General features: G+C 69.1%; 42 protein-coding genes (1 of these 42 only partly in view). 21 read left to right on the forward strand and 21 right to left on the reverse strand.

Annotated features, from left to right (window positions below):
- The 5 genes from HUA78_RS41815 to HUA78_RS41835 all read right to left on the reverse strand — a co-directional run.
- On the reverse strand, positions 1 to 420 hold the 5' portion of the coding sequence (locus HUA78_RS41815; RefSeq protein WP_174478760.1) for a hypothetical protein. Its footprint begins 720 nt before the window's first position; 420 of the gene's 1140 nt are visible here — the first part of the coding sequence; it begins with the start codon at positions 418 to 420; the stop codon falls past the left edge of the window.
- Positions 417 to 1148 (reverse strand): phage baseplate protein, encoded by a 732-nt coding sequence (locus HUA78_RS41820; RefSeq protein WP_174465892.1) that lies wholly within the window; start codon positions 1146 to 1148, stop codon positions 417 to 419. The genes HUA78_RS41815 and HUA78_RS41820 overlap by 4 nt, the downstream gene beginning before the upstream one ends.
- 14 nt (positions 1149 to 1162) lie before the next feature.
- Positions 1163 to 1690: a phage tail protein gene (locus HUA78_RS41825; RefSeq protein WP_174459156.1), complete on the reverse strand. Its 528-nt coding sequence runs from the start codon at positions 1688 to 1690 to the stop codon at positions 1163 to 1165.
- A gap of 14 nt (positions 1691 to 1704) precedes the next feature.
- Positions 1705 to 3231 (reverse strand): phage tail sheath C-terminal domain-containing protein, encoded by a 1527-nt coding sequence (locus HUA78_RS41830; RefSeq protein ID WP_174465891.1) that lies wholly within the window; start codon positions 3229 to 3231, stop codon positions 1705 to 1707.
- Positions 3232 to 3904: 673 nt separating this feature from the next.
- Positions 3905 to 6313: an ABC transporter permease gene (locus tag HUA78_RS41835; RefSeq protein ID WP_174478761.1), complete on the reverse strand. Its 2409-nt coding sequence runs from the start codon at positions 6311 to 6313 to the stop codon at positions 3905 to 3907.
- Positions 6314 to 6665: 352 nt separating this feature from the next.
- Here HUA78_RS41835 and HUA78_RS41840 point away from each other — a divergent pair, with 352 nt between their 5' ends.
- Complete coding sequence (locus HUA78_RS41840) at positions 6666 to 8201, forward strand: ELWxxDGT repeat protein (RefSeq protein ID WP_174478762.1); 1536 nt, start codon at positions 6666 to 6668, stop codon at positions 8199 to 8201.
- A gap of 85 nt (positions 8202 to 8286) precedes the next feature.
- On the opposite strand, the gene HUA78_RS41845 is transcribed toward HUA78_RS41840, so the two are convergent.
- Both HUA78_RS41845 and HUA78_RS41850 read right to left on the reverse strand, forming a co-directional pair.
- Complete coding sequence (locus HUA78_RS41845; protein ID WP_174478763.1) at positions 8287 to 9306, reverse strand: hypothetical protein; 1020 nt, start codon at positions 9304 to 9306, stop codon at positions 8287 to 8289.
- Between the two features lie 342 nt (positions 9307 to 9648).
- Complete coding sequence (locus HUA78_RS41850; RefSeq protein ID WP_174478764.1) at positions 9649 to 10806, reverse strand: SMI1/KNR4 family protein; 1158 nt, start codon at positions 10804 to 10806, stop codon at positions 9649 to 9651.
- Positions 10807 to 11127: 321 nt separating this feature from the next.
- Between HUA78_RS41850 and HUA78_RS41855 the strand changes: the two genes are divergently transcribed.
- The 9 genes from HUA78_RS41855 to HUA78_RS41895 all read left to right on the forward strand — a co-directional run bounded on the left by HUA78_RS41855 (position 11128) and on the right by HUA78_RS41895 (position 21550).
- Complete coding sequence (locus tag HUA78_RS41855) at positions 11128 to 12474, forward strand: hypothetical protein (protein ID WP_174478765.1); 1347 nt, start codon at positions 11128 to 11130, stop codon at positions 12472 to 12474.
- A gap of 135 nt (positions 12475 to 12609) precedes the next feature.
- Positions 12610 to 12846, forward strand: coding sequence for a hypothetical protein (locus HUA78_RS41860; RefSeq protein WP_141647061.1), 237 nt, complete (start codon positions 12610 to 12612; stop codon positions 12844 to 12846).
- A gap of 147 nt (positions 12847 to 12993) precedes the next feature.
- Positions 12994 to 14313, forward strand: coding sequence for a leucine-rich repeat domain-containing protein (locus HUA78_RS41865; RefSeq protein ID WP_174478766.1), 1320 nt, complete (start codon positions 12994 to 12996; stop codon positions 14311 to 14313).
- Between the two features lie 270 nt (positions 14314 to 14583).
- Positions 14584 to 16674: an FUSC family protein gene (locus HUA78_RS41870; RefSeq protein WP_174478767.1), complete on the forward strand. Its 2091-nt coding sequence runs from the start codon at positions 14584 to 14586 to the stop codon at positions 16672 to 16674.
- Positions 16675 to 16775: 101 nt separating this feature from the next.
- A complete protein-coding gene (locus HUA78_RS41875; RefSeq protein WP_174467662.1) occupies positions 16776 to 17948 on the forward strand; it encodes a hypothetical protein in 1173 nt (390 codons plus the stop codon).
- A 238-nt stretch (positions 17949 to 18186) separates the two neighbouring features.
- Positions 18187 to 18489: a hypothetical protein gene (locus HUA78_RS41880; protein ID WP_174459466.1), complete on the forward strand. Its 303-nt coding sequence runs from the start codon at positions 18187 to 18189 to the stop codon at positions 18487 to 18489.
- On the forward strand, positions 18489 to 18746 hold the full coding sequence (locus HUA78_RS41885) for a hypothetical protein (protein ID WP_174459467.1): 258 nt from the start codon (positions 18489 to 18491) through the stop codon (positions 18744 to 18746). Before HUA78_RS41880 ends, HUA78_RS41885 begins: the two co-directional genes overlap by 1 nt.
- Positions 18743 to 20290, forward strand: a complete 1548-nt coding sequence (locus tag HUA78_RS41890) for a PepSY-associated TM helix domain-containing protein (protein ID WP_174478769.1) — start codon at positions 18743 to 18745, stop codon at positions 20288 to 20290. Before HUA78_RS41885 ends, HUA78_RS41890 begins: the two co-directional genes overlap by 4 nt.
- Positions 20291 to 20326: 36 nt before the next feature.
- Positions 20327 to 21550, forward strand: a complete 1224-nt coding sequence (locus HUA78_RS41895) for an MxcI (protein ID WP_174459469.1) — start codon at positions 20327 to 20329, stop codon at positions 21548 to 21550.
- 55 nt (positions 21551 to 21605) lie between these two features.
- On the opposite strand, the gene mxcH is transcribed toward HUA78_RS41895, so the two are convergent.
- The 4 genes from mxcH to HUA78_RS41915 all read right to left on the reverse strand — a co-directional run bounded on the left by mxcH (position 21606) and on the right by HUA78_RS41915 (position 28624).
- A complete protein-coding gene (mxcH, locus tag HUA78_RS41900; protein ID WP_174478770.1) occupies positions 21606 to 24128 on the reverse strand; it encodes a TonB-dependent siderophore myxochelin receptor MxcH in 2523 nt (840 codons plus the stop codon).
- Between the two features lie 169 nt (positions 24129 to 24297).
- Positions 24298 to 25143: a fatty acid desaturase gene (locus HUA78_RS41905; RefSeq protein WP_174459471.1), complete on the reverse strand. Its 846-nt coding sequence runs from the start codon at positions 25141 to 25143 to the stop codon at positions 24298 to 24300.
- On the reverse strand, positions 25140 to 26576 hold the full coding sequence (locus tag HUA78_RS41910; protein ID WP_174478771.1) for a cytochrome P450: 1437 nt from the start codon (positions 26574 to 26576) through the stop codon (positions 25140 to 25142). The genes HUA78_RS41905 and HUA78_RS41910 overlap by 4 nt, the downstream gene beginning before the upstream one ends.
- Before the next feature lie 20 nt (positions 26577 to 26596).
- Positions 26597 to 28624: a lipoxygenase family protein gene (locus HUA78_RS41915; protein ID WP_174467289.1), complete on the reverse strand. Its 2028-nt coding sequence runs from the start codon at positions 28622 to 28624 to the stop codon at positions 26597 to 26599.
- Between the two features lie 214 nt (positions 28625 to 28838).
- On the opposite strand from HUA78_RS41915, the gene HUA78_RS41920 reads away from it, so the two are divergent.
- Positions 28839 to 30908 carry a lipoxygenase family protein gene (locus HUA78_RS41920; protein ID WP_254624198.1) on the forward strand — a complete coding sequence of 690 codons (2070 nt, stop codon included), beginning with the start codon at positions 28839 to 28841 and terminating at the stop codon, positions 30906 to 30908.
- Positions 30909 to 30947: 39 nt separating this feature from the next.
- On the opposite strand, the gene HUA78_RS41925 is transcribed toward HUA78_RS41920, so the two are convergent.
- From HUA78_RS41925 to HUA78_RS41935, 3 genes are all read right to left on the reverse strand, one after another.
- Positions 30948 to 33299: a TonB-dependent receptor gene (locus tag HUA78_RS41925; RefSeq protein ID WP_174478772.1), complete on the reverse strand. Its 2352-nt coding sequence runs from the start codon at positions 33297 to 33299 to the stop codon at positions 30948 to 30950.
- Positions 33300 to 33686: 387 nt separating this feature from the next.
- Positions 33687 to 35657 (reverse strand): 2,3-oxidosqualene cyclase, encoded by a 1971-nt coding sequence (locus HUA78_RS41930; RefSeq protein WP_174478773.1) that lies wholly within the window; start codon positions 35655 to 35657, stop codon positions 33687 to 33689.
- Positions 35654 to 36700: a squalene/phytoene synthase family protein gene (locus HUA78_RS41935; RefSeq protein WP_174478774.1), complete on the reverse strand. Its 1047-nt coding sequence runs from the start codon at positions 36698 to 36700 to the stop codon at positions 35654 to 35656. Before HUA78_RS41935 ends, HUA78_RS41930 begins: the two co-directional genes overlap by 4 nt.
- A 62-nt stretch (positions 36701 to 36762) precedes the next feature.
- Between HUA78_RS41935 and HUA78_RS41940 the strand changes: the two genes are divergently transcribed.
- A complete protein-coding gene (locus HUA78_RS41940) occupies positions 36763 to 38169 on the forward strand; it encodes an NAD(P)/FAD-dependent oxidoreductase (RefSeq protein ID WP_174459266.1) in 1407 nt (468 codons plus the stop codon).
- Here HUA78_RS41940 and HUA78_RS41945 read toward each other — a convergent pair.
- The 4 genes from HUA78_RS41945 to HUA78_RS41960 form a co-directional block, all read right to left on the reverse strand.
- Positions 38112 to 39311, reverse strand: coding sequence for a glycosyltransferase (locus tag HUA78_RS41945; protein WP_141644668.1), 1200 nt, complete (start codon positions 39309 to 39311; stop codon positions 38112 to 38114). The two genes, HUA78_RS41940 and HUA78_RS41945, sit on opposite strands and share 58 nt — an antisense overlap.
- Complete coding sequence (locus HUA78_RS41950) at positions 39308 to 41563, reverse strand: MMPL family transporter (protein ID WP_174459264.1); 2256 nt, start codon at positions 41561 to 41563, stop codon at positions 39308 to 39310. Before HUA78_RS41950 ends, HUA78_RS41945 begins: the two co-directional genes overlap by 4 nt.
- The gene (locus HUA78_RS41955) at positions 41560 to 42903 is read right to left on the reverse strand and encodes a hydroxymethylglutaryl-CoA reductase, degradative (RefSeq protein ID WP_174459263.1); all 1344 of its coding nucleotides are present in this window, start codon (positions 42901 to 42903) and stop codon (positions 41560 to 41562) included. Before HUA78_RS41955 ends, HUA78_RS41950 begins: the two co-directional genes overlap by 4 nt.
- Before the next feature lie 184 nt (positions 42904 to 43087).
- The gene (locus HUA78_RS41960) at positions 43088 to 43687 is read right to left on the reverse strand and encodes a DUF998 domain-containing protein (protein WP_174478775.1); all 600 of its coding nucleotides are present in this window, start codon (positions 43685 to 43687) and stop codon (positions 43088 to 43090) included.
- A gap of 109 nt (positions 43688 to 43796) precedes the next feature.
- Here HUA78_RS41960 and HUA78_RS41965 point away from each other — a divergent pair, with 109 nt between their 5' ends.
- Positions 43797 to 44180 carry a VOC family protein gene (locus HUA78_RS41965; protein ID WP_174463286.1) on the forward strand — a complete coding sequence of 128 codons (384 nt, stop codon included), beginning with the start codon at positions 43797 to 43799 and terminating at the stop codon, positions 44178 to 44180.
- 96 nt (positions 44181 to 44276) lie between these two features.
- On the opposite strand, the gene HUA78_RS41970 is transcribed toward HUA78_RS41965, so the two are convergent.
- Positions 44277 to 45704 carry a PLP-dependent aminotransferase family protein gene (locus HUA78_RS41970; RefSeq protein WP_174478776.1) on the reverse strand — a complete coding sequence of 476 codons (1428 nt, stop codon included), beginning with the start codon at positions 45702 to 45704 and terminating at the stop codon, positions 44277 to 44279.
- A gap of 110 nt (positions 45705 to 45814) precedes the next feature.
- Here HUA78_RS41970 and HUA78_RS41975 point away from each other — a divergent pair, with 110 nt between their 5' ends.
- A complete protein-coding gene (locus HUA78_RS41975; RefSeq protein ID WP_174463284.1) occupies positions 45815 to 46276 on the forward strand; it encodes a 2,4'-dihydroxyacetophenone dioxygenase family protein in 462 nt (153 codons plus the stop codon).
- A 5-nt stretch (positions 46277 to 46281) separates the two neighbouring features.
- Here HUA78_RS41975 and poxB read toward each other — a convergent pair whose 3' ends face one another.
- A complete protein-coding gene (gene poxB / locus HUA78_RS41980; RefSeq protein WP_174478777.1) occupies positions 46282 to 48009 on the reverse strand; it encodes a ubiquinone-dependent pyruvate dehydrogenase in 1728 nt (575 codons plus the stop codon).
- 166 nt (positions 48010 to 48175) lie between these two features.
- On the opposite strand from poxB, the gene HUA78_RS41985 reads away from it, so the two are divergent.
- The 3 genes from HUA78_RS41985 to HUA78_RS41995 are packed head-to-tail and all read left to right on the forward strand — an operon-like array spanning position 48176 to position 51860.
- A complete protein-coding gene (locus tag HUA78_RS41985) occupies positions 48176 to 49627 on the forward strand; it encodes a hypothetical protein (protein WP_174478778.1) in 1452 nt (483 codons plus the stop codon).
- Positions 49617 to 51455, forward strand: a complete 1839-nt coding sequence (locus HUA78_RS41990; protein WP_254624199.1) for a hypothetical protein — start codon at positions 49617 to 49619, stop codon at positions 51453 to 51455. The genes HUA78_RS41985 and HUA78_RS41990 overlap by 11 nt, the downstream gene beginning before the upstream one ends.
- Before the next feature lie 30 nt (positions 51456 to 51485).
- On the forward strand, positions 51486 to 51860 hold the full coding sequence (locus HUA78_RS41995) for a hypothetical protein (protein ID WP_174478779.1): 375 nt from the start codon (positions 51486 to 51488) through the stop codon (positions 51858 to 51860).
- Positions 51861 to 51989: 129 nt separating this feature from the next.
- Here HUA78_RS41995 and HUA78_RS42000 read toward each other — a convergent pair whose 3' ends face one another.
- Positions 51990 to 52346, reverse strand: coding sequence for a YciI family protein (locus tag HUA78_RS42000; protein ID WP_174459256.1), 357 nt, complete (start codon positions 52344 to 52346; stop codon positions 51990 to 51992).
- Positions 52347 to 52611: 265 nt separating this feature from the next.
- Between HUA78_RS42000 and HUA78_RS42005 the strand changes: the two genes are divergently transcribed.
- The 4 genes from HUA78_RS42005 to HUA78_RS42020 all read left to right on the forward strand — a co-directional run bounded on the left by HUA78_RS42005 (position 52612) and on the right by HUA78_RS42020 (position 57659).
- A complete protein-coding gene (locus HUA78_RS42005) occupies positions 52612 to 53946 on the forward strand; it encodes a replication-associated recombination protein A (RefSeq protein WP_141644678.1) in 1335 nt (444 codons plus the stop codon).
- A 378-nt stretch (positions 53947 to 54324) separates the two neighbouring features.
- Positions 54325 to 55596 carry an RNA polymerase sigma factor gene (locus tag HUA78_RS42010; protein WP_174459255.1) on the forward strand — a complete coding sequence of 424 codons (1272 nt, stop codon included), beginning with the start codon at positions 54325 to 54327 and terminating at the stop codon, positions 55594 to 55596.
- 257 nt (positions 55597 to 55853) lie between these two features.
- Complete coding sequence (locus tag HUA78_RS42015) at positions 55854 to 56126, forward strand: DUF2277 domain-containing protein (protein WP_174467696.1); 273 nt, start codon at positions 55854 to 55856, stop codon at positions 56124 to 56126.
- Positions 56127 to 56225: 99 nt separating this feature from the next.
- Complete coding sequence (locus tag HUA78_RS42020; RefSeq protein WP_174478789.1) at positions 56226 to 57659, forward strand: glycoside hydrolase family 43 protein; 1434 nt, start codon at positions 56226 to 56228, stop codon at positions 57657 to 57659.
- The last annotated feature ends 12 nt before the right edge of the window (positions 57660 to 57671 follow it).

The following is a 57671-nucleotide window of genomic DNA, read 5'->3' on the forward strand; positions in this document are numbered from 1 at the left end:
ACTGGGGAAGCTCCCCGCGCGCGGGCCCATCCCTCCTGCCTGTGCCTCGTCGGGCGCTGAACCCGGCGCGCCGCGAGACGTGTCGAGCACCTGGCTCAACGCGCCCCGTGTCCCACCACCTGGAAAGCTCCCCGGCTCGACGGTGCCCGGAGTCTCGACGAGCCCCGGGCGGCCCGTGCTCCGCGCCTCCGAGAGAGTTTGCCCCACCACGCTCCAAGGTTCGCGTCGGGGCCGGACTGGACCGATGGGGGCGCGGGGCAGGGCGCCGGGTTGCTCGTGCTCCGTGTCAACGCGGACGAGGGACGCCTCGTCTCGCTCCACGGCCTGCGCCTCGGGTGCGAAGTACGAGGTGATGCGCGGCCGGACACCCTCGGTGGGGCGGTACTGACGTGCCACCAGATGGCTCAAGTAGTCGCTCATGTCCCCGCAAGCTCCAGGTAGCGCTGCCGCTTCCACGGGCTCATCCCCAGGATGTGCTCCTCGGACCAGCCGTACTGTCTTGCCAGCGTGTGCACGTCGCGCAGGGTGCGCTGGGCCCACGCCTCCACTTCCCTCCAGAAGAACTCGGCGATGTCGAACGCCGCGAGCCAGTGGTGCCCGCAGGCGGGACACGTGGTGGACAGCTCCACCCGGGCCTGCGGGTCCGCGGCCTCCATCGCGTCGGCGATGGCGCGAATCACGTCCTCCGGCAGCGCCCTTGTGTCCACGTGTGCCCCCTCCCGATGTGCCTCCACCACACACCGCGCCAGCACGCCCTCTCGCCCCGCGCCGCCTCGTCCCGCCGCGAGCGCCGCCAGGTCCCGGCTGTCCGGCAACCGGAACCGCACCGCGTGGCCCGCGTGCTCCACCTCCAGCACCTCCGGCGGAGGAGCGCCCTGCGGCACCTGGATGTCACCCACCTCGAAGGCCAGCTCCACCTGCTCGCCGCACGGCGGACACGACACCAGCCCCACGAGCGCGGGGCCGAACGTGCCTTCCCGCGCCGCCAGAAGCAGCGAGTCCCGGACGCCGACCGGGAGCCGCGCCAGCTCTCCCGGACTCCGCTCCGGCCACGCGGCGCACAGGAGCGCGAGCGCGCGTCCGGGCGCGGAGTGCGGGTGGCCCGCCTCCCATGCGCCCAGCAGCTCAGAAGCCGTCAGCGAGCGCATGGAGCCTCAGCGGGTCAGGGGTTGGGCTCGTTGAAGCTGGGCTCGGTGGGCTCGGTGATGTCGTAGTCGCGCTCCCAGCCCTCGTTCTCCAGCTTGAGCGTCTGGATGGCCACCGCGTTGGCGTTGGCATCCAGGTCCGGCATCGCCTGGTACTCCGACACCCAGCAGCGGAAGAGCTTGTAGGAGATGGCGAGCTGTCCGGCCTCGTTGTAGACCTCCAGGATGATGTCCTTGCGGAAGTCCTTGAGGGACACCTCGGCGCCCAGGCCGGAACCGTAGTTCCAGACCTTGTTGGCCCACCGCTCGAACTCGGTGTCGTGGGTGACGCCGCGCTCCAGGGTGAGGGCCTCGTACTCACTGCGGCCCGGGGACTTGCGGCTGCTGCTGGGGTCGCCACCCTCGCGGTGCTTGACGACCTCCGTGGTGCGCTTGAGCGCGCCCACCTTGCTGACCCCCGCGACGTAGCGGCCATCCCACTTCACGCGGAACTTGAAGTTCTTGTACGGGTCGAACCGCAGAGCGTTGACGCTGAACTGAGCCATGGAATGGGTCTCCTTTACGCCGCGACCTGGCCGGCCATCTGCTGGAGCTTGAGGACGACGAACTCGGCCGGCTTGAGCGGCGCGAAGCCCACGACGATGTTGACCACGCCGAGGTTGATGTCGTTCTGCGTGGTGGTCTCCTTGTCGCACTTGACGAAGTACGCATCGCGGGGCGACTGGCCCTGGAAGGCCCCCTGCCGGAAGAGGTTCTGCATGAAGGCGCCCACGTTGAGGCGGATCTGCGACCAGAGCGGCTCGTCGTTGGGCTCGAAGACGACCCACTGGATGCCCCGGAAGAGGCTCTCCTCGATGTAGAGCGCCAGCCGGCGCACCGGCAGGTACTTCCACTCGTCGGCCAGCAGGTCATTGCCGCGCGTGGTGCGCGCGCCCCACACCACGCGGCCCGCGGCTGGCAGCGAGCGCAGGCAGTTGACGCCCAGCGGATTGAGCTGGCCGTTCTCCTGGTCCGTGAGGGGCACGCTCAGCTTCGGCACGCCCGTCAGGAGCGAGTCCAGGCCCGCGGGAGCCTTCCACACGCCCCGCTGGGTGTCCGTGCGGGCGATGACCCCGGCCACCGCGCCGCAGGGAGCGAAGATCTCCAGCTGGTTCTCACGCAGCGGGTTGGCCTGGACCAGTCGCGGGAAGTAGAGGGCCGCGTTCTTGCTGCGCAGGCTGCTGCTGTTGAAGCCGGAGACCGCGTCCGCGACGCTGTCCCAGGCCACGGGCGGGTCCGCGATGAAGACGGCGCGCCGCTCCTCGCAGTAGGCCGCCGCGTCCGTCGCCAGCCCCGGCTCGATGTCTCCGTCCAGCGCGTGCGGGGAGATGCACAGCAGGTTGAAGACATCCACCTTCTCCAGCGCGTACAGCCCCTCCTTGTTGGTGCGCAGGTTCGGGCCGGTGGTGAACTGGGTGATGGTCAGCGTGGCGCCATCCGTGCCCTGGTCCGCGGGTGCGGGCGTCTTCGTGCCTTCCTCGGGGCGCACGGCGGGGTTGGGCAGCGTGCCCACCCGGACGAGGGCGGAGCCCTGCTCCAGCACGGTGGGGAAGTAGCGGGGACTGGCCGGGTCGATGGAGAGGTTGATGAACTTCTCCACCGCGCGGGTGCCCGTGTCGGTGATGGTGAGGTTGAAGAGCAGCGCGTCGACGGCCGGGTCGCCGGTCTTCTTCGTGTTGTGGTCCACCACCACGCTGAGCTTGCCGCCCCAGGCGCCCGGGTTCGCGGCCAGCAGCGTCGTGTTGCCGGAGTTGGTGAGGTTCAGCTCCGCCGTCTCACCGCCGTTGTCCAGTCGGACGATGACGGCCTGACCGCCTCCATTGAGGAAGAAGTCGCGGACGGCGTAGCTCATCGAGCTGTCTTCCCACAGGCTTCCGAAGGAGCGCTCGAAGTCGCCGTACCCGTTGCAGATGACCGGCTCGTTCACCGGCCCGCGCTGCGCGCGTCCCACGAAGGCGGTAATCGATGTGGGAACCCCGGTGATGGTGCGGACCCCACTGGGAACTTCCTCGATATAGACGCCCGGATAACTGAGAGCTGCCGGCATGGACGACTCCTCCCTCTGCGGGTTCGTCAACTCCGCCCCTCACGTCGCGAGGCAAGAGCCCTTCCTGCGCACGGCGCACTCCCGTGTTCACGGGGGCACCCCGTACGGCTGTGTCACATCCGTCTGTATGGGGAGGACGGCAACTGATGCCGTGGCGGCAAATCCATGCGCGTGAAACCGGTCGACCCCCCTCGCTACCGGAAGCCTGTTACGAGCTTCCTCAACGTCGTATTGAGACTGTGCCAGAAACCCGACGGAAAGTCATTCATTCCGGTCTAGTGGATCATACGTAGTTGGCTCGATGTGTCACGGGTTGGGTGGGTATTGCCAATCCAATACAGAGGTATGAGCCGTCGCACATGGCTCGTTCTTTGTCTGCTGGATGACAGGTTTCCTCCGTGGATGCGCGGGGATGCGTGGTGTTAGCTTTGGCGAGCCGTTCCCATCGAAAGGCTTGTCATGCGCAAGGGATTCCAGAAGTGGGTCTTTGTCGTGGGAGTCGTGGCCGGAGGTGTGTTGGGCGTACTCCACCCGGCGCAGGCCGAGGCTGGCGCGGAGGCGTGTCAAAACCAGTGCGACGATGAGGGCTGTTCTTGTTTCTATCGATGTTTCCAGCTTGGCCCGCACTGCATCTGCGAGGAGTTTCCGACCTGCATGTAGCCCGTCGAGACTCCTACTCCGAGCGAAGCGCCTCGCTGGGAGAGACCTGGAGGGCGCGGCGCGCGGGCAACCAGCTCGCGAGCAATGCCACGACTCCCAGCAGGCCGGGAACGGCCAGGAACGTCACCGCGTCGAAGGCGCGCACGCCGTAGAGCATTCCAGACAGGCTTCGCGCGAGCAGGGCGGCGCCCACCAGTCCCACCGCCACGCCCGCCGTTGCCAGACGCGCGCCCTGGCCGACCACCAGCCGCAGGACCTGGGAGTCCGTTGCTCCCAGGGCCATGCGGATGCCCAGCTCCCGGGTCCGCTGGCTGACCGAATAGGCCACCACGCCATAGAGGCCCACGCCCGCCAGGGACAATCCCAGGCCCGCGAGCAGCGCCAGCAGTCCTCCCAGCACGCGCGTGGTGCCGAGGCTCGCCTCGACGACTTCCTCCATCTCCCGCACGGTGCCCAGTGGCAGGTCCGGGTCCACCGCGCGGAACCGCTCGCGCAGGATGGGGACCAGCGCGTCCAGCCGCGCCGAAGAGCGCACGACGAGCACCATGTACAGCGACGCGAACTGGTTCATGGGGAGGTAGACCTCCGCCTGGGGCGTCTCACCGACGGAGCCGTGGCGGACATCCCGCACCACGCCCACCACCTCGCGGAAGTCCTCGCCGTCCATCGTCAACTTCACCTGCTTGCCCAGCGCGTGCCCGCCCGGGAAGTGGTGGAGCGCGAAGGTCTCGTTGACCACCATCACCCGGGGCGCGCTCGCGGTGTCCGTGTCCGCGAGAGGGCGTCCTTCCTTCAGGGCGATTCCCAGTGTCTCGAAGAGGCCCTCGCTCACGGTGCGGAACGTGGCCAGCTCGCGCGTGTCAGCCGCTGACGCGGACTCGCCGGGGAGCAGGAAGGAGCTGACGCCGTTGCGTCCCCACAAGGGCACGGTGCTGGCCAGCGCCGCCGAGGACACACCCGGAATCGCCCGGACGTTCTCCACCAGCGAGGAGAGGGCGAGTTGCTTCCTCGCGTCGTCCTCGTACTTGTTGCCGGGGAGCAGCACGTCCGTGGCGATGACGTCCCGAGGCTCGAAGCCCAGCGGTGCCTCGTGCAGCGCGCGCAGCGTGCGCAGCATCAGCCCCGCGCCGACGAGGGGCACCAGGGCCAGCGCCACCTGGGCGACGACCAGGAGCGCGCGGAGTCGCCCGGAGCCGGTCAGTGTCCGACCGCCGCGCGCCACGCCCAGCGCCCCCAGGGCCTCCGCCCGCGCCGCGCGCATTGCCGGCACGAGCCCGAACAGCAGGCTGGTGGACAGCGAGACGCCGAACGCGATGGCGAGCACATGGGGCTCCAGCCGCAGGCTCTCGGGAGCAAGCACGCCCTGGGGGATGAGCAGCCGCAGCAGGTCAAGGCCCCACAGCGCGAGCAGCAGTCCCGAGGCGCCTCCCGCCAGGGCCAGCAGGGCGCTCTCCACCAGGAGCTGTCGCGCCAACTGCCACCGACCCGCGCCCAGCGCCGCGCGCACGCAGACCTCGCGCTCGCGTGAGCTGGCCCGCGCGAGCAGCAGGTTGGCCACGTTGGCGCAGGCCACGAGCAGTACCAGCGCGACGATGCCGGACAGGAGCCACAGCCGCTCGTGGGCTCCCTCCACCACCAGCTCATGCAAGGGCACCAGTCGCACACCGGGCGGCTGGCCCGTCATCCCGGGCTCACGCGCCAGCCGTGCCGCTACGGCCTCCAGTTCCTTGCGTGCGGTGTCCAGCGGCGTCCCCGTCTCCAGGCGGCCCACCACGCGCAGCGTGACGTCACCGGGGTGCTGGGCCTCCCAGCCGGGCTCCAGGACGAGCGGCTTCCACAGGTCCACATCGGGGGCGAAGCGGAAGGACGCGGGCATCACGCCCACCACGGTGTGGGGTCTGCCGTCGAGCATGAGGCTCTGTCCCAGCGCGGCTGGCAGTCCTCCGAAGCGGCGCTGCCAGAGGCCGTGGCCGAGCAGCACCACGTCATCCTGGCCCGCCGCCGCGTCGTCCTGCCCGAAGGCTCGGCCGAGCATCGGCTGCACACCGAGCATCGACAGGAGTCCCGCCGTCGCGCGGCCAGTGCGCACCCGCTCCGGCGCGGTGCCATCTCCCGTGAGGGTGCGGTCCCAGAGCGCCAGTCCCTCCACCTGCTGAAAGGCCCGGACGTGCTCGCGCCAGGCTTGCAGCATGAGGTGGCTGACGCCCAGTCGCTCCCGCTGCGCGCTCGACTGATAGAGGCGCACCAGTTGCTCGGGCTTGGCGTAGGGCAGCGGTCGCAGCATCACCTGATAGACGACGCTGAAGACGGCGGTGGTCGCACCGATGGCCAGTGCGAGCGTGGCCACCACCACCAGGGTGAAGGCGCGCTCGCGCAGCATTCGGCGCAGCGCAAGACGAACGTCCTGGAGGAGTGGGGGCATGAGGGGGGCGGCGCTGGTGCAACTCTAGCGCCATGGCGCTCGGTGGGAGGAGGGAGGCGGGCTTGCCCGTTGAGCGTGTCGGGTCTCCACGCCAGGGTGTCCGGATGTGGCACAGGGGATTCCCAGGAGCGGCCACTCGCGAGGCATGGACCCGTTATTGTTGGGAGACAAGCTCGCGGGTCATGCGCCCCGCGTGTGGAGTGCACAGACTCCCTCCCGCCTGAATCGACGGTGCAAATCACACCGCACACGCTGTCACTCCAAGCAGGCGAGCAAGGTGGGTCTTGGGGCCACTTTGCACCGGGGACTTGGCGACACACCCTCCCTCCCAGTCTTTCCTGTAGGGGGCGGCATGTCGTGGCGCGGTGGGTGGGTGGTGTCGTTGCTGGTGGTGGGGGCGGGCTGCGGGGGAGCACTTCCGGGAGAGGAGGCGACGGCCGCCTCCTCGGGGGAGGTGGAAGCGGCGCTGGACTCGTCGTACTGCCTCCCCACGGAGGCGGACACCCAGCGAGTGAAGGTCATCTTTCCACCCTCGGAATTCGGGAGTGGCCTCTTCGCGGCGGGCCCCGGTCCCTTCGAGGATTTCCGGGGGACGCTCTTCTTCGGGGCGAACTTCGAGGATGGCCGCCGCGCCCTGTGGAAGAGCGACGGCACCGAAGCGGGCACCGTCCAGGTCAAGAGCCTCCCCAGTTCGACGGGGCTCTTCTGGCCCATCGTCACGGGTCTCAAGGCGACGCCCTCCCGGCTGTTCTTCCTGGCGGGGGACGCGGCACATGGGACGGAGCTGTGGGCGAGTGATGGCACTGGCGCCGGCACCCAATTCGTCAAGGACCTGACACCCGGCCCGGAGAGCTCGTCGCTGAGCCACCTGACGGCGGTGGACGACGCGCTGGTGTTCTTCAAGGAAATCTATGACGACACGACCCCTCGCACCCGCTACGAGCTGTGGCGGTCGGATGGCACGTCCTCGGGGACGGTGCGCCTGCGCGACTTCGGCACGGAGATGGACGTCAGCTATCTGGACGCGAAGGTGGATGGCGCGCTGCTCTTCTTCGTGCGCGAGCTGTCGGGCTCGGGCACCAGCCTGTGGAAGACGGATGGCACCACCCAGGGCACCGTCCGGCTCAAGAAGCTCACCTCCGGCGCGGACGCCTTCATCCGCTCCGTGAAGACCTCGGACTCACGCACCCTGTTCATCCTGGGCGAGAGCACCGGGCTGCAGGAGCTGTGGAAGTCGGATGGCACCGCCTCGGGGACGGTGCGGCTGGCGTCCTTTGGCCCCACGCGGACCGTGGAGCTGCTGGGCTCGCTGGGCTCCTGGGTCTACGTCACGACGACGTCCAACACCACCCAGTACATGGTCATCTATCGCGTCCCGCTCGCGGGTGGGAATCCGACGTCCGTGGTCAGCCTGCCCAATGAGTTCGCCTCGCAAGGCGTGGCGTTTCCCTTCATCGACGCGGTGAGCAAGGCGCCCGGAGGCTCGAAGCTGTTCTTCACCGTCCACATCGGCACCGAGGGCCCGGGGCTCCGGGACACGCAGCTGTGGGTGACGGATGGCACTGCGTCGGGAACCACCCTGCTGCGCAAGCCCCTGAGCCTCTCCGACGAGTACAGCTCTCCGCTGCGCGCCGTGTCGGACGACCTGGTCTTCTTCAGCTCGCTCGAGCTGGGTGGCGTCGGCGTGGAGCCCTGGGTGAGCAATGGCACGCCAGGTGGGACCCGGCGCCTGAGGAACATCGCCACCGGGGCGACTTCGTCCTATCCGTACCTGTTCTTGAAGGTGGGCTCGCGCGTGTTCTTCGGCGCGTATGACGAGACGCTGGCGGGACAGCTCTGGTCCACCGCCCTGAGCAACTCCTGCATGTCGCCCGACGCGGCGCGGTAGGCATTGCCCGCCACCCCGTCTGCCCAAAAAGAAAGCCCCAGGCTCCTTTTCGGAGCCTGGGGCTGACTTCAGGAGCGCGGGAGAATCACTCGCTCCAGTAGGTCCGAGTCATCAGGCTGAAGCCGGACACGGTGTCGACGAAGAACGCGACATTGTTGCCGCTCCAGGGGTCGTTCGCGTAGCCGAAGTAGCAGCCCTTGAACGTGCGCCCATTGGTGAGCGTGTTCAGGTTGTTGACGCCGTTGGTGACGACGGTGGGGTTGAGCTGGTTGTTGCGGTTGGCGAAGTTCAGCACGCCCGCGAAGTTGTTGCGAACCTCGTCGGCGTCCGCGGGGGTGGCGCGCAGGGGCGCGTCGAAGGGCGCCTCGCCCGGCTCGAAGCCGAAGCACTCGTCGATGCCGAAGTGGTAGTAGCGGTCACCCAGCACCTCGTACCAGTTGAAGTGACGGGCCATCTTCGCGCCGTGGTCCGGATGGGGCAGCGCGTTGACCGCGCCGATGAGGGCCTCCAGCGGCTTGCTGAGCGTGGCGGCGTTGCGGAGGTTGCGCAGGCTCACCGCGCCAATGCCGGGGGTGCCGCCAATGGCGTGGGCGGAGGTGAACGGGCGCTGGGTGAGCAGGTTCACCGCGCCGTTCCAGGCGTACGGCAGCACGTCATGCAGCTCCGTGTCGCTGATGCTGTTCACCAGGGAGACCAGCTCCGCCTGGTCATCCGTGGAGACGGCGAGCTGGTCGATGATGCCGACGCAGGTGCTGGTGATGGCACCCTCGTAGCGCGCGCCGCTCTCGATCTGCGCAAGGCGGGCCTCGCCGACCAGCGGGACGGAGGACAGGTCCGCCAGGGATACGAAGTGGGACGTGGCGCGACGGGCAACGATGTTGCTCACCACGTTGCTCGGCAGGTACTCGTCGAGCTTCGCGAAGGTGGCGTTGTTGACGAAGGTGAGGATTCCCGCGCACTCCGGCGCCACGTCCACGTCGGCGATGGTGAGCGGCGCCTGCTGCTGCTCGTTCTCGACGGGCGCGGGGGACTGCGATTCGGTTTCGGCGGGAGCACAGCCGACGAAGAGACTCATGGACAGCAGGGCTGAACCGAGACGACGCATTCTGAAACTCCTCTTTGGGGGGACGACGCGAGACGGACGGCTCATACACCAATAACATGGGTTGCTGACAATCCTCGGGACAGAAGGATTTGTGTGCTCACGGAGAAGCCACGCACGCAGTGGCTTTCGTGAGACGTCCTTCCCTCAGGAAATCCAGCAAGTTGACGAATCTGTCACGTGTGGCGTTCTCTTGAATACACAGGCCGCCAGTGGCGCCTGTCGACACGTCTCGGGGGTGGGGTTGATAACAGTCGAAACATGTTTCACGCCCGGTGCTGCGGGTGGCGCTTCGGGCGTGCGGGTGGATCGGCGCTGCGTGACGCCGCCGTGACACCGCCGGTGTCAGCGGACGGGGCTCACCAGGGTGAGGGTGACAGGAAGGACGTCGTGCCACGAGCCCCGGTCCTGGCGAGGGTGGAGCTGTCGGGTCCACTCCTCCGGCAGGAGGCGGATGCCGAGGGCGGCCTCGAGCGCGCGGTTGATGTCCTCGGGCGTCTCCACGTACAGGTGGATGCTTCCGAGATGGACCGGCCCCTCGAAGAGGAAGGCGCGCTCGCGACCGTGGTCCGCGTAGCGGGCCTCCCAGCGCACCTTCAGCTCCGCTCCGGTGCGGCTCAGCACCGTGAGCCGGTTGTGGACCAGGGCGGGGGCGTCGTTGCCGTACCAGGCCTCCCAGTCCCCTTCCGGGCCGACGACGAGTGATGACCACTCATCGAGCGTGGGATGTCGTCCGCCATTCGCGAAGAGGACGGGGACGTCGCCGGCGACGGGGGCTGGCTGGCCGTCCTCGACGGTGGAGTGGGGCGGCTCCATCTCCAGGATGTACCTCGCAGTGGAGCGCTCGGGCAGGTAGCGGTACTGGGAGGACTCCACATCCCGGGCCCAGGTGTCGATGCGGACGTCCAGCACGGCGGACGCCATCGCATGGCCGTGTCCGCCCAGGACGAGCGGCTTCTCTGGCGAGGGGGCGTCCGGCGGCACCTGGTCGGGTGCCTCTGGGTAGTTCCAGGGCGGCGCTTCCTCCGAAGCTGCTTCCGGTTCGGAGGGCGCGGGCGCTTCCGGGACGGGCGTGAGTCGTTCGAGGAACGCGCTGAAGGACGGCGCGTGGACACGGGCCACGAACAGGTCCGCTGTGTCCGTGTCCGCGTTGCTGTCGAAGAACCAGATGGTCCCGGCGGGCGAGTCCGGCCGGTCTCCAAGCTGGATGCCGAAGAGATTGATGGTGCCCCAGTGGCGGGCGAACGCCATCACGTCCGGCGGGAGGTGCTCTCCGCCGGGCTCGAGCCGCTCCCGTCCCTCCGCGCGAATGGCGAAGAGCGTGCCAAGGTGTACCTCGTCACCGAGCGCGTCCGTGGTACCGGTGGCGCAGCGGCCCAGCTCCAGGCCGTTGTGCAGGGTGAGCAGCTCCCGGTAGTCCGCGGGCAATGGGTGCGGGAGGCCGCGCTCGAAGTGCTCCAGTTGCTCCGACGTGGGCGGGGACGGCTGGAAGAGCGAAGCCACGTGGGCCGCGAGGCTGGGGGGTAGGGGAGGCATGCAGGTGCGTTAGAGCATGCGCTCCCGGTGGCTTGAAGTGCTTCATGGATGCGCTGACTCTAGGGCGTTGCCCAGGCACCCCGTGAGCCACGGTGGGGGTGTTGATAGGGATTGAGTTCACGCCGCCAGGAGATTCTGGCATTGCGACGCGCATCTGGGACGGAGGTCCATCGAGACCTGGAATCAGGTGTGATTCTCTCAAGGCCACCGGAGTCCGGGTCGGGTAGGCCTCCGCGTGTCAGGCGTTCTTCGTTGTCTTTATCGGGAGCCTGCTGTTGCCTTCCGCCCATGGACGAAAGCCTTCTGCCGGACATCCTCGATGCGCTCGGTCGTCAGCCTCGAGAGTTCGGCGCGGTACAGCTTCACGTGGAGCGCATCCGCCGGTCCCCGGACGGCACGGAGGCGCGTGCCGTCATCTGGCTCCAGGCGGCCTTCACGCCCCTGCCACCCTCGACGAGCCTGCGCGTGGTCGACGCCACGACACGTCGAGAGGTGCGGAGTGGGAGCCTGCCCTCACTGGACGGCGGCAAGGTGCTGCGGTGGGTCCTTCCGCTGAGCCTTGCAGCCGACGTGAAGGAGCTGCTCTTCCTCCTCGAGGCCCCAGTCCCCGAGGACGCCACGCGGGTGCGTCCTCCCTGGCGCCTGTTCGACACGCTGGAGCAGGTGGAGGTCCAGCCGGTTGCCCGTCCCCTGTCGAGCACGCTCCTCAGGGCCGGAGTATTTGCCTCCACCGGCGTTCTCGCCATCACCCTGCCCCCGTCTACGGGTCTGGGGCCTGGCGAGCCACGGACCCGGCGTCATGCTGCGCGCGCGATGCCGGAGGGCTTCGTCGCCGACGTCACACCCGGCCCCTTCACGCAGGACTCCGAGCCCGGTAGCACCGTCATCTGGGAGCCGGGTCAGACGCTGGACACCGCTCGCTGGGTCGAGGCCACGGGCGCGGCCGAAGGCTTGGAGCGCGTGCGATGTGCTTGTGGCGCCGTGGCGCCGCGCGACGCGGAGTTCTGCCCTCGGTGTCTGGCCTCCCTCGCGGGAGCCGCGCGCGAGGTGTCTCCTCCGGTGGCCGACTCCGACGCGCTCCCCTCCGTCATCGGAGCGCCGCCCGTCGAGGAACCAACGGAAGCCACGACGGCGCGATGCCCCCGGCACCCTCGGGTGGAAGAGGTCCAGACCTGTCCGCGCTGCGGAGGGTTCTTCTGTGAAGCCTGTCTTCCGGAGGCGCTCGCGTCCGAGCGAACGCACTGCGCTGACTGTCTGGCGAGAGAGAAGGAGCCCGCGGTGCTCCGCCGTGCGTTGTTCCGGGACCTGGCGTTCATTCAATGTGGCGTGGCGGTGCTGAACCTGGTGATGGGCCTGCTCTCCACGATGACCTCTTCCGAGGCCGAGCCCCTCGCGGGAGTGCTGGGCACCGTGTGCTTCGCGACCCCGTTCCTGGGACTCGCGGGCCTGCTGGTGCTCACCCGGAGCCCCATCGTCGGCTGGGTTGCCTTCGCGTTCGCTACCCTCTTCGGCCTGGCCGCCTTCTTCCTCGGCGTCCATCTGCTGGGTGGCGTCATTCTTGTTTCCGCCGTCATTTCCTATTTCCAGCTCTCCAAGCTGCGAACCCTGTCGAACCCACCCACGCCTACTGTGTGAAGACACACGGACAGCCGAATTTCCTGTCGCCACGGCAAGCGCACTGCCTTTACGCAAAGGCAGTAACGAAAGTCTCGTAATCGCGATATTCGTGTAACGCCGTAAGCAGCAGGAACCCCAGTTCAAGGAGAGCACATGCGAAACATCGTGAGTGGACTGTTGGCGGCCGCGTTGTTGGTGGGCTGTGGTGGCAGCGAGCTGGACGCGCAGGAGCCGCTCCCCCAGGAGGACACCGTGAGCGCGATGGCGTCTCCGGAGTGTGACTCGTGCATCCCCGCGCGGAGCGAGTGTTACTCCACGGCGGAGACCTACCCGCAGAAGGTCATCTGCTCCTCGAACTACACGCTGTGCCGGCAGACGTACTGCAACTGACGACGTCTCCACGGCGCGCAGGTTCGTGAGCAAGCGGTCCGTTCCGGAGTATCGGAGCGGGCCGCTTGTCGTCGCGGGGTTGATGACCGCCGTCGTCCATGACCTGATGCCCGGCGCTGGATATCTCTGGCTGGGAGCTTCTGGAACATGGCGGCGAAGCAGGGTGCGGTGACGAGCTGGGGGTGTGAGGTTTCCTCGGGAGAGGCATGGGCGCGCGTGGAGTCGGCGGCGACGCCCGAGTGGAGGAAGCAGTTGTCCTCCTGGTGGAAGGGTGTCACCGACAAGGGGGTCCTGCTCCACGAAGGTGACCTGGAGGCGGACTCGCTGGTGGTCGGTCCAAGGCCGCTCGTCGTCTCCGGAAGTGTCCGACTGAAGGGGCTGCTCGAGGACGGACACGCGGCCGACCACACGCTGCTCGTCGTGCTGGGAGACCTGGAGGTGGAGAATGTGGCGACGGTCTCCGCCATGTTCATCGCGGGGAACGTCCGGATTCGAGGGCTCCTCTTCGGAGACTCGCTCGGCGACGACGTCTTCTCTGTCGCGGGTGGGTTGAAGGCGCGGGCGCTCGTCGAGGAGCACCACCACCTCCATGTCGCGGGCGCGCTCGACGTGGACGTCCTCGTGGGCAGCAAGCTCACTGCTCCGGGCAAGCCTCGCCAGAAACTGGAGCCGCACGAGGCGCTGCTGCGAGGGGCCTTCACGGTCGAGGAGGAGGACGAGGACGGCGTCGTCGACTCGACGCTGGACCGGAAGGGGCTCCTCGAGAAGCTGCGTAAGGGCAAGCCCGTGCTGGCGGACACGCGGCTCGGTCCGGTGGAGAAGGCGATTGCCGCCGCGAAGGAGAAGGTCGCGAAGGGAGAGAAGGCGCCTCGGCTCGGGCTCTCGCTCAAGAAGCTGAAGGCCATTCCCGAGGAGATCTTCTCCCTCACGGGCTTGGAGGGCCTCACGTTGGACTCCAATCCCATCGAGGTGATTTCCCCCCGCATCGGTGAGCTGCGCGCGCTGCGCTCCCTCAGTGTGGAGCGCTTGCCGGTGAGCACGCTGCCCGACGAGCTGTGCCGGCTGCCCGCGCTCAAGAAGCTGAGCCTGCGCTACTGCGACAAGCTCACTCGCCTCCCGGAGGCGTTCGGCGAGCTGGAGTCCCTGGAGGAGCTGTACCTGGATGTCACGGGGCTGGACGGCTTCCCAGAGGTGCTGACGCGCCTGCCGAAGCTCAAGAAGCTCTGGTGGTGGCGCTTCTTCAAGACGCCTCCGAAGAAGCTTCAGGTGTTGGTGGACGGCCTGGGCCGGATGCCGAAGCTGACGCACTCCGGCTTCTTCCAGGGGGAGGTGGCCAATCTGCCAACGAACCTCGCTCCGCTCGCGCGCCTCAATCAGTTCAAGCTGGGCCTGGAAAAGATTCCCGCGACGGAGGTTCGGCGCCTGGAGGCGGCGCTGCCTCCAGGCCGACTGCACGTGGGTTATTGAGCCGCCCGCGCTGGGCGCGGAGTCGATTCCCGCGCCGCCGAGCGTGCGAGCCACGCCCTGTCTGATGGCCGAGGCTCGTCCCATCCGAGGAACAGCCAGCCGAAGGAGCCGTGCGCTGCCTCGTCCTTCACGATGAGCCGCGGCGAGTCGGAGACGTGCGCCTTCCTGCTCGCGTTGCCCGGCGAGCGCCCCTGCGAGCGGGAAGAGCTTTCGGGCGACGCAGTGCGTGAGCACATGAGGACATTCATCGCTGACAGGGGAGGCTCGCGGATGCACCGTCTGTTGCGCCACATCCGGAGGTTCTTCCGACTCCAGCCAGGCAGGCCCGCGTGGGCGGCCGGCATCCGCGCGGCGCTGGCTGTCACCATTCCCTTTTCGCTCGCGACGCTGCTGGGCTTCAAGGACGCGGGCTGGACGGGACTCACCGGGCTGCTCGTGACGCTGGCGAATCCCGGAGGCGCGTACCGGGGCCGGGCGAGGGTGATGGGAGCGGTGACCCTGCTCGGTGCGCTCGTGGGGACCATCGCCGCGCTGGCGGGCGGGCGTCTGTTGCTGGATGCGACTCTGCTCCTGGTGGGGGTCTTCGTCCTGACGTTCGCCCGGTGTTACGGCGACACGGCGGGCTCGGTGGGCGAGAAGCTCGCGGTCATCTTCGTGGCGTCACTGGGGGCGCATGCCGTGGAACTGGACGCGGCCCTGACGCGCGGAGGAGCGCTCCTGCTGGGCGGCGGGTGGGCGATGTTGCAGTCGTTGGTGCTCTGGCCGGTGCATCCCTATCGCCCGTCGCGTCGGTCCATCGCGCATGTCTACACGTCGCTCGCGGATGGGGCGAGAGACCTCGCGACGCTCTCGCGCGAGGGAGCCCCCGCCGAGGTCTGGACGGCGGCCACGACGCGGCATCTGCCGCTGCGCGCGAAGATTGAGCGAGCGCGGGAGACCCTGGCGTCCACGCGGGTGGGGCGCTCCGAGGAGTCGCGGCGAGGGGAGCACCTTCTCGTGCTCCTGGAGCTGAGCGAGCAGTTGCTCGGGGTGTTGTTCGCGCTGGCGCAGGCGATGGAGGTCGCCAGCCCCGAGCGCAGGCTGCGGCCCGTGCGGGAGCAGGTGGCGCGGGCGTGTGACTGGTACGCGGAGATTTCGCAGCGGGTGGCGACGGTGTCCCTGGCGCCGGAAACGGCGGCTGTCTACTGGCCGCGCTTTCCCACCCACCATGAGGAGCTGGGGCTCCGGGGGAAGTGGCTTCGGGTGGTTCCGGCCTCCGTGACGGAGTTGTTGACGCGGCTGAAGGGGCACGCCGTCGCCGCGCAGCGGACCGCCATGGCGATGCGGCGTGGAGACCCGGTGGAGGTGGGCAACGCCGAGTCCATGTTGCGAGCGAACCGGCGCCGTCCTCTCCTGGAGACGTTGCGCGCGAACCTGAACTCGCGGTCCGTGGTGCTCCGGCACGCGCTGCGAGCGGGCACCGTCGCCTGTCTGGCATTGGTGCTCACTCGAGTGTTGGGACTGGGCGAGGCGTACTGGGTGGTGCTCTCCGCCATCGGTATCCTCCAGCCATACTCGGCGAACACGGAGGAGCGCGCGCTCCAGCGCGTGACAGGGACGCTGCTGGGCGGGACGCTCGCGGCGGTGATTGCCACCGGGGTGGGCTCTCCGCTGGTGTTGATCGTGGTGATTGGGGTGCTGACCGCGGTCTCCGTGTCGCTGTTGCCGCTCAACTTCGGTGCGTTCCAGATTCTCCTCACGCCGGACTTCCTCCTGCTCGCGACGCTGAGCGCGGGGGACTGGTCCGTCGCGGAGAACCGGGCGCTGGGCGTGCTGCTGGCCTGCGTGCTGGCACTCGCGGGGGTGTGGCTGTTGTGGCCGTATCCAGAGAGCAGGCGCTTCCCGGATGCGGCGGCGACGGTGCTGCGCGCGGATGGGAACTACTTCCGGCAGGTGGCCGCGAGCCGCAGTGGCACCGAGCCAGGTGTCAGCGCGGCGCGCAGGGACCTGGGGCTCGCGATGATTGACGCGGAGGCATCCTTCGAGCGACTGATGGCGGAGTACCGGGGGCCCGCGCACCGGCTGGAGCCTGCGATGGCGCTGCTCACGTACTCCCGGCGCCTCGCCGCGTCGGTGACGGCGCTGGGCGAGCAGAAGGCCGTGATTCCCTCCTCGGAGGTGCTGGACGTGGTGGCGCACAAGGCGAGCGGGACGCTGGATGCGCTCGCGGACTCGCTGAAGCAGGGCCAGACGCCCCCGCCCATGCCGGAGCTCCCGCTGCGCCGCATCGCCAATGACCCGGTCTCGGGGCCGTTGGTGGAGCGGGTGCCGCGACAGCTCGAAATCCTGCACGGCGCGGTGGAGAAGCTGGCGTGGACGTGAAGGGCGTGAGCTGACCTGGGAGGATTCCGACCCCAGACGCGCAACTGGAATTCGCGCTGAAGGCTCCCGCGAAGGCCGAGGAGGCCGCTCCGAAGCGCCTGTTGCGCGACGAGTCGCGGTTCGAGTCCAGGTCCCCGACCAAGGCGCCCGTGGAGCTGAACCCGGGCAGCGGCTCGGGTGCCCCCGCCAAGGCGCCCACGCCCGGCAAGGTCGACATTGAAGGCATCTCCAACATGAAGGACCCGGTGGCCCGCAACCAGGCCATCACCCAGGGCTACTACGAGCTCTCCAACCAGATGGCGGGACTGCTGGGGAAGGAGAACGCCAACTGGGCCACCTTTGGCGTCTGGGCCTCGAAGCAGGCGGGCGTGAGCATCCGGCAGGAGGACCTGCCGAAGGTGTTCATGGACCAGCTCAAGGGCGACAACAAGTGGCTCGGCGCCCTGACGAACATCGGCCTCGGCGCCATCAATCCGCTCGCCCCCGCGATGGCGGAGGCCCTGAAGGTCCCCATCAAGGACGCGCTGAATCGCGTCAGCGACGCCATCGCGGATGGCAACCAGAAGCTCTTCAAGGACATCGCGCCGGAGTTCCAGCGCTTCACGGAGACCTTCAAGGGCGACACGAAGTACGACGCCGCCAAGGTGGAGAAGTACCTGGAGGGTTTCCCGCCGGGGAAGGAGAACCTCAAGGCCGCCTTCGCCGACTACTCCAAGGCGATGTTCGAGAAGGACCCGAACAAGAAGGCGGAGCTGATGCTCTCCGCCAATGACCGGGTGGGCGTCCATGAGCAGAGCCTGATTCAGGGCGAGGTGGAGCGCGCCCTCAACGCCCCGCTCAAGGAGACCTTCGCCCCCATCGTCAAGGCCACCATCGACGCGGCTGGCAATGCGCTGCCTTTCCCGGCGAACCTCGCCTACAAGGGCGCAAAGGCAACCGGCCTCGTCGACAAGGCGGTGGACAGCGTCGTGAACGGCCTGACGGGCCAGTTCCGCAAGTTCGCCACCGAGCACATGATGAAGATTGGTCTGCCGGAGGGCAGCCTGAGCCTGGGTGACGACGTGAAGCCCGGGGCGCAGGGCGCCTTCCCCGAGCACCTGCGCACCATCGAAAGCGGCGAGCTGAACCGGCTCCTGTCCCAGTACGACAAGTCGCCCAACTCGCTGAAGGGCTCGTCGGCCAATGACTGGTCCAAGTTCGACCAGCGCATGAACTACATCGTCGACCTGTTCCGCTCCCGCCAGGGCGACCCCCGCCTCTTCGACGCGCCCTGAGCCGCCTGTCAGAGGGCAGGGGGTCTTCGGACGCTTGCCCTCTTGCCCTCTCCCTCAAGTCTCGGATTTCAGGTGTCTGGGTTTGAATCCAGGCACTGAAAACCGGTGCTCCTCGTATTGAAGGTGACTCCCAGGGTGAGCCTCGTGGCTCGCCTTGACATCCCCTCATGGGTGCGGTTGAACTGCCCGCGATTCGCAATTGCGAATCATTCTCAACTGGGCGGCCCGTGAGGAGGACATGGCGACATCGACCCTGCTGATGGTGCTGGGCCTCGCCGTGCTTCGTGGCGTCGCGCTTCCTCCGGTGCTGGCCCGTCATCGAGTCTGGGTGAGGGGGCTGGGGGGCTGCTGCCTCATGGCCGCCGTGGGCTTCGCGGTGAAGGCCCAGGGGCTCGCCGTGGGGCTGACCTGCGCGCTTGTCCTCGCGATGCTGGTGGCTCCGGTGCTCGCGCTGGCGGCCCCGCTGTGGCCTCGCGCCACGCGGTACGTGTGGCCGGTGGGGGCCCTGGGGCTCGCGTGGCTGTGGTCGGGAGCCGTCTGATGGCCCACCAGCATGGTGCCGGTCGCATCGCCGCCGCTGTCACGGGGGCTCCCGGGGCCGCGGTGCTCGCGAGCCTGGCCGTCCCCGCGGTGCTGCCCGTGTCCGCGGACGTCCGGCTGCTCATCGCGCTGCTCGCGGTGCTGCCCGCCGTCGCCACCGCCGCGTGTCTGGCCTTGCTCGCGCGCAGCGCCGTGCGCGCGTGGGTGGCCTCCGCGCTCGTGGCCGCCGTGGCGGCCGTCGTCCTGGTGCTCGCGTGAAGCTCTCTTCCCGCGCGTACGAAATTCTCTGGGATGCCCACGCGTGGGCCGGCGTGCTCTCGTCCCTGGTCCTCTTCGTGACGTTCTTCCTGGGGGCCTTCGCGCTCTTCGCGGAGGAGCTGTCGCCCTGGCAGGAGCCCACGTTCCGCGCGCCCATCGCCGTGCCGGAAGCTCAGGCCGTCGCGCTCGCGCAAAGGCTCGCGGACACGGAGGCCGCGTCGCGCCCGGTCTGGTTCGGCATCTCCCTGCCCACCGAAGAGGAGCCGTGGCTGCGCCTGTGGCGGATGACCGACGGCGCCATCCATCCGCTCTGGTTGGACCCTGTCTCCGGCCGTCAGCTCGGGGAGCGCAGCGACCTGGGGGAGTACCTCAACGCGATGCACTTCCTGGAGCCGCTGCCGGGAGGAAGGCACCTGTCGGGGCTCGCCTCGGCGGTGCTCGTCCTGCTGGTGGGCACGGGGCTGCTGCTCCAACTGGGCCGGATGCTGCGCGAGCTGGTCCAGTTCCGTCCAGGCTCGTCGCGGCGGGTGTTCTGGTCCGACACGCACAAGGTGATTGGCGTCATCAGCGCGCCGTTCCTGCTCGTCTTCGGACTCACGGGCGGGATTCTCTGGTTCGACGACTGGTTCGAGCCCGCCGTGGTGAAGACATCGATGAAGGGCGACCTCCAGGTGAAGGAGCGCGCCGTGGACTGGCCCTCTCCTCCCGCTGCGTCGGGCAGGCCCGCGGGTGCGCCCGACCTGGCCCATGCGCTCGCGCTGGCGAAGCAGCGCTTCCCCGCGTCGTCGCATCACTGGTTCTTCTTCGACAACCTCGGTGACGAGCACGGCCTCGTCCACCTTCCGGGCGAGCGCGAGGGCACGCTCCACGCCTTCACCCACGTGCGTGTCTCGCGGACGGGGGAGCTGGTGTGGGCCCGCGACACGGGAGGCGGGACGCCCTACTCGCGGGTGATGGACCCGCTGTATGGGCTGCACTTCGCCACCTGGGCCAGCCTCCCCGCCAAGGTGCTCTACGCCCTGCTGTCCTTCGTCTGCGCGTTCGGCATCCTCGCGGGCAACCTGCTCTGGTTGGAGCGGCGGCGCGCGAAGGCGTCCAGCCGGTTCGACCGGGTGCTCGCGAAGCTGACCTCCGGCGTCTGCGCGGGACTCCCGTTGGCGGTCGCGAGCCTGTTCCTGGCCAATCAGGTGCTCCCCTCGGAGCTCGCCGCGCGTCCGGGTTGGGAGCACGCCGCCTTCCTCTCTGCCTGGGCGCTCGGAGTCGTCGGGGCCTTCGTCGACAGCGAGCCCGCGCGGTATGCGCGCCGCCTGCTCCTGGGCGCCAGCGTGCTGCTTGTCGTCGTCCCGCTCATCGACGCGGCGAGGACGGGGCGGTGGCCGCTCGCCTCCGGCTCCTCGCACGTCCTGGTGACCGAGCTGGGCCTCGTGGCGCTGGCGCTCCTCCTCGCTGGCGCGGCGCGCGGCATCCGTCGCTTCCAGCGGCCCTCGCCTGTCGCTTCCTCCGCTTCCGTCGAGCCGGAGGCCCCCGCCTCCGTGCCGACCTGACCCTCCACGCCTCACCCCCCCTCAACGGAGTTCATCATGAGCACCCTCCGCCGTCTCGCCACGGCATCCGCCGCCACCACCCTCCTGCTCACCACCACCCTCGTGGGATGCGGGGACGATGACGAGAAGACGAAGCCCCCGGTCGAGACGAAGGACCCCGTCTACAGCCTGGCCACGTCGGTCTTCTCACAGGCCGGCAGCGCCACGTACGTGAGCGTCTTCAACTCGCTGGACGTCACCGCGCTGGATTTGACGAAGGCCCGCGAGCACTCCGGCTTCGCGACGATTGGCGCCGTCGACGGCATGCTCTTCGTTGGCGCGGGCGAGAAGCCCGAGGTGTCTCGCTACACGGTGCGCGATGACGGCTCGCTGGAGGAAGCGGGGCGCATCAGCTTCGCCAACTACGGCCTCGCCACCTCGCCGCTCTACTTCAACCAGTTCGTGGACTCGACCACCGCGTACATGTCGCTGGAGGAGTCCAAGCGCATCCTCTGGAATCCCTCGACGATGGAGATCTCCGGCCCCGTCGAAGCGCCGGGCCTGGTCCGCGAGCGCGAGGACCTGGTGGTGAAGACGAGCTATGACCGCGGCCGCGTGGTGCGGGGGGACTATGCGTTCCAGGCGTTCTACTGGACGGATGGTGACTACTTCGACTTCCTGCCCACCTCGCAGATCGCCATCTACTCGAAGGCGGATGACAGCCTGGTGAAGCTGCTGGACGCGCCGTGCCCCGGGCTCGACGTGGCGACGCAGGACGAGGCTGGAAACATCTACTTCTCCAACTGGGTGTTCAGCTCCGCGGCGCCCGTCCTCAAGGAGGGCGCGCCCCCCACGTGCCTGGTGCGCATCAAGGCGGGCTCGCAGGAGATTGACACCGCCTTCACCCGCTCGCTGTCCTCGCTGGTGGGCAACCGGGAGACGGCGGCGTTCCGCTACCTGGGCAACGGCGTCGGCGTGGTCGCGGTCTTCTACAAGGAGAACCTGACCATCGACGCGAACACCAAGCCCACGGACATCACCGGCGGCCTGCACTGGAAGCTGTGGCAGGTCAATCTGACGGCGGGCACGGCGGCGCCCGTCGAGGGGCTCGACTTCATCGCGGGCGGCTACTACGCCTTCACGCTCGACCAGCGGACCTTCCTGCTGCTGCCCACGGCCGACTACAGCAAGACGGCCGTCTGGGAGCTGGGCACCAGCGGCGCCGCGGTCAAGCGCTTCGAGACGTTGGGCTGGGCGTACCAGTTCGTGAAGGTGCGCTGAGCCGTGCCTGACGCGCCTGGCCTTCGTCGAGGCCGGGCGCGTCGTCCCTCGTCAATCAGTACTCGAGCGTGCCCTTGAGCCAGGCCGCGCGGCCGGGCCGCTCGACGCCGAAGAAGTCGAAGACGCGGGCGTCGGTGACGTTCTCCAACTCGGCGGTGAGTCCCGCGGTGAGCTTGCCCCGCCGGACGCGGTAGCCGATTCCCGCCGCCTGCACGAACTGGGTGTCGACCGTGTCCTTCGACTCCACCGTGCCCAGGCCCTCCCAGTTGCGGAAGAAGCCATTCACGTAGCGCGTGCTCCAGAACGGGGACAGCTCGTCCTCTGCCAACGCCAGCCCTCGCAGGGACACCCGGGCCGTGGCGTTGGCGAAGAGCCACGGACGATTCGGCAGGCGGCGTCCCTCGAAGGCCCCGAAGGTGCCCTGGCCGGAGACGTTGCGCGGGTTCTGCACCGTGGCGTTGGCATCCAGGCTGAAGAGCCCGCCCGGTGAACTCCACCCCGCCGAGCCCTCGACGCCGAGAATCCGGGCCGCGTACACGTTCTGGTAGCTCCACTCGCGGTCTCTCCCCGTGAGCAGGATGAGGTTGTCCGCGAAGCGGGCGAAGCCGTTGAGCTCACCCCGGAAGCTGCCCAGCTTCGTGCGCAGCGGCACGGAGGCGAGGCCCAGGTTCAGGTTGTGGCTGTGCTCCGGCTCCAGGTCGAGGTTCTCCTGGACGAGCACGCCGTTGCCGAAGACCTCGTCGGGACGCGGCAGGCGCGTGGCGCGCTCGTAGCTGGCCTTGAGATAGAGCGGCGAGCCCAGCCGGAGCCGCAGCGCGGCGCCGCCTCCGAGCCGATGCAGCTCGCGGTCCTTCTTCCGCCATCCCCCTGTCGCCAGCGGCTGCTCGGCCTTGCCCACGTAGACGTAGTCCTTGCCGAAGAGGATGACCTCCAGCGCGTCGTCGAGCAGGTCGACCTCGTACTCGAGGCCGGTGACGAAGGTGAGCTGGGAGCGCTCCGCGGCGAGCCTGTCCGGGTCGCTGGGGCTGGCCCTGCGACGCTCCTCACCCGTGCGCACCATCAGCGTCGGCGCGAAGGCGAGCCGCAGCGTCTGATGCTTCGCCACGTCCCAGCCCACGTTGACGCGGCCGTAGACGGAGCTCTGCCAGATGGTCTGGTCGATGGGGTTTTCGCCCAGCTCGCCCGCCACCTCGCGCGGATTCACGCGGTTGCCGAACCAGTCGTAGACCCACTCGCCCACGTCGACGAGCTTGGTGGCCTGCCACGCGTAGCCGGCCAGCACATCCAGGCGGGCGCTCGGCGACAGCGTCTTCGCGTAGAGCAGCTGCGCGCCCAGCGTGTCGGAGTCGTAGCGGGCCTCGCCATAGGGCGCGCCCGACATCACCAGGTTGTGCTGCAGCTCCTTGTCGTGCCGGGCGCCGAACGCGCGAACGACGATGCGGTCCGCCCAGGACAGGCCGGTGTAGCCCGCCTCGACACCTCCGCCGAGCGCGTCGTAGCCGTCGTGGAAGCGCTTGACGGTGACGGGACGGATGGAGCCCCGGTCGTCCGCGGCCTCGACGTCGACGGAGTAGTCGTTGTTCGTGGTGTCGGCGAAGAAGTGGGCCCGTGTGTAGAAGCCCTCCTCCGCGGGCCTGTAGCCACCGCCGAGCGTGAGGCGGAAGGTGCCGAAGGCTCCTCCCTGGAGTGACACGGCGCCATGCGCGCCGACCTCCTGGGGCGAGGAGACGAGGTTGACGGCGCCACCGAGCGCGTCCGCGCCGTAGCGCACCGGCACCACGCCCCGGTAGAGCTGGATGGAGTCCACCAGGTTGACGGGCACGTTGGCGATGCCGAAGGGATAACCCGAGAGGTCCAGCGGCACGCCGTCCAGGAAGAAACGAATCTGGTCGTCGGTGAGGCCGTTGAGCGCGAACAGCGCGGTGCTGCCGAGCCCTCCCGTGCGCCGCACCTCCACGCCTTCCTGCGAGGCGAGCACCTGGCCCAGGTCTCCGGAGCGGGAGCGTGCGCGCTGGATGCTCACGACTCTCACGGCCTCGGCGGACTGGCGTCGCTCTTCCGAGTCCGAGCGCGCGGAGACGGTGGTCTCCAGCTTCTTCTCCTCGGGGACCGGTGGCGTGGCCTCGGTGGTGGGTTGCGTCGCCGTGGGCTCGGAGCCGGGCTGCTGGGGGACGGGCGGGGGAGGCGCGTCGAGCTTGAAGGTGTGGGCCAGTTCAATCTGGCACGCCACGGCCTCGCCGCGGACGCGCGCCGGCTCGAACTTGAAGGACAGGCTGGCGGTCCGCACCGCTTCGTCGAAGGCCGCGCCCGCGGAGCGGACGACCTCCGAGTCCGTCACGCTGCCCTGCTCGTCGAGCGTGAGCCGGAGGACGACCTCACCCTCGCGGCCGGCCGCCTGCTCGGCTTCGGGATAGGGGACCGCGACGCTGTCGAGGCGCCGAGGCACCTGGACCTCATCGCTCGGAGGAGCCTCCGCCGTGGCTGTAGCCGGAGCCTGCTCCTGGGAGGGAGACGGCGTGGACGGGGCCGGGGAGGCCACCGAGAGGAGCAGCGCGAGGGAGGTGACCGGTGAGAACATCCGCAATCCCGGACTACTTGGTTTTGCGACGCAATATCAATTGCGCGCCCCGGGGGATATCGGGGATTGCGGTGGGGCGGTCAAGGCGCGCGGCCCTCCGCCTGTCCGGGGGCTGCTCCCTCGCCCGCGAGCCCGGGCCATATGGGCTCGCGGTGAGGGACGAAGCCGCTCACTGGACGATGGCGCCCAGCTCCGTCTCACCCGGTTCAATCTTCGCTTCCGGGTTGGACCACACGAAGGGGATGCCCGGCTGCCGGTAGAGGGTGTTGGGGATGTCCTTGGCCAACTGCGCGTGCAGCTCCGGGAGCTGGGACCAGTGCACGCCATGCTTCGCATGGTGGGCGGTGTGGAAGCCCAGGTTGCCAGTCATGAGGTTGTAGCCCCGGTGAACGATGTTGTACGAGGCCTGGGTGTGCTCCGTCGCCTCCAGCCCCACGTGGTGGAAGTAGGTGGCCCAGACGGTGACGTAGAGCGACGCCACCATGGGGAGCAGGAACACGAAGAGGGCGTTGTACCAGTTGTGCCAGAACAGCACGCCGAGCAGCGCCACCTGGAGCGCGCCCATGGCCAGGAAGATGCGCTGGGCCTTCGGCTGCGCGCGTCCCACGGCGTAGGCCCGGGGATAGGCCAGCAGCGTGTTGATGACGGAGAACTCGGCCTCGCCCATGGTGGACCCGTCCGCGCGCTTCCAGCGGGCCTCGTCCTTCTCCTGGTCCAGGTAGTTGCGGTGGTGGCCGACCACGTGGTGCAGGAACCACGCGTGGGACGTCACGCCCGTCTGGAAGCCGAAGACGACCTCCAGCAGCCGGTTGGGCAGCGCGTGGCGGAACATGGGCACGTGCTGGTGGTGGTGGTTCCAGGCGCTGATCCACCCCTTGGGAATCACCCAGAGGGCGAGCCACAGGAGGGGGAGCCACCAGCTTCTCGCCGTGAAGTAGACCGTCAGGTCCAGGGCGAACACCGTGGCGAACAGCAGGACGGGGATGCGGTCTCTGGGGTGTCGGAACAATGTCATGCGGTTTCCACAGCGGGGGTGGGACGGGCTCCCAGGGGAGGGTAGAGGGTTTGCCGCTCGCGCGGGACAAGCTTTCCGGTGACGCCCTTGGGAAGCACCACGCCGAAGAAGAAACCCTCCTCGAAGGGCTCCGTCGAATCGACGTGGACGCGCACCCGGGCGCTGATGGTCGCCAGCGCCGTGCGCAGGAACACCATCGCGAAGTCTCCGGCCACACAGGCACGAGGGCCCCGGCCGAACGGGAAGAAGTAGTCGCTGCCCAGCGGGTCGTTCGCCGCGCCGCCGTTCAGCCAGCGCTCCGGGTCGAACGTCTCCGGGCTCGTCCAGTGCGTCGCGTCCCGGTGCAGGTGCTGGTTGGAGATCATCAGCGTCGTCTCCGGCGGCAGCATGACGTCCGCCAGCCGCGTCTCGGTGGACGGTGAGCGGCGCATGAGGACGCGGACGGCGGGGAGGATGCGCAGGGCCTCGTAGGCGACGGCCTCGCCCCAGGACGCCCCGCGGAGCCGCTCGTGGTTCAGCGGTTCTTCCGCCAGCAGCGCGGACTCGAGCGCCAGTCGCTCCTCGGCGGCGGGGTGCTTCTGGAGCTGGTGGAAGGCTCCGACGAGCGTGGTGCTGGAGGAGAAGACGCCGCCGAAGAAGAACGAGCCGAGCAGGTTGGCATGCACCTGGTCATCCAGCTCCGGCATCTCCCGCAGCGTCCACGACATCAAATCCACCCGGTGCGCGGCCGGTGCCTGTCGTGCCGCGCGGATTCTGTCCGCGAACAGCCCGTAGAAGCGCTCCTTCGCCGCGGCGAAGCCCTTGGGGACCGAGACGAACCTCAGGGGCAGCTTCGCCTGGATGCGCGCATCCGCCGCGGCGGCCAGCAGCATGAAGTCGTCATACGCGGACGTGGGGAGCTTCTCGCCCACCGTGGCCACGCAGAACGAATCGAACGTCAGCTGGCGCAGCATGGGCGTCAGGTCGAGCGACGGCTGGTGGCGCACCGCCTCCACCGACTCGGCGATGGCTGCCCGCATCGGCTCCACCTGGGCCGCCTGCCACGCCGCCGTCCACGGCTGCGCCAGCGGGTCCATCCCGTGCTTGCGCTTCCAGTCCTCACCCTGCTGCGCGATGAACGGCGTGTCGTCCGTGGCGGAGTGGCGGATCTGCTCGCCGATGTTGCCCTTCTCGAACTCCAACCGGCGCGTCTCCAGCACCTCGCGGATGATGGCGGGGCCGTTGAGCACCAGCGCGGGGGAGGGCCCCAGCCACGCGACGGTGACGGGCCCGTAGGCGCGCGCATAGCGAGCGCACGTCTCCCACGGCTGCACGCCCAGGAAGTCCCCCAGGTTGCCCAGCAGGCCCGGCGTTGGCCCCGGGAGGCTGGCGAGCGGCTTGCGCCGGGCGCCGAAGAACAGGTTGAACAGGCCGCGAGAGAGCAGGTTCGGCACGAGGGAGCCTCCGGTGCTGCTCAGACGGTGATGCCGCAGGGAATCTTGTCGGGCTGCAGGACGGTGTAGGGCACGGCGACGCGCGCGTTGCGCGCCTTCACCACCGCCAGTTGCTCTCGCAGGCGCTGATGGAAGCGCTCGCGGATGGCCAACAGCTCGGGCTCCTGAAAGTACTCCTCGCGCCAGCCGAACTCGTGCAGCAGGTACTCCTCGTCTTCCCCGAAGCTGGAGAGCGCCCGGCCGATGGCGACCTGCCAGAGTGTCTGGGACTTGCTGGGAATCATGGCGGCGATGTCTTCCGCGCGCAGGACGCCTTTCTGACGGGGCGGCTCCTGACGCATGCACAGCGGCGCGTTGGGTACGAAGGCGTAGTGCTCGTATTGCAGGTAGTTGACCGCGGCGTGCTGGACGCTGACCGTGAAGATGACGGTGGTGAGCATGTCGACCAGGTCGTCCACGCGGCGCAGCTCCTGGCAGGGCAGCTTGTCCACGGGCAGTCCGTGCTCGGTGAGGTCCTTCCACCACTGTTGCATCTCGGTGTCGCCCTCGAGGTCGGCGTCGGTCCGGTAGAAGTGCCTGAGCACGCCGCCGACGTATTCCTCGAAAGCATCCCACAAGGGGAGGGCGTCGTCGCGGTAGGGGTAGCTGGGCAGGACGTCAGGGGACAGCACGCCTCGGCGCTCGAAGTCCTGCCGGGGCCTGTTGTCGGAGAGCTTCCAGCGCTGGTACCCCTTCTTGCCCAGCTGGAGGTGGCCCTTCTCCGGGCCGCCAGTGGCGATGAAGTCATCGAACACCCCGCCCTCGGCGAGCAGGCCCTTGCGTGCTCCCTCGTTGATGGCGAGCGTGTACCGGAAGTGCCGGCGCAGCAGCTTGTAGACGGGGTGCGGGTCCGGCAGGTTGCGCATCGTCACCATGACGAAGGGCTCCGCCACGAAGTGGGTGCGCAGCGCGTGGCTCACCATCTGGTGCGTGTTGCCCTCGCTGCAGCGGACGTAGATTTTCGCCGCGAGCCAGTCGTACTCGCCGTCGTTCGGTGTGAAGACGGGGTCCTTCCGCGCGTCGCGGCCCAGTTGGATGGCGATGGGGCGCAGCTGGCGGGAGTCGTCCAGGTACAACAGGCAGCGGGACGCCGGAGCCCACCTCCGCTCCTCGACGCCCTCCTCGTTGACCTTCCGGTACATGGGGATGTCGTCGAGGATTTCGAAGTCGAGCAGGAAGATGCGTCTGGCGTCGAGCGCGCGCGCCAGCGTGGTGCCGGGGGACAAGAGGCCGCGCAGGTCCTCATCCGTCAGCGGCATGTCCTGGGGCACGTTGGGGACGAGGGTGATGTGCATCGGGTTGATGCCCTGGACGGCCTGCCGCGCGAACTCGTAGTCGTCCTTCCACCTGGGGGCGAGCTGGGGCACTTCCAGCCCCTTGAAGAAGTCGAAGATGTCCACCAGCCCGTTCCACGCGTTGGTCAACATGGGCAGGTGCAGCTTGATGGACGCCAGCGTCTTGGCGATGACGACCTCGTAGCTTCCCTCCGTGAGTCCCCGGTACAGCTCGTCCTTGGGCAACGGCCGCGTTTCGCTCAAGTCGAGCGCGCCAGGAAGTCCCGCGGTGGCCTCGGCGGAACGCCAGGGATACATCCGCCGACGGTGCTCGAGCAGCTCGTGCCGCGCCGTCGCTTCCCGTGCGTGGCTCGCCTGTCGCGCGAGCTTCGCGGTGCCTTCGAGCACGTCCACCGTGGCGCCACCCCGCACCCACCGGAAGAAGGGAAAGCGCCACTGCCTCCCCTCCGCGGTGACGTGGGCCTGGTCCAGCAGCCAGTCCGCCGCGACGCCTCCGGTGTTGGTGAAGCGCAGCAGCACCAGCTCGCCCAGGTCCGTGGCCTGGACGGAGTAGACATCCTCCGCGCCCGCCTCGAAGTCATCGTGGAATCGCTTGTTCAGCGCGTGCGGGCCGCTCTCCCCATGCGTGCCCACCAGGGTGACGGAAATGTCTGCGTTCGTGCCCGCGCCCAGCTTCGCGCTCGTGCGAATCTTGAGCTTGTACTCGACAGTCATGGAACCCTCTACGGAACGGGGGCAGACCGTAGGACGGGGAAAGCGAGAGCTGCAAGCCATGCTACCCTCCCCACGGAATGAGGCAGGCGTCGCTCAGCGCACGGAATTCGCGAAGGTTCCAGTGGCCCTGTCATGAGTGAGGGACACCCGTGGAAGTGGGGCTGATGACAGACGGTGGCACTGGTGGGCTCGCGGCCTGGGGCAGGGGACGGGGATGATGTTCGCGGCGCTGCGCCGGTGGGTGGGCTCTCTCGGGTTCAGGGGACACGAGAGCGACCCGAACGAAGTGTTGGACGCGGAGGAGCTGGCGCGGTGGTACTCGGGGCTGAAGCTGGAGGAGCGGCTGGAGGTCAGTCGTCAGCTCGCACCTCGGGTCCGTGCGGGCCGCACCGTGCGGGACACCTCCACGTTGCCCGCGGTGGCGGTGGGACGTCTGGTTTTCGAGCAGGACGGGCCGGACGGCCCCATACCCTTGCATCACGTCAAGGTGGAGCTGTGGGACCGGGACTTCGGCGCGCCGGATGACTTTCTGGGGGAGGGTTTCACGGACCCGGACGGTGGGTTTTCGGTCCGCTACGACCCCGAGGACGCGGGCGTGGGAGACCTGCCCGATTTGGAGGTCCGCTTCTTCGAGCCGCAGCACACGTTCCGTCCGGATGGGCAGGTGGTGGAGACGTGGCGGCGCATCGGCTCCGAGCAGGGGCCGGATGACCACGGGGGCCTCCACTTCGACTTCGGCACGTTGCGGCTGCCGTACTGGGAATACGATTCGACGACGCCGCTCGCCCGCCTGCTCGTGACGGAGGAGGGGACAGCGCCCACGGCCTATGCGCCGGGCCGCGCGATTGCGATGTTGAAGGCCGTGGCGCCCGTGGAGCTCATCAAGCGAGGGCACCTGCTCCAGGGGAAGTTGGGACAGGCTCCCGGGCTGGAGAAGATTCAGGCGGACTATCCGGAGGCGCTGACGGTGCGGATGGAGCGCGAGTCGCCGGGCTCCACGCGCACGGATGCGTTCTTTGGAGAGCGGCTGCTCAACGGCATGTTCTCCAGCATCCTCGACAGGGATCCGGAGGTGCCGGGAGACGCGAAGGCGTTCCGGCTCTACTACCCGTGGAACGCGTACGAGCAGGACGGCGTGCACTGCCTGCCGGACGTGGATGTGCGGCTGCGGTTGGTGGAGGAGCGACTGTTGCCGGTGCGCATCATCCTGGGCATGCGCGAGCCGGGCGCGACGGCTCCGGGCTCACCGGTGACGCGGCGGAGCTACACGCCCGCGGACGGTGCGGGCTGGGAGGCGGCGAAGCGGATGGCGCGGGTGAGCGCGACGCTGGACACGGAGCTGGGAAATCACCTGGGGCAGTGTCACTTCAACGTCGAGCAGTACGCCATCGCCGCGCATCGCAACCTGCGGCGCAGCCCGTTGCGGTGGTTGCTCATGCCGCACCTGCGCGAGGTGGTGCTCATCAATCGCTCCGCCGACGGGTTTCTCGTCGGGTCCACGGGCTACATCACGCGTGCGAGCGCGCTGGTGGAGCGGGCGGTGGAGTCGCGCCTCTTGCACCTGATGGGCAGCTACGACTGGAAGGGCTTCGAGCCCGCGCCGCCCATCTGCGAGGGACATCGCTACGCGCGCGCGGCGGGGCTGTTCTGGAAGCTGTTGGGTGAGCACGTGGACGCGTTCTTCGCGGAGCACGGCGCGGCGGTGGAGGCCGAGTGGCGCGAGGTTCGGCGCTTCTCGGACGACCTGGTGGCGCACTCCGCGCCGGCCTTCGTGTGTCGCTATCTCCGAGCGACGGTGCCGGGCAAGGCCGCGCCGTGGTTCGTGCGCTCCGAGCGCATGGACCTGGACGCGAAGACCGTGGAGCCCACGCCGAAGGCCGTCAGCGCCGTGACATGGACAGACGTCCCCCAGCCTGGGGAGGTTGAGGCGCTCAAGCGCCTGTGTCGCTATGTCATCTACTTCGCGACCTTCCGTCACGCGTGGGCCAACAATCTTCAGTGGGACGACGCGGGCGAGGTGTTGTACGCGTGTCTGGGATTGCGGTGGGGGAAGGGTGGGGTGTTGTCGACGGAGGCGGACCTGGATGTCGCGCCCTCGCCCGAGGAGGCCACGGAGATGCTGTGGATTTCGTGGATGTTGTCCAAGACGAACTACGGCTTCCTCCTGGCGAACGAGGAGTCCGACGTGCACCCCCGGTTCGTGGAGTTGCTGCGCGCACACGCCGCCGAGTTCGCCGCGCTGGGCCTGGATGTCCGCACGGTCAGCTCGCGCATCAACATCTAACCGCCCCTGAGCAGCCCGCACGGATATGACCTGGCCGTATCAGAAGTCATAACGTGCCTGGAGGCGGACCTGCCGAGGCGGCTGATACTCGGCGGGGGCACCGAAGGCATCGGTCCGGGTGACGGCTTGGAAGTTGAAGACATTCAAGACATCCAAGCCGAGGGTGATTCGTCCGGTGTATTCAATCCAGTGCAAGAAGGTCGCGGACGCATCGACGGCGTGTACCCAGGGCAGGCGTGTCGGGGCCCCCTCCATCCACGCTCCCGACTCTCCGATGTAGCTCAGGCTCAGCGTGGGGCGCCACCTGTGGAGGGTGGGAAGGGCTCGGAGGACGTAGAGCTTGATGGAGTCGGGGCGGTCCGACACAGAGGCGTCGCGGAGGGTGGGCCAGCCGCCATCGAGCGTGCGCTGGGCGAACGGTGTTCGCACCCGGCCCGTGCCCTTCTCGGCCAGGCTTGACCGGGTATAGCTGAGATAGAAGCGGAGGTTCTCGAGCTCGTGCTCCTGCTGAAAGACCACGCTGAGGGCTTCGTAGCGGCGCTCCTTGGCGGGAGAGGCGGGGGTACGCAACAGCCCCTCCATCGGAGCGTCGAGCTTGCGATGCAGGTACGTCACAGAGAGATGTGACAAGCCATGGGACAGGTGCTGCAACCCGAGGAGGAAGTCACGGGAGGTGGGCGAGACGAGCGCGGAGGGACTCTCCGCGGCGCGCTCCGCCAGGCTCAGCGGGAGCACGGACACCGTGGAGCCGTACCTCGCGAAGAGGCGCGAGCTGAACCACGGAAGCGGATCATCGAAGACGAGCTCCAGTCGGGGAGAAACCTGCTCGCCCAGATGCAAGGAGGTGCCGCCGTCCGACGGAAGAATGCGTTGCGCGTCGTAGCGAACGCCGACGTTGAGCTCCGGCGCATGGGAAAAGGGCGGCGCCCATGAGTCCTGGACATAGGCGCCCAGGACGCTGCCGCGTGTCCTGACTTCGGGGCCCGGCATGGATGTTCCCGTGTCGAGCGGGGACGTCGCATGGGCATAGCGCAGGGCCTCCGCATCGATGCCAGCCTTCAGCCGATGGCTCCCCAACAGGGTGAGCCCATGCTCAACACGGACACTCGCCTGATAGCGGTCCGTGGAGAAGGAGGGGCTCGTCCTGGTGGAGTCCGTCGGCGGCGGCGCCCCCGGCTCATTGAGCAGGGCCTCCAGGTCGCCTTGCCGATGGAGCCACCCCACGCGCGCCTGGACCTGGGTCTCTCCGAGGCGGCCCGTGAACGCGAGGCTCGTCTTCGTGGTCGTGCTGTGGACGGAGGTCGGGCGTGACGCCTCGGAGGTTGCCGCGAGCGCAGGCGTCCACCGGGTGGGCGCGGTGATGAAGGTGAGATCCATGCTCCCGGGGAGGGCATGGGGATTGAGCGTCAATCTGGCGAGGGCCTGGACGCCGCGCGAATCCAGAAAGGGAGAGGTCGCCGAGCTGACACGCGAGCGACTCAGGATGGGGGCCACTCCCAGCAAGAGCGCCAGCCGCTTGGGGATGACGGGGCCCGTGAAGGTCCCTCCGAAGTCGCCGAGGTTCCCCAGCGACGTCGTGCGAGGCCTGTCGTCGCCCGCGCCAGGGGACGCGCGCGCTCCCTCCAGGACACCGGGTGCCCAGGACATGAAGGCGGAGCCCGAGAACTCGCGGAAGGCTGTCGGCGTGCTCGTCGCATCGATACGGGCTCCCGTGGCACCGCCGGACATCGCGTCCGTGCCGCTCCAGGAAAGGTCGATGCTGTCGAGGAAGCTGGAATGGAGGGGCAAGCTGTTGGTGCCGAACGCGGGGTCGACGGTCGACAAGCCATCCAGTCGATAGTCGGCTTCGCGCCCGGATGCGCCATGGAGCGAGAGGCCCGCGTTCGACACATGGGCTCCCGCGGCGAGTTCGAGGACGCTGTCGACCGAGCGAACGGTGTTGTCCTGCGCCTTGGCGCGGCGCTGGTTCTTGAGGTCCGGGAAGAAACGCCCGTTCACCTGGAAGTGGGTGGGGAGCGTGGTCTTGTGGAATCCCCACTCCAAGGTCTCAGCCTCGTCGGGACCTTCTACCAGGCGCACATCCATGCGGAGTGTCTGACCCTCCGCGAGCTGAATGTCTCGAATGGCGTTGCTGAAGGTCTCCTGCTTGTCGAAGGTCACGAAGAATGTGCCCGGAGGGAGGTCCTCCAGGCGGTATTCGCCGTGCTCGTCCGTGATGCCCGCTCGCAGATCTCCGGGGCCGAGCACCGCGGTGACGGTGACTCCCGCGACGGCGTCCCAGGGAGAGTCCGCGCGGGTCACCTTGCCAATCAGGTTTCCCCCGGCGAGAGCAGGCGCCCCGAACAACAAGCACCCGAGCACGAAGAGTCGGAGCGGCAGTTGTATGTTCACGCGTCATCCTCGAACGAAGGAGGGGGTGCGGAGGGGCCTGGGGAGTCTGGGGCCCGGTCACTCAAATCCGCGAGAAGGAGCGCGCGTGAAAACACCCTCGCCCCGCGCGACGGGTTGCACAGGCGGATGCACCAGCGGCAATGCATGACGGACGCCTCGGAAAAGGGGACGTCCCATCCTGCGAAGAGGCTCCACTGGCGTGCTGCACGGGAGTCTCCTCGCTTCATCATCGTTTCATCACGCGTGGAGGGCCCCCCGCGCGGCGGTCCTTCAGTCTTGTGAGGCTGAGCGCGAACCGGCCGCCGGAGCGTTCTGACGACGAGCGGCCTCTGTCGCCCTGGGATGGGCGATGAGGTTCTCGAGAGCGCCATCGGCGGAGTGGGTGGCCTACGGAGTCAGGCTGCTGGTCTCCGGGTAGAGGCGCGCGGCGCCCTGGAAGGGCGCGAGAACACGTTGCTCCTCGCGTCCCGCCACGGCCAGCGCCCACAGCGGGAAGACGCGCAGATAGGCGTCGTAGTGGATGGCGCAGGTGCGATTGAAGACGCCCGCCCGCGACTCTGGTGGCCATCGGCCGTCACCGTCCTGTCGCGCGCGCAGCCACGACACTCCCCGGCGAGTGGCCTCCGATTCGCCCTCTCCGGCGGCCATGAGTGACAGCAGCGACCATGACGTCGTCACCGCGTGTCCCGTCGGCCCGTCCACCCAGCGACGCTCGCGACAGCTCTGGACGGTCTCACTCCAGGAGCCGTCCTCGCGCTGATGGTCTTCGAGGAAGCGGACCGCCCGGCGCAGCGCGGTGTCTCCAGCCCGGACGCCACCGGCCACGAGGCCCGTCACCGCGAACCACGTGCCATAGCTGAAGCACACTCCCCAAGCGCCCTCCCAGCTTCCGTCCGGCCGCTGCGTGCGACGAAGGAAGTCCACGCCTCGTGTGATGGCTCGACCCACAGGCGCCGAGGGGTGTGCCCCGCGCCACGCGATGAGGGCCTGGACACAGGCGGAGGTGCACTCCACATAGCTTGCGTCCACCATGATGCCGGCGAACACGTCCGAGGGATTGAGCCGCTCCAGCCAGCGAGGGCCTCGCATGCGTTCATAGGTGGCCCAGCCGCCGTCGCGATTCTGGAGCGAGAGGATGAACTCCACGGCCTGCGCCAGTCGCTCGCGAGGCACGCGGTTGAGCCCCAGCGGCTCCAGCAGCAGACATGCCTTCAGTGCTTCCGCGGTGCAGTCACTGATGGGCCAGCCATGGGCGCGGGTGCTGAAGGGCCATCCACCCCGGCTCGGGTGTCGGTAGTTGCGCGCGGCGCGAGGCGAGTCTTCCAGCACCTGCTCGGACTCGAGGAAGCGCGCGGCTCGCGCGAGGGTGTCCCGTGCTTGCGCGTCACCCGACGCCACCAGCGCCTGGACCGCGAACGCGGTGTCCCAGAGCTGCGAGGAGTTGTAGCCATTGAACGTCACGCCTTCCTTCGTGCGCTGGAGGTAGTCCGGCAGTTGCTCCAGGTGGGCGCGCACCTCGGGTCCATCGGGGCGGGCGATGTGCCAGACCACGGCGTTGAGCACCTTGTTGATGGGCCCGATGCAGATGGAGTGCGTGGCCTCGTCCTCACCGCGAATCAGCTCCAGTGACTCCTCCATCGCGCGGGCGCGGAGCCGCCTGGAATGAAACCGCTCATGAATCCCGAGCACGCGGTTCACGGCGCGCAGCCACGCACTGCGCGGAGTGTAGGAATCGGTGGCGGCCACCCTGTTTCGCGCCGCCCTCCAGTCCACGTCCTCATAGGGCAGGGGATACAGCTCGCGACGCAGCTCGGCCAGCAGGGGCGTCTCCGTGGCGCGCGCCCGACGGCCATAGAGCCAGCCCATGGGCAGGTACACCATGCGGCAGTGGCACCACAGCCGCGATGGATGGAACGGCAGCGCGCGCGGCAGCAACCACAGCTCCGGCGGCGTGGGGGCAAGCCCGTCGTATTCGTAGAGGCCCAACAGCGCGAGGATGAACTTGCCCCAGGAGCCGCTGCCCAGCGGCCCACCGCGAGGGAGGAACCAGTCCCGCGCGCGCAAGAGGCCCGGGTCATCGGCGTCGATGCCCAACAGGCGCAGCGTCACGTAGTTGAGCACCGTCGTGAAGACGAGGCTCGGTGACTCCACGTCCAGTCCCCAGCCTCCGTCCGCGTTCTGGTGATGGCGAAGGTAGGCGAGCAAACCCTCGCGGGTGCGCGTGTCCGGAGCACGTCCCATCACATACAGCCCGGCCACATACACCGGGCTCAAGAAGAGAGGCCCGCTGTAGTCTCCCTTCCAGGAGCCATCCGCCTCCTGGGTCCGGGCAAGCACGTCGCGGGCCCGCTGAATCATCTCACCGCCTCCACCCCCTGAGCGGCTTGCGAGCAGTCCACGTAGAGCGCTCGCAGCGCGGAATCCGACGCCACTCGCTCCTGCGTGAGCAGCATCAGCGTGCGCACCGCATCCCGACCGAGCTTCACCGGCGTGGGGTCGAACACCGCGGGATTTCCCTCCACCACGTTGAGCGTCAGCGCCGCGAAGAAGAGGGGATACAGACAGAACAGCCGGAGGCCGGGCTCCTCGGGCGGTATCGCCAGGGAGTATTCGAGCGCTTCATCCAACTCGCGGCGCGCCACCGCCACCAGCTCCGAGTGCAGCGCCATCGCCCGCGCGCGGTGGCTCGGCAGCGCGAGCGTGGCAGGGTCCAGTCCGTAGGCGCCCATCCGGTCCAGCGGCAGCCAGCATGTTCCTCGGTCCAGGTCCTCGCGCACGTCCTTCAAGATGTTGGTGAGCTGCAGGGCCCTGCCGAACGCGGTGGCCCTCGGTTCGAGCAGGGCCTGACGCGGCGGCGTGACGAGCGGCGAGTAAGCGATGAAGAGTCCGGTCAGCATCTCGCCCACGACTCCCGCCACGCAGTAGCAATAACCGAAGGTCGCCTGGAGGTCGGGCAACCCCACGACAGGCCCGTCGGCTCCATACCTCCGCTGAATCTGGTTCATCCCGTCGGTCATGATGCGCACACACCGCGCGACGTGGGGATGGACCCAGGAGGGGAGCGAGGCCAGGGTCTTCAGCACCGTGGACGTCCCCGCGACCAATTCGACTTCCGCCTCGGGGGCGGACGCTCGCAGCGCGGCACCTGCCCGGCGGGCAAAGGCCTGAGCGCGGCCTTCCCAACCCGGCTTCAGCTCCACGAGGCTCGCCAGCTCCTCGAACAGCGCCTCCTGGAACGGCAGGCGGGCTTCATCCTCCAGCGTGTCCGCGATGCGGCACAGCAGGTAGGCCACCGTGACGGCGAGGTCCAGGGGCTCGGGCAGCAAGGGGATGTTCAGCGCGAACGTCCGGGAGACCCGGGGTAGCACCGTTCGGCAGAACGACTCTTCCAGAGCAACCATGGCTTCCTCCACTGCGTCATGTCGTGTCCATGACTAGTTGTTGCGTCATGGGGGTGGCGTGCGTGCGGAACGTCGACGTGGTGATTGCGGGGGGCGGCCCCGCGGGGTGCGCGGTGGCGGCGGCGCTCGCCGAGCTGGGGTTGTCCGTCCTGCTGGTCGACGCGGGCGTGGACCGCCACAAGCAACTCTCCGGCGAGCTGCTCCACCCCACCGGGGTGCGTGACTTGCGCAGTCTCGGCTTCGGTGACGTCGTGGACGCGTGGACCTCGCAACCCGTGCGAGGCTTCGCGGTCCTCTTCTCCGCGCCCGAGCGCACCGTCGTCCTTCCCTATGGACACGGCGCCACCGGGGTGTCGCTGGAGCACGCCACGCTCACCGTTCCCCTGTTGGAGGCGGTGGCCCGGCGTCCTGGCGTCACCCTTCAGGCCCACTCTCGCGTGACGGCCGTGGAGCAGAACGACGCGCGCGGCGTGCGCCTTCGCTTCTCCCACGACGGTGTCGAGCACACGGTGCGCGCCCGACTGCTGGTGGCCGCGGACGGACGCGCGTCGCCCGTCCGGAGGATGCTGGGCATCGCCGAGCGCTTCACGCGCATCTCCACCATGCTGGGCGTCACGGTGGACAGCGCCTGTCTGCCCCACCCCGACCATGGACATCAGTTCGTCGGCGGCTCCGTCTACGCGCTGGCCTACGCCATCCAGCCCGGTGTGGCGCGGGTGATGGTGGACCTTCCCTTGGGCAGCACCGCCGCGACGTTGAAGGCCCAGCCGGAGCTGCTGCGCACGCTGCCCCCCGCGCTGCGCTCGGAGATTCTCCAGTCGCTGGGGGGGCCACTGGCTCCGCGCATGGCGTCCAATGACGACCGGCTCGCGGAGACGGTGCGGAGGGGGAGCGCCGTGCTGGTGGGCGACGCCGCTTCGTGTTGTCATCCCCTCACCGGCAGCGGCATGGCCTCGTGCTTTCACGATGCGCGCGCGCTCCAGGAGGCGATGCGCCGCCACCCGGAGGACCTCCCTCGCGCGCTCGAACGCTATGCACGAGAGCGGCGGCCGGCCCAGCGCACCCGTGTCGCGCTGGCCTCCGCGCTCTACGACGCCTGCGCCGGTCAGGACGAAGGCATGCGCGCGTTGCGCCTGGGATTGTTGCACTACTGGGAGCACAGCCCGAGGGGCGCCAGCGCCTCCATGGCCCTGCTCGCCTCCGAGGAGTCGCGCATGCGGGTGATGGCGCGCGAGTACCTGTGCGTCGTCGGCCATGGCCTGGTGGCGATGCGCTCGTCGCGCCGTCAGGGGGGCCGCCTCCGAGCCACCGTGCCGTTGCTGCGCTCGGTCGGACCGCCCCTGAGGGATGCCGTGGCGAGCACGGTGGAGCAGGTGGGGAGCTGGTGGCATCGCCGCGTCCGCCGTCCCGTCTACACGCTGGCCCGCTCGGGCTGGGTGTCACCCAGGCGCGCCTTCGCATCCAACTGATAGCTCCGGCCTCGCCAGTCCACCTCGCGCGACAGCCGCGCGGACAGCGCCACGCCCGCGCCCAGTAACGGCAGCACCGCGGGCACCCAGTAATGCCGAGGGGCGATTCGCGGCCCGTTGAAGGCCCGCTGGAGTCGCAGTTGGCTCCACACGGAGAAGCCAATCGGCACTGACGCCAGGGCCGCATGTCCCCAGGCCCGTCGCGTGACGGCCGCCGCCAGCCCTCCCCACGCGAGCCAGCCCATCACCCCGCGTATCCAGTTGGGGCGCGCGAAGTTCCAGGGGAGGCCCGCCTCCGAGAAGAGGACCCAGCGCCGGAAGATGCGCAGGAACTCGCGCAGCTCCAGTTGTCCCGTGACGATGCGCAGGGGCGCATGGATGACGCGGTTCTTCCACCCGACCTCGTGCAGCTTGCGCCCCAGGTACATGTCATCCACGAACTGACCGGCGGCACATCCCACGCCGCCGATGGCCTCGAGTGCTTCGCGGCGGAACACCATCAACTGCCCCATGATGAAGGGCAGCGCGCCGTCAGGCCCCGCCGCGCGCGCGACCGACGAGCCGTACCAGGCATTCACCAGGAGCCCATAACCCACGTCACCCGCGAGGGGCTCCTCCGCCGCCGCGTAGATGGGAGCGAACGTCGCGCCCGTCAGTGCATCCTCCAGCAGCGCGCCCACCAGCGCCGTGAGCACGCCGGGCGCGGGCCGCGTATCCGAATCACTGAAGGCCAGCAGCGTGCCCCGCGCACGCGCCACGCCCATCTGCATGGCGTTGAGTTTTCCCGTCAGTCCGGGGGGCGGCTCTCCCGCCACGAGCAGCTCCACCCGCTTCGCGCCCGTCGGGTAGGTGGCGAGCTCCTCCCGGGTGACGGCGAACGCCGGGTCCTCCTCGCTGTCGAAGACGAAGAGCACCTCCCACTCACCGGGGTAGTCCAAATCCAGCAGCGCGCGGACGTTCTGTCGCGCCTCCACATCCAGTCCCCGGATGGGACGAATGATTGTCACCGAGGGCGGCTCGAACTTCCTCGGGGACGGGGCTGGACGCCGTCGCAGGCCGGCCATCAATCCCCGATGCCCATGGACCAGCACACCCAGCGCCGCCGCTCCCGCCGCGACCCACGCCATGTCTCGCGTGTTCATGGCCTCACCTCCGTCCCCTCGCTCCGCGCATGCGGATGCCCATGGTGGCCAGGCCCCCACCAGTTCAGGTCCCCCATCAGCCGCATCATCGCGGGGACGATGAGCACCCGGACCAGCGTCGCATCCAGCGCCACCGCGATGGCCATGCCCAGCCCCATCGCCTTCACCACCACCACCGACGCCAACGCGAAGGCCGCGAAGACAGCCACCATGATGGCCGCCGCGCTGGTGATGAGCCCGCCGGTCTGCTCCAGCCCCTCCGCGACAGCGTGGGTGTTGTCACCCGTGCGCAGCCACTCCTCTCGGATGCGGCTGAGCAAAAGCACCTCGTAGTCCATGGACAGGCCGAACAAGGCGCAGAACAACAGGATGGGAAGGGATGGTTCGATGGGCCCGGGCTCGAAGCGCAAGAACTGGTGCAGGTGCCCCTCCTGGAAGATCCAGACCAGGGCCCCGAACGAGCCCGCCAGCGACAGCAGGTTCATCAACAGGGCCTTCAGGGGCAGCACCACCGAGCGCAGGAGCACGAAGAGGACGATGCACGTCATCCCCATCACGAAGCCCACGGCCGCTGGCGTGTGATGCCGCACGAAGGCCGTCGCGTCCACGTCGGTGGCCGTCTGCCCGCCCACGAGCAGTCGTCCCTCTCCCACCGAGCGGTCCGCGCGCAGCGCCTTGACCAGCTCCCGCGCCTCACGACTGCTGGGGGGCGCGGACGTCAGCACCTGCAGCACCGCCACGTTGCCCGTGAGGTACGCATCCCGCGCGACGCGCAACTCCGGGGGCAACATCTCCGCGGGCGCGGCGGCCAGCTGTTGATAGGCGGCCTTGTCCATGCCGGGCGACAGGTCCACCGCGCTCTCCACGCCCACGACTCCAGGCAGCGACGCGAACCGTCGGCTCGCGTCGTAGAGGGCGGAGGCCCGCTGCGGTGTGAACGGGTCGCCCGATGGAAACTCCACCGCCACCAGCACCCGTGTCGCGGCCTCGCGTGGGAACAGCCGGGCCAGCGTCTCCGCGCCCTGGCGGGCTTCCGTGTCGGGAGGCAGCGCGGTGATGTCCGTGGCCGCCAACTCCAGGCGCCGGAACGGCAGCCCCATGGCCAACAGGAGCGCGAGCGTGGGCAGCAGCACGAGCCAGGGATGTTTCATCACCCACGTGGCCAGCGCGTGCCACATGCCACCGCGTCCCGTGGAACGGCCGAAGGGCAGCCGTCCCTTGTCCACCCTCGGCCCCAGCCAGGAGAGCAGCGCGGGCAGGACGGTGAGCGCGAAGAGCACCGCGAAGGCCACGACGAGCGCGCCGCCCAGACCCATGGCGCTCAGGTACGAGCCGCGAAAGAAGAGCAGGCCCGCCAGTCCCACCGTGACGGCCAGTCCGGAGAACGCCACCGCGCGTCCCGCGGTGTCCAGGGTGCGCGTCAGCGCCTGCTCCGTCGTCAGTCCTTGCGCGAGCTCGCCTCGGAAGCGGCTCACGATGAAGAGCGAGTAGTCGATGGCCACGCCCAAGCCGATGAGCGAGACGACGTTGAGCGTGTACTGCGCCATGTTGGTGACGCGCGAGAGCAGCAGCACGCCCGCCACGCCACAGAGGACGGCGAGCCCGCCCACCACCAGCGGCAGCATGGCGGCCACCACCGTCCGGAACACCCACAGCAACACCAGCAGCGCCAGCGGGAAGGAGATGAGCTCCGCGCGCAGCAGGTCATGCTCCAACAACTGGTTGAGAGCGGCGAGGAAGGCCACCTTGCCGGTCAGCGTCGTGTCGAGGCGCGGGTCCTCCACGGCGGCGCGCACGGCGGGGAACGCGGCGGTGGCCTCGCGCTCGCCACCCTTGAGCCGCACCAGGGCCAGCAGGTCGTGGCCCGTGCGCGACACGAAGCGGGCGCGCAACGCCGGCGGGGCGCCCACCGGTGACACCACCGATTCGACCTCGGGCAGGCGCTGTACTCGCGCGAGGACGTCCGTAACGGCCTTCGTGAAGCGTGGCTCGTCCACCGTCCAGGTGTCGTGGTGGAAGATGACCGCCAGCGTCTGGTCCGTCGAACCCGCGGCGGCGGGCCGGGCCAGCGCCTCCGCCTTCGCGGCTTCGATGCCGTCGATGGTGCCGGTGGTGAGGTGCCCTCCCTGGAGTAGCACCCAGATGGCCAGGGCCAGGAACACGACGGCGCCCCCCAACACCCGGCTCCGGTGCCGATGCACACCGCTGGCGAGCCGGGCGAACAGGGTGGGTGACGCTGTCGCGTCGCTCATGGCGCGGGGACTTCCTGGAACGATGCGAGGATTTCGCGCGCCGTATCCACCTTGACGCTGCCGCGCTCCACCAGCAGCCGCGCCACCTTCTCCACGTCCACGCCGCGCGCGCCCGCTGTCACCGCGACGCACCGGGCATGCAGCGCCATGTGCCCCTTCTGGATGCCCACCGAGCCCAGCGCGCGCACCGCCGCGAAGTTCTGCGCCAGCCCCACCGCCGCGAACACCATGGCCAGCTCTCGCACATTGGTGACGCGCAGGAGCTTGAGCCCGAGCTGCGCGCCGGGGTGCACCTTGATGGGTCCGCCCACCATGCCCAGCGCGAGCGGCAACTCGATGCGGCCCACCAGGTGGCCCTGCTCCAGCGTCCAGCGGGACAGCGGCCCGTAGCGGCCCCCTCGGCACGCATAGGCATGCGCGCCCGCTTCGATGGCCCGCCAGTCCTGGCCCGTGGCGATGGCCACCGCATCAATCCCGTTCATCACGCCCTTGTTGTGTGTCGCCGCGCGGTAGGGGTCCGCCTCCGCGAAGCGGCTCGCCTGGAGGATGCCCTCGGCGATGTCCTCACCCGGCAGGCCGAAGTCCGCCAGCGCCGCCAGCGGGATGCGACAGGAGGCCCGCGCCAGTCGCTGGTCGGCGAGGTTGGACAGGATGCGCACGAAGACGCGGCCGCCGGTGAGCTGCTCGATGAGCGGCGCGACACCCTCCGCCATGGTGTTGATGAGGTTTGCGCCCATGGCCTCCTTCGTGTCGACCAGCAGGTGGACGATGAAGAGCGGCTCGCCCTGGGGCCCTTCGGGCGCGGGGAGGATGCGCACCTGTACGTCGCGCGCGCCGCCGCCTCGCCGCTCGAGCGCGGGGTGGAAGCTGTTGGCGAGGGCGAGCAGGTGCTCCCGCCCCGCCAGCAGCCGCGAGCGAGCGACCTCGGGCGTGCCGTAGCGGGTGAGCTGCACCTGGCCAATCATCATCGAGGCGTCCGCGTCGGCGGTGAACCCACCGGCCTCACGCACCACCTTCGCGGCGAAGGACACCGCGGCGACGACGGATGGCTCCTCCACGGCCATGGGCACCAGGTGGTCGCGCCCGTTGACGGTGAGGTTCAGCCCCAGGCCCAGCGGCAGGGCGAACACGCCCACCGCGTTTTCGATCATCTGGTTGACGACGTCGAAGGTCGGCGCGCCCAGTGCCCTGAGCACCTGCAGCTCCTCCGGTGAGACATCTCCGCGCAATGCCAGTTCCCGCCAGCGCTCATCCACGGTGCGGCGGTGGAAACCTGGCAGGCGAGAGGACAGTGTGCCCGGTTGGACTTGCGGCAATCCCTCGTCCACCACTTCCGACATAGACGCCCCCCATTGCTCTGCCCGTCAATCACCATGGGAACTGGTGATGACCGACGGCGTTGGGCAGGGGCCCTGGGGCTTTCGGACGTCGTGAGGTCCAGGAGCGGACGGCGTGGCCCGCGTCTGTGGACACCTGGGCCTTTGCGTCGCGTGCCTGCCCCTCCCTCGGGTGCGAGCGTCGTGCTCAGTGGGCGAGCATCAGCCACGCGCCCACGAGCAGCATCCATCCGAACACGAGCGACTCCACCGTTCGCTGGATGAGTCCGCGCACGGGAGACTCGAAGGACAGCGCGACCATTCCGAGCAGGACGAGCTTGCCCACCGCGCCCGTCAGCGTGGAGAGCGACGCCAGCGCGGGCAGGTCCTCGAACACGCGCTGCAGCTCGATGAGGCCGCCGCCCGCGCCGAAGTAGCCCAGCCCGGCGACCAGGTTGTGCATCTGGTTCCTCCAGGTGCCCCAGAACGGCGCGCCCTCGTCGCATGGGAACACCGCCGCGCCCACGTAGCTGACGCCCAGCAGCGACAGCAGCGCGAGCCCGGTGATGACGTCTCCCTCCGGCGCGAGCCGCGCGTTGAGCACGGCGGAGAAACCCATGACGGCGAGCCCCGCGGGCGCGAAGCCGAGCCAAGCCACTCGCTTCGCCTCGGGAGCCCCCGACGCGCCCAGCTCGCTGATGGTGTGGCGCAGGTGGCTGTAGCCGGGACGCCGTCGCGCGAACCACCACGGCGGCAGGGCGGTAAGCGTCGTGGCGAGCAGGGCGGCGAGGAAGACCCCAGGGTTCATGCGCTTATTCCAAGGGGGCAAGGGGCCCGGAGAAAGGGGATTCGATGGGGGTAGCCCCGCGCCCGGGGCGTCGTCAGATTGCAGGGGCTTACGCCATGAGGAGGGCGTCATGTCGCATCGCAGCCGACTCTCGGGCTTCATCATCGATTGTGAGACCGGGGACATGCGGTCCGCCGCCACCTTCTGGGGGCAGGCGCTGGGCCTCCGGGTGGGCGAGCACGAAGTCGAGGGTGGAGCCGAATACGTGGGCCTCCAGGACACTCCAATGGGGCTGCACGCCGCACTGCAGAAGGTCTCGCACCCCTCGCGCATCCACCTGGACATCGAGGCGGACGACCAGGACGCGGAGGCCGCGCGCCTTGAGGCGCTGGGCGCCCGGCGCATCGGCTGGGTGAAGCGCTGGTGGGTGATGGAGGCGCCCACGGGCCATCGCTTCTGCATCGTGAAGATGAACAACCCGGACCAGGGGCCGCCACCCACCGTCTGGGGCTGAGTCCCGTCGCGGTGAGCCTCGGGCTCAGAGCGCCGCGGCGGCACGGAGCGGCACGGCCGGGCGCGACTCGCGTCCCGTCGCGGTGGGCCTCGGGGCTCAGAGCGCTCCGGCCACACTGGCGCGCAGGCGGCGGAGCCCCTCGTCGATGCCGTCCGCCGTGAGCGCGCCGTAGCCCAGCACCCAGCCATGGCGCGTCGGCGCGCCGGCGAAGTACGGGGAGAGCGCCTCCACGCCGACCCCCGCGGCGCGCGCCTGCCCGGTGAGCGCCTTCTCCAGCCGAGCGCCACCCCGCGCGAAGGTCGCGCACAGGTGCAGGCCCGCGACGGAGTGCAGCAGGCGGAGCCCGGAGCCAAAGTGGCGCGTGAGCCCTTCGGTGAGTCGCGCGTGCCGGTGCTCGTACTCGCGCCTCGTCTTGCGCAGGTGACGGGCCAGCAGGCCGGTGTCGATGAAGCGCGCGAGGACCGCCTGAGCGGGGAGCTGGCTGTGGCTGTCCGCCACCTGCTTCGCCAGCCGAAGCTCCCGCTGGAGTGACGGCGGCGCGACGAGGAATCCCAGGCGCAGCCCGGGGAGCAGCACCTTGGAGAACGAGCCGACGTAGAGGACGCGCCCGGAGCGGTCCAGGCCATGGAGCGTCTCGAGCGGCCTGCCGCCGAAGCGGAACTCGCTGTCGTAGTCGTCCTCGATGACCACCGCGTCGCGCTGGCGGGCCCAGTCGAGCAGCGCGAGTCTTCGCGCCGGTGACATCACGATGCCGAGCGGAAACTGGTGGGACGGCGTGACGTAGACGAGGCGCGCGTCGTCCGGCAGCGCGCTCACGTCGAGTCCTTCCGCGTCGACGGGAACGGGCACGACGCGCGCACCCAGCGACTGGAACAGGAGGCGCGCGGGTGGGTAGCCCGGCTCCTCGACGGCGACACAGTCTCCGGGCTCCAGCAGGACGCGCCCGATGAGGTCGAGCGCCTGCTGGGCACCGTGGGTGATGAGCACGTCCGTGGCGTCGGCGCGCACGCCTCGGGACACGCCGATGTGGCGCGCCACGGCCTCCCGCAGCTCGGGCTGTCCGGACGGGTCCATGTAGGCCGCCGTCATCGCCGAGGCGCGCAACTGCCTCGCCATCAATCGGCGCCAGGTCTCGAACGGAAACAGCGCGGCGTCGGGGATGCCGACGCGGAAGTCATGGCGCGCGGGGGGCTCGGGCGGGCGAGGGGTGGGCAGCTCGCTCCAGATGGCCCGAGGGCGCAGCTTCACTCCAGCGGAGGCCCTGCCTCGCGGGGCGTGCTCCCGAGGCGGCTCCTGGACGATGCTGCCCGCACGGCTGCGCCCCGCGAGCAGCCCCTCCGCGCCCAGCCACTCGTAGGCGACGCTCACCGTGTTGCGTGACACGCCCAGCCGCCGGGCCAGCTCGCGCGTGGGCGGCACCCGCTCTCCGCCGCGCAGGCGACCGTCGAGAATCTGCGCTCGCAGGCCCCGGTAGATCTGCCCCGCCAGGTCCCTGCGGTCCTTGAGGTCGACGTGAAGGTCCATGTCTGGGCCTTCCATAGATTGGCCCAGTGAGATTCGTCAAACCTGGACCTGTCGGCGGGCCATGGGAGGAGCACCCTGTCGGCACTTCTCAACCGAACCCTGGAGCCCCCATGAGCCCCGCTGCCCAGTCCCTCACGTCACACCCCGTCGACCCCGCGCGCATGCCCTGGATTCCCATGGGCCCGCCCGGCCTCTCCTTCAAGCCGCTGCGCTTCTTCCGGGATGGCTCGGGCTGGATGTACATCTTCCGGCTGGAGCCCGGCACCCTGATTCCCCGCCACCGACACACGGGCGAGGTGCATGCCGTCAACCTCTCCGGGACGCGCAAGCTGCTCGACACCGGCGATGTGGTGGGACCCGGTGGCTACGTCTACGAGCCGGCGGGCAACACCGACAGCTGGATGGCCATCGGCGACGAGCCGGTCGTCATCCTCATCACCGTGCGCGGCGCCATCGAGTACCTGGACGCCGAGGGCCGGGTCACCAAGAGCGTCGGCTCCGCCGAACGGCTGGAGACCTACCGGCGCTGGTGCGAGGCGAACGGCGCGGAGTTCCTGGCCACCCTCGAGTGAGGACCTCAGTGGTGGAGTTGCGCCTCCACCGTGTCCAGCACCTCTCCGCCCTCGCCGGTGAAGACGAGCTTCGTCATCGCGAGGGCGAAGCCCGCCACCTGCTTCGCGGTGACTCGCGGCGGCATCGAGAGCGCGTGCGGGTCCGTGACGACGTCGACGAGGGCGGGCCCCGGGTGTGAAAGGGCTCGCTCGAAGGCGCCACGCACGTCCCCGGGGGCCTCCACGCGCTGCCCCATGACGCCCACGGCCTCCGCCAGCTTCGCGAAGTTTGGATTCACCAGGTCCGTCTCCGTGTCCGGGTAGCCCGACACCTGCATCTCCAGCTTCACCATGCCGAGCGAGCTGTTGTTGAAGATGACGACCTTCACGGGCAGGTCGTACTGCGCCAGCGTGAGGAAGTCGCCCATCAGCATGGCGAAGCCGCCGTCCCCGGACATGGAGATGACCTGCCGGTCCGGGTACAGCAACTGCGCGCCAATGGCCTGCGGCAGCGCGTTGGCCATGGAGCCGTGCGTGAAGGAGCCGATGATGCGCCGCTCGGCGGTGGCGCGCAGGTAGCGGGCGGACCACACGTTGCACATGCCCGTGTCCACGGTGAAGACGGCGTTGTCGGCCGCCACCTCGTCGAGCAGGGCGGCCACGTACTCCGGATGCAGGGGGCGGTGCGAGCCGACGTTGCGCACGTGGGTGTCCAGCTTGCGCCGCGCCTTGGCCAGCTCCTCCAGTGCATCCTCCAGATGGCGCCGGTCTTCCTTCTGCTCCAGCCGGGGAAGGAGGGCGCGCAAGGTCTCCCGGATGTCGCCGCAGACGCCCAGGTCCAGGCGCGAGCGGCGACCCAGGTGCTCGGGCCGCACGTCCACCTGGGCGATGTGGGGCTTCACGGGCATGAACGCGTCGTAGGGGAAGTCGGTGCCCAGCAGCAGGAGGACATCACACGCGTGCATGGCTTCGTACGCCGCGCCGTAGCCCAGCAGGCCCGTCATGCCCACGTCGTAGGGGTTGTCGTAGGCCACCCACTCCTTGCCGCGGTACGCGTGGCCCACGGGAGACTGGAGCGCCTTGGCCAGCGCGAGCACCTCCGCGTGGGCGCCCTTGCAGCCGCTGCCGCAGAACACCGTCACCCGTGAGGCGGAGTTGAGCAGCGCGGCCAGCCGGTCCAACTCCGCGTCGGCCGGGCGGACCACGGGGAGCGCGGTGGAGAAGCTGGAGGGGACGTCCTCGCCCGCATCGAGCGCGGCGATGTCTCCGGGAAGCACCACGGCGGATACGCCGCCTTTCGCCAGCGCCGTCCGCGCGGCGAGCCGGAACAGGCGCGGGGCCTGCTTGGGGTTGGACACCATCTCGCAGAAGTGGCTGCACTCGCGGAAGAGCAGCTCCGGGTGCGTCTCCTGGAAGTACGAGGTGCCAATCTGCTCGCTGGGGATGTGAGAGACGAGCGCGAGCACCGGGGCGTAGCTGCGATGGGCGTCATAGAGCCCGTTGATGAGGTGCAGGTGGCCCGGTCCGCAGCTCCCCGCGCACACCGCGAGCTTGCCGCTGAGCTGGGCCTCGGCGGAGGCGGCGAAGGCGCCGGCCTCTTCGTGCCGGACGTGGACCCACCGCAGCTTCCCCTGGCTGCGGCGCACGGCGTCGGTGATGGGATTGAGGCTGTCGCCGACGACGCCGTAGATGCGCTCGGCACCCGCGTCGATGAGCGTCTGGACGAGCGCATCCGCCACACTGGAGTGACTCATGCGAGTGAAGCTGGGGGGCGCCCGGCTTCCGGACAACCCGAGTCAGCAGGGGAGCAGGCACTCCACTGGCCGCCCTGGACGTGGGAGGGCATCCCGCGACCGTGTCAGACCGAGAGACGAACCTCGGCCCTCGTTCGTCCCGTGGGGGCAAGTCCAGGGGGCACCGATGTTCGTGCGTCGAAGGTGGGCCGTTGTGTTGTTGCTGCTGTTCCCTGGAGTGGGGAGGTCGGAGGAGACTGTCGGCCCTCGGGACTCCGAGGAAGTAGACGCTGCGGTTGTTCGCGAACAGGAGCGGGACGTTTTGCTCGAGTCCTCAGCGGAGGATGGGGAGGCGCAGCCCGAGGAGGAGGCTTCGCCGCCTGCTAGGTCCGACTCGACGCCGCCATGGACGAACCTGCTGCGCATGGAGGCGACGACGTTGACGTTGCTGCCCCGAAGTGGCGCGGGCGGCGATGAAGGTTTCGTGCAGTTGGAGCCCATGGTGGCCGTGGAAAGGGGAGAGTCGTTTCGCGTCAACCTCGGGGCCCCTGTGAGGCTGCGGATGTGGGGCGGTGGTGAGAGGGCGGGCTTCGTCAGGAAGGAGGACTGGGACACGCTGTCCGACTGGGGACAGGTGGTACGTGTCCTCACGGTGGGAGGTGACGCGCCCAACTCGCTGTGGGTCGGGATGATGGAGGGCTACTCCCTGCTGTCCGGGCACCTGGTGCGGCGCTACAGCAACCGAGTCAACCCCGACTACCACCCGGCCGGAGTGGTGGTGACGGGGACGCTGGGGCCGGTGTACACGGAGGCCTTCGTCTCGGACCTGCTGGGAGCACGCTTGGCTGGTGCTGAAGTCGCCCTGGACATGCAGCATGTCCTCTTCGGCCGTCCACCTGTTCCGGGGCGCTACACCCTGGCGCTGTCCGCGGCACATGACTGGGGAATGGCAGGGGGCACCTCGAAGCCCAGGACGCTGGCGCACTTGGACGGTACTGCGGTGGTGTTGCGGCGTCGGAGCAAGGGCCAGGGCCTTGAGGCGCACCTGCTTGGCGGGTGGGGTGGCCGTCCTGGCCAGGGTGGCGCGTGGGGCGCGGTGGTGGGCGTGGGGGTGGAGGCGGTGTCGCCGACGGTGGACTTACGGGCCCGCCTGGAGGGGCGCCTGCAGCGCGGAGGTTTCCGGCAGGGAGCCTTCGGCCCGGACTACGAGTTGGCGCGCCTCCAAGTGGTGGGCCCGTCTTCCGTGCCGCTGGCGGATGCGCCCTTTCCGGAGGGGTACTCGGCCTACGGTGAGGTGATTCTCAGTGGGGACGCGGTGCGCCTGAGTGGCATGAGGCAGCGACACCTGCGTCTCTCCATGGGGATGGAGGCCTTCAGTTGGGGCCGGGTGGACGTCGATGGGCGCCTGGAGGCGCAGCTCTTCCACCGGAACCTCACCGTGGCGGTGGGCGGGTTGGCGACGGGGATGGGCAAGCCAGGAGCGCGCTACCTCGTCTCGGGGGAAGCCCGGTGGCGCTTCCTGAAGGGCAACCTGTACGCCCTTGGGCAGGGCGGCACGCTGCTGTTTCCCACGCCGGAGGGGACGCTGCGGCCGGGCGCCTTCGCGGGCGTGGGACTGGGAGTCGACAATGTGCGCTGAGCGACTGCTGCGCAGCGGAGTCGGCCTGGCGCTGGTCATGGTGCTGCTCAACGCCGGGTGCGCCTCGTCGCCCTCTCGGGCGGGCCCGGGGGCCACCCTCGCTTCACTCTCGGGTCTGACGCCCATGCCGGTGCTCGGGAAAAGCACCGTCGCGAGTATTCCTGACGACGGACTCGAGGACGCCTCCGACGAGGATGCCGAAGTCGGGCCGCTGCTGCACCGCCGCCGTGGTCCCGTGTCTTTCCCGAACACGGGTGTGGGAGAGACGACGGCCCTCCGTATCGTCGACGCTCTGTTCGGCGCTTGCGGGGAGGTGCCTGCGGGTTGGCCACACCTGGACTCGGAGGAGGCAGTGCTGGCGCCCTTCCTCGAGTGCACCACCCCGGCCGCCTTCCGGGCCTTGCAGCACCAGGCGGACATGCCCCGGTTGGTGGAGGTCCTCTCGGACTGGAATGCCGTCCGGCTGGGCGCTCTGGGCCCCCTGGATGCCGAAGCCGCCCGCGTCCTCCTCAAAAAGCGCGCGGCGTTCCTCGCCACCGCCGTCGAGAAGCACGGCCTGGCCAAGGCCGAAGTCCTCGCCCTCTTCGTCCTCCACACCAGCCACGACGACGAAGTGAGCCAACTGCTGCGCCTCCTGGCCGAGGACAAGCTGCTGCAGCGCGCCCTGGGAGCCATGGAGGTGGTTCGCGAGGAGCTGAAGCAGCGAGGCATGGTCCTCACTGACTTCCCGGAGCGAGACTTCCGTACGGGCGATATCGCACGCGGGCTGGGGAGCGCCGCCGATGACGTCGCAGCCTCCATTCCTCTCGTCGGCGGAAGCCGGAGCGTGGACGCGTCTGGGCTGCCCCCGCAGCTCCCACCGCCCTACCGGGCTGCGTACCTGGAGGTAGAGAAGGCCCAGTACCTGGGGGCCTTCGCGCCGGGCAACGTGGCCCTGGCGTCCTTCGACCACCTCACCTTCGGCGTGCCGCTGGGCTTCTACCACCTGGCGGCGGGGACGGTGCAGGGCGGGGCTTCCCTCTCCAATGGCGAGTACGAGGAGGCCACGCGGCAACTGGCGCCCGCGGCCCTCATGGTGGGCCTGTACGCGGGAGGAAAGGGGGCGCGCGCATTCCATGAAGCCGGCCTCTCCAAGCATGAGGGGGCACGGTTCCATGCGGTGGTGCCTCGCGTGGAAGCGCTGAAGGCAGTGCTGGCGCGGCTGGAAGCGCAAGTGGGGGAAAGCGCAGTGGGGGAGTTGGCCCGCTACTTCCAGCAGAGCCGTGAGGCCGCACTCCTGGCCGCGGAGTGGGGTGACGCAGCGGCCCTTGCCCTTCACGAGTCGCGGGGCAACGTGCCCAAGGCGCGGCAGGCGATGCTGTCCGTTGCCAATTCCCACCGTGCTGGGCCTGCTTCGAAGCAGGCCCGCGATACCCCAGGTAGAGTTTCTGCCGACGAGGTCGTCGGCAGAGAACCGGCGACGTCAACGGGCCGACCGGGTACGGGAGCCAAGGTAAATGCAGAGGACATCAAGGGCGCCCGGCCGTATGGTCCTGATGGTCGTCCCGGACATCCTGATGCCCATGGTGTCAGTCGGCGAGACCAGGCGGACATCATCAACGATCCGAAGTCGACGCTGTATCGTGGAACCAACGCCAACAGTCGCCCTGTTGACCACTACCATCGTGACGGGACGACGGTCGTCACCGAACAAGGTGAACCGACGCGCGTCATCACTGCGTTTGGTGCGCTCGCGACGAAGGACAACAAGGGCCGTCCAATCACACGCGGGACGGGTAAGCCGGCCAATCCGCTCCCCAATGGGGGGCCCTTTGAGAAACTTCGTTGAGGCGTTCCTGATTGTAAGGGAGTTTGAACGATGACGGATGTGGACCTCTGGTCGGAACATGTCGAATGGATCAAGTCGCTCTCGCTATTCCTGGGTTGCCCGCTGCGGCTCGTCCAAGGGAGTGAAACCATTGAGGTTGACGCAGCCTCCGCAACACTCGAGGGAATGGTTGGGAGGCCGCACCCGGGAATCTTGATTGAGCTTGTTGTGAAGCTGCTGGTGACCCGAAAGGACGACGGTGGCGTGGCCGTTTGGGCACTCGTGTTTTTCTTCATTGATAGGCGCCGCGTCGCGGAACCGGGCAAATGCTGCCTGGCGGTCGAATGGCGCGAAGGTCAATGGAGTCGACGCGGCTGGGAGGCGGACGCCGACGGCGAGTGGGTAGGTCTTGAGACACTTGAGTGACGAATGGGGTCTGGATCAACGACCCCTCGCGGCGCTCCACGTGTCCCCCGTGTGCCCCTCCAGCGTGGAGCGGGGCGGCACACTGGGGGACTCACGAGACGGGACGACGGACCTGGACGGTGCTCCGGCTCACTCGTAACAGCTGCTGGCGACTTCCCGCAGCTCGACGATGCCCCACTCACTGGCGGGACACGCGTGGGCATACTCCAGGGCCTCCTCGCGCGTCTTGCAGTTGAGGAGGAAGAAGCCGCCGATGATTTCCTTCGACTCGGTGAACGGGCCGTCGCTCACCGTGCGCTTGCCCCCGTAGTTCTCGATGCGCACCGCGTGGTCATCGGACTTGAGCGCCTCGCCCGTCACGAGCACGCCATTGGTCCGGAGCTTCTCCTGGAAGGCCATCATCCGAGCGTAGGCGGCCTGGCCTTCATCGAGTGGCCGAGCCTGGCGCTTCCCCGGGGCCTCCATCATCAGCAGCATGAATGACATCGCGCTCCCTCCTTTTGAGAGCCGCGACTCTACGCCAGCCCCGTGACACGTCGTCGAGCCACCGAAGGTGCGTTGCTCGCTCTCCATCGCTTGCCCGCCAGTCGCACGGTGCGTTTTTCATTCGGGCGGACCGCGCCGCTTTCCCCTGTCCGGTATCCGACGGGAGTGGACCGCCGCCGCACCATGGGTGAGAGAGGACCGCGCGCCACTCTGGGTGTGCCTCGGTGGTTGACCCCGCGCGTCGGAGAGGGGAGCGTGCAGTGCGATGAGTGCCGGCCCCGACCTGTTCTCTGCTTCCGTCGATGTGAATCGCTTCGCTCCCCTCGCGGAGCGGATGCGTCCACGCACGCCCGATGAGTTCATCGGACAGTCCCATCTGCTCGGCCCGGGAGGTCCGCTGCGCCGGTTGATGGAGCGCAAGCAGATTGTCTCCTCGCTGTTCTGGGGCCCGCCTGGCGTGGGCAAGACGACGCTGGCGCGCATGCTGGCCTCCAGCGTCGACGCGGAGCTGGTCATCCTGTCGGCCGTGTCGGACGGCATTCCCCGCATCCGCGAAGTCGTCGCGGAGGCGGAGCGCGCGCGCAACCAGTACTCGCGCCGGACGGTGCTCTTCGTGGACGAAATCCACCGCTGGGCGAAGAACGTCCAGGAGCAGGCGCTGCCGCACGTGGAGAGCGGCCTGCTCGTCCTGCTGGGCGCGACGACGGAGAACGTCAGCTTCGAGGTGCGACCCGCGCTCGTCAGCCGGTGCCGCGTATTCCAACTCCAGGACCTCACGCTCGCGGACATCCAGGGAGCGCTCCAGCGAGCACTCACCGACGAGAAGCGAGGGCTGGGAAAGCGCAAGCTGACCGTGGGCGAAGACGCGCTCGCGCTGCTGGCGCGGGGCGGGGCAGGGGACGTGCGCAAGGCGCTGGGCGCGCTGGAGATGGCCGCGGGGCTGACGGCGGACGGTGGCGAAATCAACGTGGACACGGCGCGCGAGGCGGTGGGCACGGGGCTCGCGCGGCACGACAAGGATGGAGACCAGCACTACGACCTGCTGAGCGCGCTCCAGAAATCCTGTCGGGGGTCCAACGCGCAGGGCGCCATCTTCTGGGCCGCGAAGCTGCTGCAGACGGGGGACGTGGTGTCGCTGTGGCGCAGGCTCAAGGTCATCGCCGTGGAGGATGTGGGCATGGCGATGCCGGAGGCCATCACCATCGTCCGCGCGTGCGAGGAGAGCTTCCACTCCACGGGCATGCCGGAGGGTCGGCTGTTCGTCGCGCATGCCGTCGTCACGCTGGCCACGGCGCGCAAGAGCAACCGCGCCTATGCGGCGATGAACGCCGCGCTCGCCGCGCTGGAGGAGCACCCCAACGCGGCGCCACCGCTGCCGCTGCGCAACGCGCCCACGGACTTGATGAAGGAGCTGGGGCACGGCAAGGGCTACACCCCGCCCTGGGACTTCAAGGACCACTACGCCCCGGGGCAGACCTACCTGCCCCCGCCGCTGGAGCGCTCCGTCTTCTACCGCCCGAGCAAGGAAGGCTATGAGGCGGAGATCCACGAGCGCATGAGTCACTGGTGGCGCGAGGACAAGGCCAGCCGGGGCGAGTAGGGCCCTGCTACTCCTCCCTGTCGCGCGCGGCTCGAAATAGCACCGCGCGCAGAACGGATGGATGGTGCCCGGCCGTGTCGAGGCGTCCGATGAGTTGGACGAGTCTCAGGCGGACCCACTTGTCCTGAAGGGGAGTGCTTCGCAGCAGGGAGACGAGTCGCGCGAGGACCACACCCCATTCGGAATGGAGACCACGTCGTACGCTGCGTCGGGACCGGCTGCGTGGTTGCAGAAGTCAACGAAAAGCTAGCCCGTGTGGGCGCCCCTCGCAACCCACGGCACACTGTGGCCGTTGGACACCTGTCGGCCTTGAGAGGCTTTCGCGCTCGGGCGCGGGCCGTCCTTGCATCGGCGGACGAGGGTGCTCTATTCCGCCGCGTGACAGTTCCAGAGAATCATCGTGCCATCGAAGCGGTCTGGAGGATTGAGTCCGCTCGGCTCATCGCCGGCCTGACGCGCATGGTGCGCGACGTCGGGCTCGCCGAGGAGCTCGCCCAGGACGCGCTGGTCGCCGCGCTGGAGCGCTGGCCCACGGCGGGCATCCCGGACAACCCGGGTGCGTGGTTGATGGCCACCGCCAAGCGACGCGCCATCGACGAGCTTCGTCGGGGCAAGCGCCTGGAGCGCAAGCACGAGGAGCTGGGCCACGAGTTGGAGTCGGACCAGGCGCACGGCGCCCCGGACCTGGACGCGGCGCTCGACAACGACGTGGGCGACGACCTCTTGCGCCTCATGTTCATCGCCTGCCATCCCATCCTCTCGACGGAGGCGCGCGTCGCGCTCACCTTGAGGCTGCTCGGGGGCCTGACGACGGAGGAAATCGCGCGCGCCTTCCTGGTGCCGTCCCCCACCGTCGCCCAGCGCATCGTCCGGGCCAAGCGCACGCTCTCCGAGGAGAAGGTGCCCTTCGAGCTGCCCCGGGGCGAGGAACTCGCGGTCCGCCTGTCGTCGGTGCTGGAGGTCATCTACCTCGTCTTCAACGAGGGGTATTCAGCGACGGGGGGCGACGACTGGATGCGGCCGGAGCTGTGCGCGGACGCGCTGCGGCTGGGACGCATCCTCGCGGAGCTGGCGCCCCAGGAGCCGGAGGTCCACGGCCTGGTCGCGCTGATGGAAATCCAGGCGTCGCGCTCGCGGGCCCGCGTGGGGCCCAACGGTCAACCCGTGCTGCTGCTCGAGCAGAACCGCGCGCAGTGGGACCAGCTCCTCATCCGCCGTGGGCTCGCGGCGCTGGAGCGCGCGGAGAAGCTGGGCGGGGCGCAGGGGCCGTATGCGCTGCAGGCCGCGCTCGCCGCCTGTCATGCCCGGGCGCGGCAACCGGAGGACACGGACTGGGCGCGCATCGCGTCGCTGTACGCGGTGCTGGTGCGGCTCACGCCGTCGCCCGTCATCGAGCTGAACCGCGCCGTCGCGCTGTCGATGGCGTACGGCCCCGCCGCCGGGTTGGCGGTCGTCGACACGCTGACCGCGGAGCCTTCGCTCGCCAGCTACCACCTGCTGCCCAGCGTGCGCGGAGACCTGCTGCGGAAGCTGGGCCGCTTCGACGAGGCACGCAAGGAGTTCGAGCGCGCCGCCTCGCTCACTCGCAACGCGCGCGAACAGACGCTGCTCCTCGACCGCGCCGCGGCCTGCGCTCGCAAGGAGGCATAGTCGCGCCAGGCTCGCTCGCACCTGCGTGACGCGGGACCTCCGCCTGAGGCTCGAAGTAGCGGGACGCGAGCACGTGCTCCGCGCGAGGGTGACGCAAGGGGTGCCGTCGGCGGCACACGTACTCTCGTGGAAATCTTTCACGGCCCCTGGAGCCGAAGCGTTGACGGGCATGCTCAAGCCCTCGCTTCGTCCCTCGCCAGGCGTGGGTGAGGGTCCGCTGGGGGTTGTCGCCGTGGGAGTTGGACTACCCTGCGCGCATGTGCCGGAACATCAAGCCCCTGTTCAACTTCTCGCCTCCCGCCACGGATGACGACATTCGCGCGGCGGCCCTGCAGTTCGTCCGGAAGATCGCCGGGACTCGCAAGCCGTCGAAGCAGAACGCGGATGCGTTCGAGGTCGCCGTCGAGGAAATCTTCCGAAGCTCGAAGCTGATGCTGGAGGGGTTGGTGGCGACGACGCCCCCGAGAGACCGGGTGCGGTTCGAGGCCCTGAAGAAGCTTCGCTACAAGAAGGCCGACGCCGCCGGCTGAGTCCCGCCCGCGAGTCCTGGCCGCTGACCGACTGTTCCCACGCAGTGCACACGGCGCATGGGGCCGAGGCCGGTCCTTGCGCTCGGAGGTCGTCCGATGATGCGGTCCTCGTGGTGGTCTGTCGTTGCCGTTGCCTCGCTGCTCGCAGTGGGCTGTGGAAGTGAGAGTCCGGAGACCTCGCTGGGAGAGGAGCCCGCGAATACCGCCACCGGGGCGCTCGCATGCAGCACGCGGATCACCTACGGAGACCGCTGGATTCATCCCTTGGGCCACCCCGGGAATGAAGACGTCGCGGCGGACCTGGTGACGTGGGACGGCGTCTGCGTCAACGAGGGTACCAACTCCTACGCAGTGCTCTCCAACGGCTGGAAGCCGTACTTCACGGGCAACAACGCCTGTGTGCTCGCGCTCGACACCACCTGTCCTGGCGCGGGGGTTTGTGCCACGCGAGTGACCTACGGCGCCGCGTGGATGCATCCGGCGAATCACCCCGCGCAATACGACGACGTAGGCGGGCGCGTGTTCTGGGACAGGGCCTGTGTGAATGCGGCCCCCAACTCCTACGCCGTGCTGTCGAACGGCTGGGGGCCCTACTTCAGCGGAGCGAATGCCTGCGGCACGTCCATGCGCTACACGGGCTGCGGCGGCCTGTACCAGAACCCCGTCGTCGCCTCGGACTGCGCGGACCCGGGCGTCATCCATGACGGCACTCGCTACGTGGCCGCGTGCACCTCGGGGGGCGCCGCGAGCGCCTTCCCGCTGCGCGTCTCCACGGACCTGGTGACGTGGACGGGCGCGGGCTCCATCTTCCCCGCCGGGAGTCGGCCGTCGTGGGCGACCGGTGACTTCTGGGCGCCGGAAATCCACCGGGTGGGCGGACGCTTCATCGCGTACTTCACCGCGCGGCACTCGGACGGAAAGCTGTCCATTGGCGCGGCCACGTCCACCAGCGCCACCGGGCCGTTCACGGACCTGGGCCGGCCCCTCATCCACGACGCGGGCATGGGGATGATTGACGCGACGTTCTTCACGGACACCGCCGGGACGGGGTACCTCGTGTGGAAGGCGGATGGGAACGCGGTGGGCCAGCCGACGCCCCTCTACGGCCAGGCGCTCTCCGCGGACGGACTGTCGCTCGTGGGAACCCGGCGCACGCTCATGACCAACAACCTCGCCTGGGAAGGCGGCGTGGTGGAGGCGCCCTGGGTCGTCGCGCGCGGCGGCTACTACTATCTCTTTTACAGTGGTAACGCGTACTACAACAGCACCTATGCCGTGGGAGTCGCCCGGGCCACCAGTCCGTTGGGGCCGTACACCAAGGCGGGCGCGCCCATCCTCACGACGGGAGGCGGCTGGGTGGGGCCGGGCCACAACTCCGTGGTGAACGGACCGGGCGGCGACACGTACATGGTCTACCACGCGTGGAACAGCGCTCACACCGCGCGGGTCATGCTCGTGGACGCCATCACCTGGCCCAACGGCTGGCCCGCGGTGCCGGAGGCGCCCTCGGTGGGCTCGCGTCCCCGGCCGTAGCAGCGGATCGAC

It is taken from the genome of Myxococcus sp. CA033, from assembly GCF_013336625.1.
Taxonomy (GTDB): Bacteria; Myxococcota; Myxococcia; order Myxococcales; family Myxococcaceae; genus Myxococcus; species Myxococcus llanfairpwllgwyngyllgogerychwyrndrobwllllantysiliogogogochensis.

Excerpts from the sequence above, each read along its gene's own strand:
- poxB (WP_174478777.1), bottom strand. The coding sequence starts at position 48,009 with ATGAGTCACTCCAGTGTGGCGGATGCGCTCGTCCAGACGCTCATCGAC.
- HUA78_RS41915 (WP_174467289.1), bottom strand. The coding sequence starts at position 28,624 with ATGACTGTCGAGTACAAGCTCAAGATTCGCACGAGCGCGAAGCTGGGC.
- HUA78_RS42020 (WP_174478789.1), top strand. The coding sequence starts at position 56,226 with ATGCGGTCCTCGTGGTGGTCTGTCGTTGCCGTTGCCTCGCTGCTCGCA.
- HUA78_RS41945 (WP_141644668.1), bottom strand. The coding sequence starts at position 39,311 with ATGAACACGCGAGACATGGCGTGGGTCGCGGCGGGAGCGGCGGCGCTG.
- HUA78_RS41860 (WP_141647061.1), top strand. The coding sequence starts at position 12,610 with ATGCGAAACATCGTGAGTGGACTGTTGGCGGCCGCGTTGTTGGTGGGC.
- HUA78_RS41995 (WP_174478779.1), top strand. The coding sequence starts at position 51,486 with ATGACGGATGTGGACCTCTGGTCGGAACATGTCGAATGGATCAAGTCG.
- HUA78_RS41830 (WP_174465891.1), bottom strand. The coding sequence starts at position 3,231 with ATGCCGGCAGCTCTCAGTTATCCGGGCGTCTATATCGAGGAAGTTCCC.
- HUA78_RS41825 (WP_174459156.1), bottom strand. The coding sequence starts at position 1,690 with ATGGCTCAGTTCAGCGTCAACGCTCTGCGGTTCGACCCGTACAAGAAC.
- HUA78_RS41820 (WP_174465892.1), bottom strand. The coding sequence starts at position 1,148 with ATGCGCTCGCTGACGGCTTCTGAGCTGCTGGGCGCATGGGAGGCGGGC.
- HUA78_RS41880 (WP_174459466.1), top strand. The coding sequence starts at position 18,187 with ATGGCGACATCGACCCTGCTGATGGTGCTGGGCCTCGCCGTGCTTCGT.
- HUA78_RS41865 (WP_174478766.1), top strand. The coding sequence starts at position 12,994 with ATGGCGGCGAAGCAGGGTGCGGTGACGAGCTGGGGGTGTGAGGTTTCC.
- HUA78_RS41985 (WP_174478778.1), top strand. The coding sequence starts at position 48,176 with ATGTTCGTGCGTCGAAGGTGGGCCGTTGTGTTGTTGCTGCTGTTCCCT.
- HUA78_RS41845 (WP_174478763.1), bottom strand. The coding sequence starts at position 9,306 with ATGCGTCGTCTCGGTTCAGCCCTGCTGTCCATGAGTCTCTTCGTCGGC.
- mxcH (WP_174478770.1), bottom strand. The coding sequence starts at position 24,128 with ATGTTCTCACCGGTCACCTCCCTCGCGCTGCTCCTCTCGGTGGCCTCC.
- HUA78_RS41975 (WP_174463284.1), top strand. The coding sequence starts at position 45,815 with ATGAGCCCCGCTGCCCAGTCCCTCACGTCACACCCCGTCGACCCCGCG.
- HUA78_RS41840 (WP_174478762.1), top strand. The coding sequence starts at position 6,666 with ATGTCGTGGCGCGGTGGGTGGGTGGTGTCGTTGCTGGTGGTGGGGGCG.
- HUA78_RS41920 (WP_254624198.1), top strand. The coding sequence starts at position 28,839 with ATGATGTTCGCGGCGCTGCGCCGGTGGGTGGGCTCTCTCGGGTTCAGG.
- HUA78_RS41990 (WP_254624199.1), top strand. The coding sequence starts at position 49,617 with ATGTGCGCTGAGCGACTGCTGCGCAGCGGAGTCGGCCTGGCGCTGGTC.
- HUA78_RS41905 (WP_174459471.1), bottom strand. The coding sequence starts at position 25,143 with ATGACATTGTTCCGACACCCCAGAGACCGCATCCCCGTCCTGCTGTTC.
- HUA78_RS41950 (WP_174459264.1), bottom strand. The coding sequence starts at position 41,563 with ATGAGCGACGCGACAGCGTCACCCACCCTGTTCGCCCGGCTCGCCAGC.
- HUA78_RS41935 (WP_174478774.1), bottom strand. The coding sequence starts at position 36,700 with ATGGTTGCTCTGGAAGAGTCGTTCTGCCGAACGGTGCTACCCCGGGTC.
- HUA78_RS41930 (WP_174478773.1), bottom strand. The coding sequence starts at position 35,657 with ATGATTCAGCGGGCCCGCGACGTGCTTGCCCGGACCCAGGAGGCGGAT.
- HUA78_RS41835 (WP_174478761.1), bottom strand. The coding sequence starts at position 6,313 with ATGCCCCCACTCCTCCAGGACGTTCGTCTTGCGCTGCGCCGAATGCTG.
- HUA78_RS41870 (WP_174478767.1), top strand. The coding sequence starts at position 14,584 with ATGCACCGTCTGTTGCGCCACATCCGGAGGTTCTTCCGACTCCAGCCA.
- HUA78_RS42015 (WP_174467696.1), top strand. The coding sequence starts at position 55,854 with ATGTGCCGGAACATCAAGCCCCTGTTCAACTTCTCGCCTCCCGCCACG.
- HUA78_RS42000 (WP_174459256.1), bottom strand. The coding sequence starts at position 52,346 with ATGTCATTCATGCTGCTGATGATGGAGGCCCCGGGGAAGCGCCAGGCT.
- HUA78_RS41955 (WP_174459263.1), bottom strand. The coding sequence starts at position 42,903 with ATGTCGGAAGTGGTGGACGAGGGATTGCCGCAAGTCCAACCGGGCACA.
- HUA78_RS42005 (WP_141644678.1), top strand. The coding sequence starts at position 52,612 with ATGAGTGCCGGCCCCGACCTGTTCTCTGCTTCCGTCGATGTGAATCGC.
- HUA78_RS41960 (WP_174478775.1), bottom strand. The coding sequence starts at position 43,687 with ATGAACCCTGGGGTCTTCCTCGCCGCCCTGCTCGCCACGACGCTTACC.
- HUA78_RS41965 (WP_174463286.1), top strand. The coding sequence starts at position 43,797 with ATGTCGCATCGCAGCCGACTCTCGGGCTTCATCATCGATTGTGAGACC.
- HUA78_RS41855 (WP_174478765.1), top strand. The coding sequence starts at position 11,128 with ATGGACGAAAGCCTTCTGCCGGACATCCTCGATGCGCTCGGTCGTCAG.
- HUA78_RS41885 (WP_174459467.1), top strand. The coding sequence starts at position 18,489 with ATGGCCCACCAGCATGGTGCCGGTCGCATCGCCGCCGCTGTCACGGGG.
- HUA78_RS41895 (WP_174459469.1), top strand. The coding sequence starts at position 20,327 with ATGAGCACCCTCCGCCGTCTCGCCACGGCATCCGCCGCCACCACCCTC.
- HUA78_RS41970 (WP_174478776.1), bottom strand. The coding sequence starts at position 45,704 with ATGGACCTTCACGTCGACCTCAAGGACCGCAGGGACCTGGCGGGGCAG.